This is a genomic window from Sporosarcina sp. P1 (assembly GCF_002743155.1).
Lineage (GTDB): Bacteria > Bacillota > Bacilli > Bacillales_A > Planococcaceae > Sporosarcina > Sporosarcina ureae_B.
This window is the reverse complement of the sequence record NZ_PDYS01000011.1, coordinates 1-57,671: the sequence shown is the minus strand read 5'-3', so window position 1 is coordinate 57,671 and position 57,671 is coordinate 1. Positions and strand designations below refer to the sequence as shown.

The 57,671-nt window shown below is 40.3% G+C and carries 52 protein-coding genes (1 of these 52 running past the window's edge); 32 read left to right on the top strand and 20 right to left on the bottom strand.

The window, feature by feature from the left end:
* From CSV73_RS11580 to CSV73_RS11565, 4 genes are all read left to right on the top strand, one after another.
* On the top strand, positions 1 to 770 hold the 3' portion of the coding sequence (locus CSV73_RS11580; protein WP_099627663.1) for a Na+/H+ antiporter NhaC family protein. Its footprint begins 742 nt before the window's first position; 770 of the gene's 1,512 nt are visible here — the last part of the coding sequence; its start codon lies beyond the left edge, outside the window; the stop codon is at positions 768 to 770.
* A 132-nt stretch (positions 771 to 902) separates the two neighbouring features.
* Complete coding sequence (locus CSV73_RS11575) at positions 903 to 1,697, top strand: VLRF1 family aeRF1-type release factor (protein WP_099627662.1); 795 nt, start codon at positions 903 to 905, stop codon at positions 1,695 to 1,697.
* Between the two features lie 281 nt (positions 1,698 to 1,978).
* Positions 1,979 to 4,342, top strand: a complete 2,364-nt coding sequence (locus CSV73_RS11570; protein WP_099627661.1) for a penicillin acylase family protein — start codon at positions 1,979 to 1,981, stop codon at positions 4,340 to 4,342.
* 199 nt (positions 4,343 to 4,541) lie between these two features.
* Positions 4,542 to 5,843, top strand: a complete 1,302-nt coding sequence (locus CSV73_RS11565; RefSeq protein WP_099627660.1) for a purine/pyrimidine permease — start codon at positions 4,542 to 4,544, stop codon at positions 5,841 to 5,843.
* 33 nt (positions 5,844 to 5,876) lie between these two features.
* On the opposite strand, the gene CSV73_RS16510 is transcribed toward CSV73_RS11565, so the two are convergent.
* On the bottom strand, positions 5,877 to 6,050 hold the full coding sequence (locus tag CSV73_RS16510; protein ID WP_157111230.1) for a hypothetical protein: 174 nt from the start codon (positions 6,048 to 6,050) through the stop codon (positions 5,877 to 5,879).
* A 146-nt stretch (positions 6,051 to 6,196) separates the two neighbouring features.
* Between CSV73_RS16510 and CSV73_RS11560 the strand changes: the two genes are divergently transcribed.
* A complete protein-coding gene (locus CSV73_RS11560) occupies positions 6,197 to 6,751 on the top strand; it encodes a DJ-1/PfpI family protein (protein WP_085131718.1) in 555 nt (184 codons plus the stop codon).
* 79 nt (positions 6,752 to 6,830) lie between these two features.
* Here the strand turns inward: CSV73_RS11560 and CSV73_RS11555 are convergent, their stop codons facing one another.
* On the bottom strand, positions 6,831 to 7,454 hold the full coding sequence (locus tag CSV73_RS11555) for a Yip1 family protein (protein WP_158232349.1): 624 nt from the start codon (positions 7,452 to 7,454) through the stop codon (positions 6,831 to 6,833).
* Positions 7,455 to 7,597: 143 nt separating this feature from the next.
* Here CSV73_RS11555 and namA point away from each other — a divergent pair, with 143 nt between their 5' ends.
* The 4 genes from namA (at position 7,598) to CSV73_RS11535 (ending at position 10,524) form a co-directional block, all read left to right on the top strand.
* The gene (gene namA, locus CSV73_RS11550) at positions 7,598 to 8,617 is read left to right on the top strand and encodes an NADPH dehydrogenase NamA (RefSeq protein WP_099627658.1); all 1,020 of its coding nucleotides are present in this window, start codon (positions 7,598 to 7,600) and stop codon (positions 8,615 to 8,617) included.
* A 110-nt stretch (positions 8,618 to 8,727) separates the two neighbouring features.
* Positions 8,728 to 9,096, top strand: coding sequence for a carboxymuconolactone decarboxylase family protein (locus CSV73_RS11545; protein WP_085131715.1), 369 nt, complete (start codon positions 8,728 to 8,730; stop codon positions 9,094 to 9,096).
* A 243-nt stretch (positions 9,097 to 9,339) separates the two neighbouring features.
* Entirely contained in the window at positions 9,340 to 10,071 is a 732-nt protein-coding gene (locus CSV73_RS11540) for a YqcI/YcgG family protein (RefSeq protein ID WP_099627657.1), read from the top strand.
* Between the two features lie 111 nt (positions 10,072 to 10,182).
* Entirely contained in the window at positions 10,183 to 10,524 is a 342-nt protein-coding gene (locus CSV73_RS11535) for a CHY zinc finger protein (RefSeq protein WP_099627656.1), read from the top strand.
* A gap of 161 nt (positions 10,525 to 10,685) precedes the next feature.
* Here the strand turns inward: CSV73_RS11535 and CSV73_RS11530 are convergent, their stop codons facing one another.
* The gene (locus CSV73_RS11530) at positions 10,686 to 11,093 is read right to left on the bottom strand and encodes a YugN family protein (RefSeq protein ID WP_099627655.1); all 408 of its coding nucleotides are present in this window, start codon (positions 11,091 to 11,093) and stop codon (positions 10,686 to 10,688) included.
* A 161-nt stretch (positions 11,094 to 11,254) separates the two neighbouring features.
* Between CSV73_RS11530 and CSV73_RS11525 the strand changes: the two genes are divergently transcribed.
* Positions 11,255 to 12,235, top strand: a complete 981-nt coding sequence (locus tag CSV73_RS11525) for a YsnF/AvaK domain-containing protein (protein WP_099627654.1) — start codon at positions 11,255 to 11,257, stop codon at positions 12,233 to 12,235.
* 79 nt (positions 12,236 to 12,314) lie between these two features.
* Complete coding sequence (locus tag CSV73_RS11520) at positions 12,315 to 12,542, top strand: hypothetical protein (protein ID WP_085131710.1); 228 nt, start codon at positions 12,315 to 12,317, stop codon at positions 12,540 to 12,542.
* A 40-nt stretch (positions 12,543 to 12,582) separates the two neighbouring features.
* On the opposite strand, the gene CSV73_RS11515 is transcribed toward CSV73_RS11520, so the two are convergent.
* The 3 genes from CSV73_RS11515 to glnA form a co-directional block, all read right to left on the bottom strand.
* A complete protein-coding gene (locus tag CSV73_RS11515) occupies positions 12,583 to 13,068 on the bottom strand; it encodes a TspO/MBR family protein (protein WP_099627653.1) in 486 nt (161 codons plus the stop codon).
* 51 nt (positions 13,069 to 13,119) lie between these two features.
* Positions 13,120 to 14,697, bottom strand: coding sequence for an amidohydrolase (locus tag CSV73_RS11510; protein ID WP_085131708.1), 1,578 nt, complete (start codon positions 14,695 to 14,697; stop codon positions 13,120 to 13,122).
* Positions 14,698 to 14,823: 126 nt separating this feature from the next.
* Entirely contained in the window at positions 14,824 to 16,158 is a 1,335-nt protein-coding gene (glnA, locus tag CSV73_RS11505; RefSeq protein ID WP_085131707.1) for a type I glutamate--ammonia ligase, read from the bottom strand.
* Between the two features lie 383 nt (positions 16,159 to 16,541).
* Between glnA and CSV73_RS11500 the strand changes: the two genes are divergently transcribed.
* Positions 16,542 to 16,871 (top strand): YunC family protein, encoded by a 330-nt coding sequence (locus CSV73_RS11500; protein ID WP_099627681.1) that lies wholly within the window; start codon positions 16,542 to 16,544, stop codon positions 16,869 to 16,871.
* A 112-nt stretch (positions 16,872 to 16,983) separates the two neighbouring features.
* On the opposite strand, the gene CSV73_RS11495 is transcribed toward CSV73_RS11500, so the two are convergent.
* The 3 genes from CSV73_RS11495 to CSV73_RS11485 all read right to left on the bottom strand — a co-directional run bounded on the left by CSV73_RS11495 (position 16,984) and on the right by CSV73_RS11485 (position 17,807).
* On the bottom strand, positions 16,984 to 17,220 hold the full coding sequence (locus tag CSV73_RS11495; protein ID WP_085131705.1) for a hypothetical protein: 237 nt from the start codon (positions 17,218 to 17,220) through the stop codon (positions 16,984 to 16,986).
* Between the two features lie 29 nt (positions 17,221 to 17,249).
* Positions 17,250 to 17,438: a hypothetical protein gene (locus CSV73_RS11490; RefSeq protein ID WP_085131704.1), complete on the bottom strand. Its 189-nt coding sequence runs from the start codon at positions 17,436 to 17,438 to the stop codon at positions 17,250 to 17,252.
* Positions 17,439 to 17,591: 153 nt separating this feature from the next.
* A complete protein-coding gene (locus CSV73_RS11485) occupies positions 17,592 to 17,807 on the bottom strand; it encodes a hypothetical protein (protein WP_085131703.1) in 216 nt (71 codons plus the stop codon).
* Between the two features lie 273 nt (positions 17,808 to 18,080).
* Between CSV73_RS11485 and CSV73_RS11480 the strand changes: the two genes are divergently transcribed.
* Both CSV73_RS11480 and CSV73_RS11475 read left to right on the top strand, forming a co-directional pair.
* Positions 18,081 to 21,929 carry an AAA domain-containing protein gene (locus tag CSV73_RS11480; RefSeq protein WP_099627652.1) on the top strand — a complete coding sequence of 1,283 codons (3,849 nt, stop codon included), beginning with the start codon at positions 18,081 to 18,083 and terminating at the stop codon, positions 21,927 to 21,929.
* Between the two features lie 4 nt (positions 21,930 to 21,933).
* Positions 21,934 to 22,671: a hypothetical protein gene (locus CSV73_RS11475; protein ID WP_099627651.1), complete on the top strand. Its 738-nt coding sequence runs from the start codon at positions 21,934 to 21,936 to the stop codon at positions 22,669 to 22,671.
* 34 nt (positions 22,672 to 22,705) lie between these two features.
* Here the strand turns inward: CSV73_RS11475 and CSV73_RS16610 are convergent, their stop codons facing one another.
* Positions 22,706 to 22,864 carry a YfhD family protein gene (locus CSV73_RS16610; protein ID WP_198166082.1) on the bottom strand — a complete coding sequence of 53 codons (159 nt, stop codon included), beginning with the start codon at positions 22,862 to 22,864 and terminating at the stop codon, positions 22,706 to 22,708.
* Between the two features lie 233 nt (positions 22,865 to 23,097).
* Here CSV73_RS16610 and CSV73_RS11470 point away from each other — a divergent pair, with 233 nt between their 5' ends.
* The 10 genes from CSV73_RS11470 to cax all read left to right on the top strand — a co-directional run bounded on the left by CSV73_RS11470 (position 23,098) and on the right by cax (position 35,110).
* A complete protein-coding gene (locus CSV73_RS11470) occupies positions 23,098 to 23,382 on the top strand; it encodes a con-10 family general stress protein (RefSeq protein ID WP_085131700.1) in 285 nt (94 codons plus the stop codon).
* A 176-nt stretch (positions 23,383 to 23,558) separates the two neighbouring features.
* Entirely contained in the window at positions 23,559 to 24,905 is a 1,347-nt protein-coding gene (locus CSV73_RS11465) for a sodium-dependent transporter (RefSeq protein WP_085133570.1), read from the top strand.
* A gap of 235 nt (positions 24,906 to 25,140) precedes the next feature.
* The gene (locus CSV73_RS11460) at positions 25,141 to 25,938 is read left to right on the top strand and encodes an alpha/beta hydrolase family protein (RefSeq protein WP_085131699.1); all 798 of its coding nucleotides are present in this window, start codon (positions 25,141 to 25,143) and stop codon (positions 25,936 to 25,938) included.
* A gap of 187 nt (positions 25,939 to 26,125) precedes the next feature.
* A complete protein-coding gene (locus tag CSV73_RS11455) occupies positions 26,126 to 28,006 on the top strand; it encodes an alkaline phosphatase family protein (RefSeq protein WP_158232348.1) in 1,881 nt (626 codons plus the stop codon).
* Positions 28,007 to 28,221: 215 nt separating this feature from the next.
* Positions 28,222 to 29,247 carry an ABC transporter ATP-binding protein gene (locus CSV73_RS11450; RefSeq protein WP_085131697.1) on the top strand — a complete coding sequence of 342 codons (1,026 nt, stop codon included), beginning with the start codon at positions 28,222 to 28,224 and terminating at the stop codon, positions 29,245 to 29,247.
* On the top strand, positions 29,222 to 30,241 hold the full coding sequence (locus CSV73_RS11445) for an ABC transporter ATP-binding protein (protein ID WP_099627649.1): 1,020 nt from the start codon (positions 29,222 to 29,224) through the stop codon (positions 30,239 to 30,241). The genes CSV73_RS11450 and CSV73_RS11445 overlap by 26 nt, the downstream gene beginning before the upstream one ends.
* A complete protein-coding gene (locus CSV73_RS11440; RefSeq protein WP_099627648.1) occupies positions 30,238 to 31,866 on the top strand; it encodes an ABC transporter substrate-binding protein in 1,629 nt (542 codons plus the stop codon). Before CSV73_RS11445 ends, CSV73_RS11440 begins: the two co-directional genes overlap by 4 nt.
* A 92-nt stretch (positions 31,867 to 31,958) precedes the next feature.
* Positions 31,959 to 32,963, top strand: a complete 1,005-nt coding sequence (locus CSV73_RS11435; protein WP_085131694.1) for an ABC transporter permease — start codon at positions 31,959 to 31,961, stop codon at positions 32,961 to 32,963.
* A 17-nt stretch (positions 32,964 to 32,980) separates the two neighbouring features.
* A complete protein-coding gene (gene nikC / locus CSV73_RS11430; protein ID WP_099627647.1) occupies positions 32,981 to 33,877 on the top strand; it encodes a nickel transporter permease in 897 nt (298 codons plus the stop codon).
* 186 nt (positions 33,878 to 34,063) lie between these two features.
* Positions 34,064 to 35,110 (top strand): calcium/proton exchanger, encoded by a 1,047-nt coding sequence (cax, locus tag CSV73_RS11425; RefSeq protein WP_255397471.1) that lies wholly within the window; start codon positions 34,064 to 34,066, stop codon positions 35,108 to 35,110.
* Positions 35,111 to 35,725: 615 nt separating this feature from the next.
* On the opposite strand, the gene nspC is transcribed toward cax, so the two are convergent.
* Genes nspC through speD form a run of 6 tightly spaced genes read right to left on the bottom strand, consistent with a single transcriptional unit; the run spans position 35,726 to position 42,079 of the window.
* A complete protein-coding gene (nspC, locus tag CSV73_RS11420; protein ID WP_099627646.1) occupies positions 35,726 to 36,862 on the bottom strand; it encodes a carboxynorspermidine decarboxylase in 1,137 nt (378 codons plus the stop codon).
* A 10-nt stretch (positions 36,863 to 36,872) separates the two neighbouring features.
* Positions 36,873 to 38,072 (bottom strand): saccharopine dehydrogenase family protein, encoded by a 1,200-nt coding sequence (locus CSV73_RS11415; RefSeq protein WP_085131690.1) that lies wholly within the window; start codon positions 38,070 to 38,072, stop codon positions 36,873 to 36,875.
* Between the two features lie 16 nt (positions 38,073 to 38,088).
* Entirely contained in the window at positions 38,089 to 38,949 is an 861-nt protein-coding gene (speB, locus tag CSV73_RS11410) for an agmatinase (RefSeq protein WP_099627645.1), read from the bottom strand.
* The gene (gene speE / locus CSV73_RS11405; protein ID WP_085131688.1) at positions 38,939 to 39,790 is read right to left on the bottom strand and encodes a polyamine aminopropyltransferase; all 852 of its coding nucleotides are present in this window, start codon (positions 39,788 to 39,790) and stop codon (positions 38,939 to 38,941) included. Before speE ends, speB begins: the two co-directional genes overlap by 11 nt.
* Positions 39,787 to 41,244, bottom strand: a complete 1,458-nt coding sequence (locus tag CSV73_RS11400; protein WP_483315710.1) for an aminotransferase class I/II-fold pyridoxal phosphate-dependent enzyme — start codon at positions 41,242 to 41,244, stop codon at positions 39,787 to 39,789. The genes speE and CSV73_RS11400 overlap by 4 nt, the downstream gene beginning before the upstream one ends.
* A 10-nt stretch (positions 41,245 to 41,254) precedes the next feature.
* Positions 41,255 to 42,079: an adenosylmethionine decarboxylase gene (speD, locus tag CSV73_RS11395; RefSeq protein WP_099627643.1), complete on the bottom strand. Its 825-nt coding sequence runs from the start codon at positions 42,077 to 42,079 to the stop codon at positions 41,255 to 41,257.
* Positions 42,080 to 42,461: 382 nt separating this feature from the next.
* Here speD and CSV73_RS11390 point away from each other — a divergent pair, with 382 nt between their 5' ends.
* Entirely contained in the window at positions 42,462 to 42,869 is a 408-nt protein-coding gene (locus tag CSV73_RS11390) for a PaaI family thioesterase (RefSeq protein ID WP_085131685.1), read from the top strand.
* Between the two features lie 83 nt (positions 42,870 to 42,952).
* On the opposite strand, the gene CSV73_RS11385 is transcribed toward CSV73_RS11390, so the two are convergent.
* Complete coding sequence (locus CSV73_RS11385) at positions 42,953 to 43,108, bottom strand: DUF1540 domain-containing protein (RefSeq protein ID WP_085131684.1); 156 nt, start codon at positions 43,106 to 43,108, stop codon at positions 42,953 to 42,955.
* A 95-nt stretch (positions 43,109 to 43,203) separates the two neighbouring features.
* Between CSV73_RS11385 and CSV73_RS11380 the strand changes: the two genes are divergently transcribed.
* A complete protein-coding gene (locus CSV73_RS11380) occupies positions 43,204 to 44,520 on the top strand; it encodes a cytochrome P450 (protein WP_099627642.1) in 1,317 nt (438 codons plus the stop codon).
* A gap of 49 nt (positions 44,521 to 44,569) precedes the next feature.
* Here CSV73_RS11380 and CSV73_RS11375 read toward each other — a convergent pair whose 3' ends face one another.
* The 3 genes from CSV73_RS11375 to CSV73_RS11365 all read right to left on the bottom strand — a co-directional run bounded on the left by CSV73_RS11375 (position 44,570) and on the right by CSV73_RS11365 (position 48,199).
* Positions 44,570 to 46,303 (bottom strand): AAA family ATPase, encoded by a 1,734-nt coding sequence (locus CSV73_RS11375; protein ID WP_099627641.1) that lies wholly within the window; start codon positions 46,301 to 46,303, stop codon positions 44,570 to 44,572.
* A gap of 284 nt (positions 46,304 to 46,587) precedes the next feature.
* Entirely contained in the window at positions 46,588 to 47,127 is a 540-nt protein-coding gene (locus CSV73_RS11370) for a GDYXXLXY domain-containing protein (RefSeq protein WP_085131681.1), read from the bottom strand.
* On the bottom strand, positions 47,117 to 48,199 hold the full coding sequence (locus CSV73_RS11365; protein WP_099627640.1) for a DUF2157 domain-containing protein: 1,083 nt from the start codon (positions 48,197 to 48,199) through the stop codon (positions 47,117 to 47,119). Before CSV73_RS11365 ends, CSV73_RS11370 begins: the two co-directional genes overlap by 11 nt.
* A gap of 244 nt (positions 48,200 to 48,443) precedes the next feature.
* Here CSV73_RS11365 and efeO point away from each other — a divergent pair, with 244 nt between their 5' ends.
* The 6 genes from efeO (at position 48,444) to CSV73_RS16735 (ending at position 57,204) form a co-directional block, all read left to right on the top strand.
* Positions 48,444 to 49,292 (top strand): iron uptake system protein EfeO, encoded by an 849-nt coding sequence (efeO, locus tag CSV73_RS11360; protein WP_099627639.1) that lies wholly within the window; start codon positions 48,444 to 48,446, stop codon positions 49,290 to 49,292.
* A 4-nt stretch (positions 49,293 to 49,296) separates the two neighbouring features.
* A complete protein-coding gene (gene efeB, locus CSV73_RS11355; protein WP_099627638.1) occupies positions 49,297 to 50,574 on the top strand; it encodes an iron uptake transporter deferrochelatase/peroxidase subunit in 1,278 nt (425 codons plus the stop codon).
* Complete coding sequence (locus CSV73_RS11350; protein ID WP_233202888.1) at positions 50,549 to 52,297, top strand: FTR1 family iron permease; 1,749 nt, start codon at positions 50,549 to 50,551, stop codon at positions 52,295 to 52,297. The genes efeB and CSV73_RS11350 overlap by 26 nt, the downstream gene beginning before the upstream one ends.
* Before the next feature lie 307 nt (positions 52,298 to 52,604).
* Positions 52,605 to 54,419 (top strand): assimilatory sulfite reductase (NADPH) flavoprotein subunit, encoded by a 1,815-nt coding sequence (locus CSV73_RS11345; RefSeq protein ID WP_199093089.1) that lies wholly within the window; start codon positions 52,605 to 52,607, stop codon positions 54,417 to 54,419.
* Positions 54,420 to 54,442: 23 nt separating this feature from the next.
* Positions 54,443 to 56,167 (top strand): assimilatory sulfite reductase (NADPH) hemoprotein subunit, encoded by a 1,725-nt coding sequence (cysI, locus tag CSV73_RS11340; protein ID WP_099627637.1) that lies wholly within the window; start codon positions 54,443 to 54,445, stop codon positions 56,165 to 56,167.
* Between the two features lie 329 nt (positions 56,168 to 56,496).
* Positions 56,497 to 57,204, top strand: a complete 708-nt coding sequence (locus tag CSV73_RS16735; protein ID WP_233202887.1) for a ferritin-like domain-containing protein — start codon at positions 56,497 to 56,499, stop codon at positions 57,202 to 57,204.
* Positions 57,205 to 57,671 lie beyond the last annotated feature (467 nt).

Genomic DNA, 57,671 nt, shown 5'->3' with positions numbered 1-57,671 from the left:
CCAATGAATATACGACTGGGAGCCGCGCAATCTTAGTGTGGCTACCACTACTAGTTCTATTTATTACTTTATTCGGTTTGCTTGTTTCTTACGGATTTCCGTTCGAACCGGTACCAGGTGGAGATTTCCGTGTGTCACTTAGTACGGCCTATTTATTTGCCGCCATCACAATTGTATTGCTGATGCTGATTTTTAAAGTCAAAAAGTTTGGCGAAACTGTTGATATTTATACAACGGGCATGCAAAAAATGGTCTATGTCGCGACAACGCTTGTGCTAGCATGGGCACTTGGCCAAGTCATTGGTGAAATGGGTACGGCAAATTATATCGTAGAAATGATGAAAGGAAATATTCCAGCCTTTATCATACCTGCAATATTATTTGTTGTAGGTGCCATCATGGCAATTGCATCTGGTACTTCATGGGGTACATTTGCCATCATGCTTCCGATTGCTATTCCAATGGCAGTTGCATTAGATGCACATCTGCTCGTTTGTATTGGAGCAGTGTTATCAGGAGGGATTTTTGGAGATCACTGTTCTCCGATTTCCGACACAACCATCTTATCCTCAACCGGTGCTGGCGCAGACCACATCGATCACGTTAAAACACAATTCCCTTATGCTTTATTGAATGCTGTTGCTGCATTCATTGGATTTGTAGTAGCAGGGATAACAGGTAGTGTATATACAATTTTCTTATCGGTTGCGATTATTATTGTTGTAGCATGGATATTATCCAGGAGACAGGAAAAAAGTTTAACTAGTTAAATAGTAAAGGCAGTGTATTACTCGTGTGAGGATGCACTGCTTTTCTACTTGAAAAAATTCACAGCTCTAATTACCTTGTAATATTCATTTCAGCGGGCATACTACAGTTGAGGGAATAAGGAGGATGATTGGATGAGTATTAGCGAAGAATTGAAAAAGTTGAAAGCATTTCACTGTGATGATCGATGTGTGCTATCAGTATACTTAAACACGAATCCTGCAGATCCTGAACAACAACAAGCTGCATGGAGAATTCATTTGAAATCTGGTTTGAAAAGGCTTGATGAATATCTTGTCGCATCCGGAGATGAAAAAGAATTGACTGCATTTCGTTCATTGAAAGACCGTGTGATGAAGGAAATTGAAGATAAGCAAAATGATTTGGCGAAAGGTGCTATCATTTTTGCAGCAGCAGATCCTGAAATTTGGTCTGTTCATTATGTTCAAGTGGCAGTCAAGACGAGTTTCCATTGGGAAAACCAAGCGATGACGAATGAATTGGAGTATATGTTACAAGCATATCCAGAAGCGGGAATTATACTCCCGAGTTACAGTAATGTCCGGATTTTGGATACAGCAATGGGGAGAGTCCATGACGAAACAGTGTATGAATTTGATTCGGGTCTCGATGTCTGGAAAGAACAAAAAGACATCAAGTCTTCCATACAGCGGGGAGTAGGAGGACATACAGACGGATTTGATCAGCGATTGAAAGAAAATCTGGATCGTTTTTATAAAGACATGGGCTCTGTTGTCGGTAATATGAAAAAGAAGCGTGGATGGAAAGAAGTGCATGTGGCGGGGGAAGCGGAATTGGCCAAAAGCTTCGCGTCCATCTTACGCGAAAAGCCCGAGAGCTGTATTCATAAAAACTTTGGAAAATCAAACAATAATCACGTCATCCAAAAGATTTTCGAATCCCGTTGAGTAGACTAAAAAGAGGATGTCCCAGAAGTCAATGACTTTTAGGGACATTCTTTTTTGTGGTTTTATGATTTTAGGCATAATAGAAGCTGTTAGTGAGAAGGAGAGGGAAAGTTCCAGTTTAGATCTGCATTTTCGGGGGAGTACGTCTATGTAGTTCAAAATGTAACCCCAAAATCTTTCCAATTTATCAATATCATTTTATATCCTTACATTACAGAATAATAACTAAAGTAATTTTAGAATATTAATAGTATACTAAGTTCTAAAGAGGGGGGAATAATATGGGGAGAGGTAGAAAAATTACGCTGTGGGCGCTTAGTATACTATCTATTATAGCAGTGCTTGTCGCTATATTTGCAAACGCTTACATCCTGAAGTCAAAACCGCTTGAAGCAGGAGAGCACCAAGTCTCATTCATTGAGCAAGAAGTAGTCATTACACGGGATCAAAATGGAGTCCCACATATCAACGCTGCTTCGGATGAAGATCTGTACCGAGCGCAAGGTTATGTGCAAGCGCAAGACCGTTTATTCCAAATGGACTTAGCACGCAGACAGGCGAGTGGTCGTCTGGCAGAAGTCATCGGGGATAAGGCTGTCGATACGGATAAGTTATTTCGTACGTTTAGTTTGCGAAATGCTGCGGAAGCTTCATATGAAGGATATGGAGAACATGCAAAAGCGGTGCTTGGCTGGTATGCAGAAGGGGTCAACGCATTCATTGAGGAAGCTACATCTGAAAAGAAACTGTCCTATGAATTTGCACTTCTTGGATATGAGCCTGAAGAGTGGACACCGGTCGATTCATTAACGATCGGGAAGTATATGGCGTATGACTTAGGTGGAAGATGGCAACCGCAAGCATTCCGCCACTGGGCGATTAATGCATTTCCAAAAGAGAAAGTGAAGGATTTATTCCTGACGTATCCCGAAAATGCAGAATCTATCATGACAGCTAATAAAGAACATAACGTAGAGGTGGCGGGACGTTTTCTACCGGAACTTTCACCACCTGAATTCAATGGTAGTAACAACTGGGTAGTATCAGGAGAAAAGACGGCTTCCGGTAAACCATTACTAGCTGATGATCCGCATTTAGGACTCAGTACACCGTCAATTTGGTATCAGATGCATTTACAATCTCCAGAGCAAAATGTTGAAGGAGTAATCTTTGCAGGCATACCAGGAATCATTTTAGGAAATAATGAAGATATTGCCTGGGGTGTGACGAACGTTGGACCGGATGTGCAAGATCTTTATATTGAAGTTCCGCATCCAAGTGAAAAAGCCCTTTTCCTTTATGATGGCAAGTGGGAACAGGCAGAAGTGCGAAATGAGACAATTAAAGTAAAAGGGGCCGAAGATGTTCCATATGAAGTAATTGTCACAAAACACGGTCCGATTATTTCAGATGTGATGTATAAAAAAGAAAATCCCGATGCATTATTCTCTATGCAGTGGACGGCACTCGAACCCACACTTGAACTCGAAGCGATTATGGAGATGAATAAATCATCAGATTGGGAAAGCTTCGAGAAGGCATTAGAGAAGTTTCACGCCCCGGCACAGAATTTCGTCTTTGCTTCGACGGACGGCACAATCGCGTATAAAGCGAATGGTCGCATTCCCATTCGTAAACAAGGTGACGCACAATTGGCAGTGCCAGGAGATTCTTCCGACTACGGTTGGGAAGGCTATATTCCATATGATGAGCTACCACGTGTCGTGAATCCTAAAGAAGGTTTTATCGCAACAGCTAATAATGAAGTGGTGGATGAAAAGTATCCATATCACATCACGAAGTTCTGGGCGCAACCATACCGCTTCGAACGGATTGCGGAAGTGTTGCGGGAAGGAGATAATTTCACGGTGGATGACATGATGAAACTGCAAATGGATCAAAAAAACCTCTACGCAGCTGAATTCCTTGATTCCATGATTAAATCAGTAGAGAACAAAGACCAATCCGGTGACTTTAAAGAAGTATTGAATACGTTGAAGCAATGGGATCAAGTCGATTCAAAAGATAGCAGTGCTCCACTAGTTTTTCATAAGTGGATGAAACAACTGCAAATTGATATGTTCCGCGATGAAATGCCGGCAGATGTCTATGAACTAATGCCAGGCAAAAACCAAATTACAGACGAACTTCTACGTAAAGGCTATAGCGGAGAAGAAAGTGTCTGGTTAGATGAGAAACAAGGCATCGATCAATGGGTGTATGATTCATTCAGTAATGCAATGAAAAAAATCGCCAATGACTATGGGGACAAACAACAAAAATGGTCATGGGGCGACTATCATCAACTGACATTCCCTCACCCACTTGCAAGCGCATCCCCCCTATTCGCAAAACTATTAAATCCTGAAAAACAACCGATTGGCGGATCCAATATCACAGTACAAGCCGCTGCCTTCAAAGACGACGGCTCCGTCAACCACGGTGCATCATGGCGTTTCGTTGCCGACCTAGATGATTTGTCCAAAACCTATCATGTCGTCGGACCTGGTCAAAGCGGACATCTGAAATCCAAATGGTTCCACGATCAAGCAGAAGACTGGGCAAAAGGCCGATACCACGAAACACTCATGACACAAGAAATCCCTGACGGCCGTGTACTTACGTTGCAACCGTCGGGTAAATAACGGAAAGTGGATTATTAGCTAATTATGTAGTGTAAGGCTGAAGACAAACTCCTGAATTAGGGGGGTCTTTAGTCTTTTTTTCATTTTAATTTTGCATCAAAACTAAAATGGAAGAAGCGACAATATATGATGAAAAAATTACTCACATGGTATACTATATGAATTCTAATTCGCACGGCACTATTGGAGGAATCGTCTAATGAAACATCTAGCAGGCGGCATACAATGGACCGTCTTTCTCATCGCATCATCTATTGCAGCCCCCATAGCCATCGCGCACGCCTTCGGTATGGACCCAGTAGCGACATCGCTATTTATGCAAAGAACGATATTCGTCCTTGGCGTTGCCAGTCTGATCCAGGCATTCTTTGGACATAAAATGCCAATCAACGAAGGGCCCGCAGGCTTATGGTGGGGAATTTATGTGGTCTATGCCGGAATGGTTGGCATTTTTTATACAACGTCAACAGACGCCTTGCAAGCATTGCAAAGTGGGATGTTGTACAGTGGTGTCCTATTCATTATTCTCGCAGCCACGGGAATCATCACAAAAATGAAAGTGCTCTTCACGCCAGCGATCACGTTCACTTATTTAATGTTGCTGATCCTACAATTAAGCGGAACCTTCATGAAAGGAATGATGGGAGTAGAAGAAGTAGGAGACCATCTCGATCCAGTCATTTTCCTTGGAAGTGTCATGGTTTTATTCATCACGTTTATTGCGATGGCTAATAAACGCCCGTTCATATCTAAATATGCGATATTGATCTCCATTACACTTGGCTGGGGGATTTTCTTAATGTTAGGAAAAACACCAACCATCGCAAACGTGTCCGAACAGATAATCCAACTACCGAAAATGTTTGTCTATGGAAAACCTGTGTGGGATAGTGGTGTTCTCGTTACAGCGATCTTCATCACATTATTGTTAGTAGCGAATATGCTCGCGTCTATCCGTGTCATGGAACATTTATTGAAGGAGTCTTTCCAAATCAAAGCGCCAGATCGATTACGCCAAGGAGCATTTGCTTCAGGATTCATCCATCTGATCGCAGGGGCTTTTTCTGCCATTGGATCCGTACCGATTTCAGGATCTGCCGGGTTTGTCGGCACGACACGTATGGCGTCTATAAAACCATTTATTATTGGGAGTACACTATTAGTATTCATTACACTGTTTCCAAGTATCATGGCAATATTTGCAGCTTTACCAGCGTCCGTTGCATACGCTGTAACTTTCGCCATCTTTACGAAAATGGTATCAATGGCATTCAATGAACTCGATGCTGATCCGGAAAAAGAACGCGCGCGACAAGCCGTAGCATTTGGTTTGATGGTAGGTGTAGGTACTATGTTCGTACCAGCAGAAAGTCTTTCTCAACTCCCTGCTGTTGTAGCTTCAACATTATCTAACGGATTAATTACAGGAACGATCCTCGCAATCATTATTGAGCAATATATGATACGCAGAAGACAAAGGAATATGTCTAGTAAGATGTAAAAAAGCCCACAATTACACTGGGCTTTTTACGAATTATTTTCTTTTATCCTCCGTTGTGCGATAGACTTCTTTCAACGCATCCCGATACTCTTTACCGCTTGCATTTTCTCGAGCGCGTGAAGCTTCTTCGGCAGTTGCCTCAAACTCCATTCCCATCTCCTCATTGATCGTTCCTTTATGAAACAAATGACGTATATCTTTATCCATAGAAATCCCTCCTCGTCATAATATGGTTTAATTCGAGATAACCATACATAAAGAAGAGAATTTCATGGAAAGAAAGAGGGTTCATTATCAAATTGTCGAATGAAGTAAAGGAGTAAGACAATTCAGAGTAGGGAGTGGATTTGTATATGAGTAAAAAAGTATTGATTCTCGGCGGCGATGCCGTAGAAGCATTGGAAATTTTCTATCCGTACTACCGTTGTTTGGAAGAAGGATTCGACACAACTATTGCTTCGCCATCAGTAAAGAAATTATATACTGTTACCCATGATTTCATCGATGGAATGGAAACGTATGTTGAAAAGCCAGCGTATGGTTTGGATTCACATATTGCCTTCAAAGATGTCAATCCCGCAGACTATGATGCCCTCATTATTCCAGGTGGACGTGCACCGGAGTATATCCGGCTAGACGAATCATTACCAGCCATTGTCCGCCATTTCTTTGAAGAGAATAAACCTGTGGCGGTAGTTTGCCATGCTGCACAGGTGTTATCTGTCATTCCGGATCTAATGAAAGGCAGAGAGTATACAGCATATATCGCATGTAAGCCGGATGTTACAGCAACTGGTGCCACATATATCGAAAAAGATCTTCATACAGAAGGAAATCTAGTATCAGGACATGCTTGGCCAGATCTTCCAGGCTTAATGAAAGAATTTATGAAAATGGTCAATAAATAAAACGCAAAGCTCATTAGGCTTTGCGTCAGACTGAAGACGTTTCCAGAAGTGGAATCGCCTTCAGTTTTTTATTTTGAATTTAGGAAGCAAGTAGAACAAATACTAAAAAGATGATAAAAGGAATCATTAATACTAAAAATAAACCGGTAACAATCATAATCGTACCAAATCCGCGCCATGAAGAAAAGTGATGGACAACCCCAATACCTTTAGATAAAATCACAGTACCGAAAATACCTAACGCTAGTGTGAGTAAGTTGGTAAACAATAATACAATAGATAATGTTCCAAATACATCGTGATCTACACTATTCATCGTATCCACAAATAAGTTCTTACCGAAGATAATAACAAGTAGCAAATTAATCGGCATCATCCAAATCATCGGAATGGAAGCGATCGGCGACATTTGCACCATGTCTTTGAAATTCCCTTTACCTCCAAGCCATTTCCCTACCCAAGTGTATAGAGCAGAACTGATAAACACGCTGATAATAGTTCCGATGAACGACGACACGATACTAAGCATGATAATTACAGGTAATGAAAGGTCAGGTAAGATATCCGTCTCAGCAAAGGATGTCATACCGACGCTGACTGAAACAAGGAACAAGATGAAAAAACTATAACTCCATGTTTTGTATTCGAGAACATAACGAATGGTTTGCTTAGGTTGTGTCCATATTGAAACGAGTGGGTTCAAAAGAAAACCTCCTTTATTTATAGTCTACTATACGTTCAAGAGCTACCATATGTTTCATAAAGTTGGTTTAAAATCCTTGGACATTAAAAATCAGTATAAATTTGCTATACTTTCCCTAGCAACTATTAGAGGAGGAATTATTCATGGCAAAATTATTTAGTCCTTATACTATACGCGGCGTCGAGTTCAAAAATCGTATCGCCATGGCACCGATGTGTATGTATTCTTCACATAATCAGAATGGAAATGTAGAAGATTGGCATAAAATTCACTATGCAACACGTGCGGTAGGACAAGTTGGCCTGATCATCGTTGAAGCAACAGCCGTTCAGCCACGAGGAAGAATCTCAAGTGAGGATTTAGGGATATGGTCAGATGAGCATATCGAAGGTCTAACTGAAATCGTTCGTTTGATGAAACAGCATGGTGCCCGTACTGGTATCCAATTAGCGCATGCAGGAAGAAAAGCAACAGTGGACGGACCCATTCATGCTCCAAGCCCCATTGCATTTAATGAAGAGTATAAAACACCAGCAGAAATGACTATTGCTGACATTGAAGAAACAATCGAAGCATTCAAACAAGGGGCAATCCGTTCCAAACAAGCTGGTTTTGACGTGATTGAAATCCATGGTGCACATGGTTATTTACTCAATGAGTTCTTGACTCCACTATGTAATCACCGTGAGGATGAATATGGAGGATCAGCAGAAAATCGTTATCGTATACTAGGGCAAGTAATTGATGCAATCCGTTCTGTTTGGGAAGGTCCATTATTTGTCAGAATCTCAGCAGAAGATTATCAAGAGGGCGGCATGGATCCTTCACAATATGCAGAAATGGCCGGGTGGATGAAAGAACAGGGCGTCGATCTGGTCGATGTGAGTTCTGGTGGTGTAGTTCCAGCTACTATCCATCCATTTCCAGGCTATCAAGTACCGTTTGCAGACGTCATTCGTCAGCATGCAAATATTGCAACGGGTGCGGTAGGATTGATTACGTCAGCCCTACAAGCGGAAGAAATTCTCCAGAACGATCGTGCGGACATTGTTTTGCTTGCCCGTGAATTATTGCGTGATCCTTATTGGGCATATACAGCAGCAAAAGAACTGAATGTAGAAATCGAAGCACCCGTTCAATATAAACGTGGGTGGACATATTAATCCATTCGTCCTGTAATTCATGTTTTATCATCAAAAAATAATCATTTTCGCTATCGCTGAATAGCAAACAAAGAATCGGACATACTGTTGCTATGACGGGAGGCGATTTTATGGAAGACTATACATTTACGGATGCAGTGCTGCAAGATTACAAAACTGGTATGGGCGCAATGAGTGAACAATTGCCTAAGTTAATGAAATCATTCCACAAATTCACAGAGGTCAGTTTTGAAGAAGGAGAAATTAGCCAGAAATATAAGCAGCTTATAGCACTTGCAGTAAGTGTCTATGCACATAGTGAGTATTGCATTATTTACCATACAAAAGCTTCTATGGATGCAGGTTCAACAGTTTCAGAAGTATTGGAAGCTGTAGGTGTCGCTGCAGCGCTTGGTGGAGGTAGTGCCTTAAGTCAGGCAGTTACATTGGTTATGCAGACGATAGATGAAATACAGGAAAATCCAAAACCTCTACAATGAAAAAACACCTTGTCGAATGAAATCGATAAGGTGTTTTTTAGGTGGAATGTAGATACCTATTCAACTGTATTGAATCAAATAGTACGGAAATGAAAGTGAATTTACTACTCATAATGCTTTATTGTCTTCTATATACTATATAGGTTCCTACTGACGAAGCCTATATTTGAAATACATATGTGTTAAATTGTAAACAACAGGGTAAAGGAAATACAACATAGTAAGTTAGAGGGGGATGAAACGTTGATTCAAACGTCAAACGCTTTATTAACAAAGGAAGACTTTGCAGAACGTAATGATTTACCAGAATGGTTACTTAGAGAATATCAGACCTTTCATACTATCGTGACCGATAAAACATTTCCATGCTATTTTGGAATGGCTGGCGAAAATAAGGGCGAACTACGATACGCCTATGTGTCTCAAGATGACTGGTCGAACTTGCCACAGGCATTGGAAGCCTTTTTGACACTATTCGAAAATCCAAAGCATAAGCGCCATGGTCTGTTTGTATTTGTTGAACCCTTTGAAAAAGAGGGAACAATAGAAGAGTATCGACAGCAGTTTTGGGATATTTTGCAGTATTTACATACAGAAGATAAAGAACAATGGCCTGCTGAAGCACCACGGGATCCTGATCATTATCTGTGGGATTTCCATTTCCAAGGTGAGCCGATTTTTGCTTTCGGGAATGCACCGGCCTATAAGCAACGGAAGACACGAGATCTAGGAAACGCAATGGTTATCGGGTTTCAGCCACGCAAGATTTTCAAAGGCCTAACAGGTACAGAAAAAGGTGGAATTAACTCGCGAGAGAAAGTTCGTGAACGTGTAGAGTTATGGGATGACCTACCAAAGCATCCGGACATTAGCCACTTTGGAGACCCAACACATAACGAATGGAAACAGTTTTTTATCGGCGATGACAGCGTGCCACTTACAGGAAAGTGTCCATTTACTCATAAGGATATGTAGACATAAGACGTCTCAGTAGTCGTAAACTTACGGTTGTTGAGATGTCTTTTTATCATGCATACTAGATATTCGTTCGGAAAGAGCTCTTACTACTATACGAGGAGTGGTTAAATGAAAAAACACCATCATGAAGTTCGGGGGGTGTTAGTAGATGATGAAACGCGCTGCATTCATTACGCAGCAGAAACAGACCGAATTGCCATCAAGTTCTATTGTTGCGATACCTATTTCCCATGTCACGTATGCCATGAAGAAACAGGTTGCGATCATCACGCAGTTTGGCCGGCTAGTCAATTTGACAAGAAAGCAATACTTTGTGGTACGTGCGGTCATGAACTAACGATTAACGAATACTTTCATAGCTCCTATCAATGTCCTTCTTGTAAGAAGAACTTCAATCCAGGTTGTGGCCAGCATAAGGAATTGTACTTTGAAAATGAAGCAAGTAGCTGAATAGTTTTAGCGACGACCAACAGGGAACGCTAAATTAAACAAGTAAAGTGAAGGGTTTGCATGAAAATAGCGTCTATAAGTACAGAAGAATTACTGTTATTTGCCGAAGTGGCGGATGAGAAAAGGATCTTCAGCCAAAGCCGGCGAGAAGATCCTCTTTTTCATTCCAAATACTGTAGTATTTCTTCAATTGCTAGTTCACCGGCAATTTCCCAACGACTCTTATCACGGATTTCTGCATCGCGATCTAATGGTTCCTGGAATTGATTGAGTGAACCACTTATTAAAGAACTTGAGTCAGGATCTAGCCCCGTATTGACCACATGTTTGATCACGTATGGCTTTTTGAATTTAATGGATGTGTTGAAATCATCAAGTTCGCCGTCATGGACTACAAAGGGTACACGTAAGTAAATGGTTTCTCCAGCTTCCCTATGAAGGATGGAATCGAAACTACCTTTATGATAATCCCAGCCACCACCAAAATGATACCCGTGCTGATCCACTTTATCCCGTAAAGTCCCAAAACAAGCTAATTTGCCTTCAATTGGCGTATCTAATTCCAGCATGACATCACTCCTTTTTATCAGCATTCCTTACTAGCAAAAATTTATACATCCCATAAATAATTTAATGAAAAGGTTTCTATTTTAAAAAACTGGGGTAAATGTATCAACACGACGATATAAGAGTTCTAAATAATTTACTACAACACTAGGAGGAGATTTATATGGGTAAGAATAGATATATTGGAATGTACTTTAATGAAACAGAATTGGTGAACCGTCTAGATGAGCTAAAAAAAGAAGGATGGCCTGAAGACGATATTTATGTAGTTGTAAAAAATGAAGATCAACTAACTATGCTTAGAAGTCGTACAGATGCAGAAATTAAATCAGCAGACGATTCATGGTGGGATCGCTTTATGGGCTTTGTATCCGGAGAAGACCATGTACGTCGTATGGTAGATAGCCTGGAGTTTGGAACAGAAGACACAGTAAAATACTATGAGCAAATCGAACAGGGTGGAATGTTGCTATATGTTGATTCCGGTGAAGCAAATCGCCATTATATGAACAACACCGAGTTCTATGGTAGAGATGGAAAAAGTACAGACGTGAATCTTGGAGCAAACGGTTTGAGTGTAACAGACCAAGAATTGAATGGCGGAGATCCGGCATTCAGATTGAATCAAACGCTTCCTGATCAAACACTCAACCATCACAATCGAGACATAGATTCTGGACTTCATACAAGCGAACATGCTTTCTCTGGTACAGATACAGATGAAGAACGTTTACGCTTACACGAAGAACGTCTTCAAGTGGATAAGCATGAAACACAGCGTGGAGAAATCCGTGTTGAAAAAGAAGTAGTGGAAGAACCTAGATCAGTAGATGTCAGCGTTTCACACGATGAAGTGACGATCGAACGTAGACCTGTTGTAGATGGGGGAGCTGGTCTTGAAGGACGCTACGGCAATGAAGCTGCAGCATTCAGGGAAGATGACGAGACAATTCGTATTCCGATTACTGAAGAACAAGTGGAAGTAACAAAGAAACCAGTTGTAACGGAAGAAATCATACTCAAAAAACGTGAGGTTGTAGAGAATGAAACAATTCACGAAACAGTGAAGCGTGAAGAAGTACACTTTGAAAAAGAAGGGGACGTAGAAGTTAAGGGTGATCAGTTGGATAAAGACCGTTTCTAAAAAGATATATAGCAAACATCTTGTCATTCCCTTTCTGTGTACTGTAGGATAGATGTAACAGCCAGAAAGGGGAGATGACATGTTTAAGCATCCAGGTATTGCCGCCGTGCTAAGTTTTTTCTGGACTGGCGTCGGTCAAATATATAATGGACAAATCCTTAAAGGGGTTTTACTTATTATCTTGCAAGGAATCAACGGTCTACTCATGTTTGTAGGTATCGGATTGATTACATATCCCATTGTATGGATTTGGGGAATGTATGATGCCTATAAGACTGCAAAGCGTATGAATTATAATCAACAATGAAAAATGTCCCAGCCGGAAGTGGCAGGGACATTTTTCTGTTTCACTTATTTAATTTCCACGTAGAATAATTCAATACTAGTGCGAACATGACCCATCCGATATACGGGACCATTAATGCGCCTGCGGTACGATCAGTTTTATTGAATTCATAAGCTGTCATAGCAATTGTCCCTAACATAATCGTCATCTCGATCAGTGCAGTACCTCGTAAATTCCACTTGAAGAATAGGAAGGACCAAAGAAAATTAAGACCTAATTGAATATCATACAAAGGAGGAGCAGCTTTTGTGCCCTGCTTCATTTCTACGCGGTAATTCGCTACACCCATCATCGTGTATAAAGTCGTCCAAGCAATCGGGAATACAGCGCTTGGAGGAGAAAATGAAGGTTTCTCCAATTTAGCATACTGTTCTTGTGTATTGCGGTTGGCAAGATATCCGATAATCGATCCACCGACGACGGGAATCAAAACGTTACGCGTTAGCTTCTTCCAATCCAGTTCACTTTGTACTTTTAGCAATTCCAAAGAAAAACCTCCTTTTTAGAAAGTTTTCCCCTTTCGCTACTTACTAAACAGTTATCGTGTATTCGATGTATACATAACTTCACCAGCGACTATAGTCTTCTCTACTTGTACTTCAGCTATTCGATCCACTTCTACGGTGAAGAGATCTTCTTTTAAGACAGTGAAGTCTGCGTCAAATCCAACGGAAATCTTTCCACGTGAATTAGCTTTACCTATAGTAGCCGCTGCACCCGAAGTAAATAATTGTACTGCCTCATAGCGATTAAGTTTTTCATCTGGCAAATACCCTTCATGCTGTTCAAAACTCAATCTTCTTGTGATCGCAGCGTGTATTCCTAACAAAGGATTTGGGTCTTCAATAGGAGCATCTGATCCCCCGCCACAAATAAAACCTTTAGTTAGAAGTTTCTTCCATGCATACGCCCAGTCAAGCCGATCTTCACCAAGTCGGTCTCTAACCCAAGGGAAATCAGAAGGAACGAAAGCAGGCTGTATATCTATAACAATGGGAAGCCTTTGCATCCGCTCCACTAAATCATCACGTAATAAAATGACATGTATAAACCGATCTTTCTTGCCAACTGGAGCAGGATACTTTTCTATGACATCTAGTGCTCTTTCAACTGCTAAATCGCCAATCACATGTATGGCGACAGCTTCCCCATAGTATCTTGCTGTTTTGACATGGTTCTCGAGCTCTTCATCAGTCAATACAGCTGTTCCTACATTATCGGGTTCATCGGAGTAAGGCTCACTTAAGAGCGCGGTACTGCCACCTAAAGCGCCATCAATAAAGAACTTCATTTCGCCAGGTTCTACCCACGGTTCATTATAGAAGGCATTGTTTTCCATCAAATCAGGAAATACGCTAAAATGACGCAGTAAGTGAGCACGGAATTTACGCTTACCACCGAGAACGTGATTGAAAGCTTTCAACGGCGTCTGATAGTGTCCGTAGTAACCTAAGTCATCGGTCACAACGCCAGTCAAACCAACAGATAGTAAATGATCAACAGAAGTTTCCAATGCTTTCGTTACATAGGCCACTGTTGGATTCGGTAAAAGTTGAAGTACTCGCTGCATAGCGCCTTCTTTCAATAATCCCGTTGGCTCTCCAGTATGATCACGCTCAATGACACCATCATCGGGATCGGGTGTATCTTTTGTGATACCTGCGAGTTCCAGCGCCTTTGAATTGACGATAGCGGCATGCCAACAAGTACGTTTTAATAGCATAGGTGAATCCGTCACAGCATCCAATTCATAGCGTGTGAAGATTTTCTTGTCAGGAAAATTATTCTCATCCCAACCTTCTCCAATAAACCACTCATCCTTTGGCAAATCTTTATACGCATTCAGGAGTAACTCCATCATGTCTTTTGAGGAAGTGGTGTTTGATAAATCAAGGCGTAATAACTTTTCACCTTGGCCAATTATGTGCATATGGTTATCGATAAACCCCGGGTATACAAAAGCACCCTGCAAGTCAATTTGTTCATCGGCCCAATCTTTTAATTCGTTATATGACCCAGTCGCTACTATTTTTCCATCCTTTGTCAGTAAAGCGTCTAGTGTATGTCCTTCATGTTGCATTGTATAAAAGAGTGCATTAAACCAAATCGTGATCATAATAAAACCTCCTAATCTTCCTATAGTAAATCGAGTAAGATCATTCGACATAATTTTCTCTATCAAAAAAACGGCTGTATTTACAGCCGTTTACTTTATTGTACATCCTACTATTGTAAAGTCACATTAATACATCTTCATATATCGTTCAAGCTCCCATGGATGTACTGTAATTCGGTAGCTTTCCCATTCTTGCTGTTTTGCTTCATTAAAGTTTGCATAAATATGTGAACCAAGTGCGTCTTGTATAATCAAGTCTTCAGATAAGGCGATGAGCGCATGGTCAAGATCTGTTGGTAATAACCCAATGTTATTTTCCGCAAGCTCATCTGCCTTCATTTCATAAATATTACGATTAACAGGGGCTGGCGGATTCAACTTGCGCTTAATACCATCAAGACCTGCTTTTAATATAACGGCCATTGCCAAATAGGGATTAGCAGAGGAATCGACAGAGCGCACTTCAACACGTGTACTCAATCCACGTGATGCGGGTATGCGGATCAATGGACTACGATTCTGTGAGGACCAAGCGACGTAGCAAGGCGCTTCATAGCCGGGTACCAAACGTTTATAAGAATTGACAGTAGGGTTCGTGATGGCAGTGAAACCACGAACATGGTCCAACACTCCTGCCATGAAATGATAAGCAGTCTCACTTAATTGACGTTCGCCATTTTCGTCAAAAAAGACATTCTCACCATCTTTAAATAGAGAAACATTGCAGTGCATGCCCGAACCGCTCACACCGTATAATGGCTTAGGCATAAATGTGGCATGTAAACCGTGTTTACGCGCTATCGTTTTAACGACTAGTTTAAAGGTTTGAATATGATCGCAAGCTGTTAATACATCGGCATATTTAAAGTCGATTTCATGTTGTCCTGGCGCTGCTTCATGATGGGAAGCTTCCACTTCAAATCCTAATTCTTCAAGTTCCAAGACAATATCCCGACGACAATTTTCACCTAGGTCGATGGGTGCCAAATCAAAATAATCACCATGGTCATTCAATTCCATTGTCGGTTGTTTATTTGCATCTAGTTTAAAAAGAAAGAATTCCGGTTCAGGTCCTAAGTTGAAATCAGTGAATCCAAGCTCTTTCATTTCTTTAATGAGCCGTTTTAGATTTCCACGGGGATCTCCAGAAAAAGGTTCACCATTCGCCAAATAGACATCGCAGATTAAGCGCGCTACTTTTCCTGTACCTGATGGCCATGGAAATACCATCCATGTATCTAAGTCAGGTACTAAAAACATATCTGATTCTTCAATCCTTACAAAACCTTCGATAGAAGATCCGTCAAACATCATTTTATTGTCTAGCGCCTTTTCGAGCTGGCTGATCGGAATCTCTACATTCTTAATTACGCCAAAAATATCCGTAAACTGAAGACGAATGAAATTGACATGGTTTTCTTCAACGAATTGATAAATATCTTCTCTTGTTACGGTTTCCATCAGACCACACTCCTTATGATTGTTTGGTACGAATCTACTTCGCAACATTTTTCTATAATAAAGGTCAGGAGAATAGATTACAAGAATTTTTTGTTATTTTTTAAAAGAAAGTCATGACTTAAGTTGCTTATTTCTTTTAAAAAAGAAAAACACACTATATAAAAAGTTATAAAATCTATCTATTTTACTAATAAAAAATCAGTTAATAAAAACTAGTAATTATAAATAGGGAATTGGAACAGTCATAATTAGGTTATCTATAACGATTATTTAGTATGCAAAAGACTGCTTAGATGGCGGGAAATATTTTGTATATTTGATACAGTATGTCGTGCAGAGTGTGAGATGTTTTAAAATTTCGCACGTTTTAAATGATCTATCATATGCTGATAAAGAAAGGGGTGAGTGTCTTGATTGAGCAACAAAGTATATCTATAGATGGACAGTCATTTCAAGCGGTCACGGTAAAATTGCCGAAAACAACGTTACTTACAGTTTCGAATGACAAAGGATATATTATGTGTGGTGCACTTGATGTAGGACTATTAAATAGTGTGCTAGCGGATCGCAAAATTGTTGCGGGTCGTGCTGTTGGCGTAAAAACGATTGAGCAATTGCTCGCAGCCCCGCTGGAATCCGTCACGCTTGAGGCTGAACAATATGGGATTTCAGCAGGTATGATTGGATCAGAAGCACTTTTGAAAATGGTATGAAAATTATTTTGAAGTAAAGAAAGAATTACTTCATCAAGGGTTTCTTATGAAATCAAAAGACCATAGCTCGCTCTTCATTCAAGAGTAGGCTGTGGTCTTTAATGCAATATAATTATTTTCCATCGAATTTCTCTTCGCTGGATGAACGATTTTTTGTCTCGCGATGATTTCTTTCTTCTTCCTCTTCCATCCGAACATCTTCTAATGGTATGGCATCTACGGTCTGCATATCTTCATGCATATCATAAATACTTTCTTTATCGGTTTTTAAATTTTCAGGGTTATCCATATAACCGCCCTCTGCCTTGTCACGATCTTTTTCTGTAAATACTTTTTTCTCTTCACTCATACAGATCTGCTCCCTTGCAATTGAATGATTTAATCTGAAAAATTACCTAATAAACCTTTAGTTGGTTCAGGTTTCTTCGCGTTGCCTTTACGATCTCCGCGCATAGGTGTGTCATTGAACTCGTCGAATTGCCGAGACAATTTGTCCCGCGCATCTTTGTTACGCATTAAATAGGCTGCACCTAAACCAATAGCTGTCAAAGCCATTCTTTTCTTCATATAGTGCTCCTCCTCGTTAGTGTTTCTTATATGTTGTCTTCCCAGTTTTCATTCATACTAAACAACTCAATTGGTTAAGAGATGTAACAAAAAACAGCCAGCGATTGAAAATATCCAATCACTGACTGTTCTTCTCAAACTATGCGGAAAATTTTATGTTGCGATTACTCCATACTGACGACATTGTACCCTCGTCGTATGCTTCTTGCATGTTACACTGCTTAACTTCTTTGAAGCAGGTATTTCACGTGCACTTACACAAAAAACTTCTTTCGCCTTACTTGGTAAACCTGTCCTTCTGTCGGAATCTAAAAAGCTGATTCCCAAACCGAGTGTACCACTTGCCAGTGAAGAAAAATTTTCCGCCAAGGCTGTGCATCTCCTCCAGATCTAGCAGCTTACTTCTCTGACTAGCTCCTTTGGTTTGCCTTGTAGTAATAGTATACCCATGTAAAACATTCCTAAACATCTTTTTTAAAAATATTTTAAAAAGTTTTCTAAGATTTTTCTTACTCGCGGTATATGCACTTATGATCTATAATAGAGGACTGAGGTGAGAGCTTTGAACAAGGGAATAACAGGGAGAAGCATGATGAATGATCTTGCTGACGTACAACCCTCTAGTGAAAAGAATGTACTAATATGAGTGTGTTACACAATATAGAAAAGATACTTTGTAGTCTAGACATAACAAAAAATGCACGAAAAGGTTTGGAACAATGGTTTATAAGTGAAGAGGCTTTCGTTTCTTCGGAGTCTGTTTTTGATATACATATTGAAAAGAAACCAGAGAACCGCATGGGGAACCAATCCTATGCGCTGTTTTTTGATCCCCACACAAATAAAAGGTTTGCCAAAGAAGTTCAGCAACGTGTGGCAGTTATGGAATGCGTATTGAAACCGGATGGTCTGCTAGCAACGGGCTTTCATGTTAGAAGCGCAAGAGAGCCTGTTCAAACAAATCGGAGGCTACATACAGCCATAAAGTTTAAGTTACACCGTGCAGGAGTAGCGCTGCCAATCGAATTCTATACGCAGTTACGCCAATTGCCTATTGCAGAAGAGCGTTCAGAATATGTGAAAAAACGAATTGAAAGTTGGGAAGGCTATCTACAAATTGCAGAGAAAAATGCAGATGTAGCAGATATCTCCTGTACGTTTAGCCAAGCTAGTTTTACTAGTGATTTTACAAAAGTACGTCTTCAATGTAACGATTTGCAAATGAAAAACTGGAAACAACTCCGCGGATTTAGTGTGAAAATGAATGAACTTTCTACTGAGATCGGTCAAGTCATCGATGCTCAGAAAGGACAAAAGATACTCGTCGTGGAACTAAATCAAAGATTTCAAAAGAAAGCAAGATCCGAACAATGGTTGCCAACACATAATAAAAGTATGTTGCTGACGAACTTTGCTGAATTAAGTCAGATTCGTCGTTTACGTAAAGGGTTCAAAGACTTACAAGATGGTCTCGCTGCAAACGCGAATTTGGAAAAGATATTATTTGAAGAACGACCTGTTGTGCAAATTACGAATAAACAGCCGCAACTGGAGTTCCATAATAATTTGAATGAATTCCAGCGAGAAGCAGTATCGGGTGCGATGAAAGCGCATGACTTGTTTGTAGTCCAAGGCCCGCCAGGTACTGGGAAAACAACCGTAATTTCTGAGATTTGCTATCAGAACGTCAAAGCCGGCTTGCGGACACTTGTTGCATCTCAATCAAATCTAGCAGTGGATAACGCACTTGGTCGGTTACTAACAGATCCAGCAACGCGTATTTTACGCTATGGAAGATCAGAAAGTATCGAAGAAGAAGGCAAGCGTTTCATGGAAGAAAATGTGGCATTGCATTGGAGAAATGAAACACTAGAAACCGTACAAGCGACACGTGCAGTATATCGAACGAAAGATACCGAATTGCAAAAACATGCGGATCAATTATCTGAGGAAATCCGAAAGAACACGGAAATGAAAATTACATTAACTGAGCAATTACAATCACAAAAAATTGTACAAGAAGAGTTAAAAAAACTAAAATCTGAATACTTTTCACGAAAATCCCTGCTTGATCAGTCTGTACGCCGGCTGTCTCAAAAGCAACAGGGATTGGAGCAAACTGAAATAGCCCTTGCACAACGTATAAAAGAAATTATTGAGTTACGCAAACAACTAAATTCGGAGCCGAATAAAGAAGAATTGACAGCTCGAGTTGAGGAGTTGTTAAAAGAGCAACGCCTATTAAAAGAGACACAAATATATCTCAACTGGTTGGCAGAGTTGCAGAGCAATACCGAAACACAACAAATGATCATAGAAGAACACAAAACGCTTCCCGACAGTGAACAAAAACTACAAGCAACACATCGTGATGTAATGTCTCAGACGAAAATGAAAGATATTCAAATGACGCTTGCTGCACACCAGATTGAATTACCTATTCATATTACGTTGAGGAATAATGACTTACAGCGAATCATCAAGTCGATTGAAAGTGGAGAGTATTCCTATGAATTTCAAGAATGGAAAGAGCTTCACGAACGCTTCCAGACAGCTATTAAAAAAACACAGACTCTTTTACAGGCGCATCGTTACCCGGTAGAAACTATTATGAAGCGTTCAACTGATAATTTCACAACCATTCAAGAAATGCATGAAATGATTGATCGTTTGGGGAAGTTTTTAATTCATCCTGCAACAAGAAAGATGCTCGAAAACAAAGAAATTTCATCTGGTAAAACGGAAGTTCTACAAAAGATTGCACAAGGTATGTCTTTATTTTATGGTAAAGAAGAGATTGTTCGAGCAAAAGGAATTGAACTACAGCAACAGAAAATTCACTCTGTAAAGGAAGTATTTGCAGAAGTAAAACATGAAATTCTAAGATTCCTACAGCAGGAACTTCAAGAAATACAAAACCACATACAACGAAAAGAAAAGCAGAAACAACAACTGCAATCTAGGCAAAACGAATTAGAGAAGCAGATTGAAGAATGGCTACAAACCAACGAGCTACCTGAAAAACAATGGGAGAAAAATTTGCTTACACAGGAAATTGATCAGCTAGAAACTAAGTTAAATGAGTGTCGACAACAAATAAAAAACGTAACGCAATTATCAGCGTCTATGACTACTTCAGAACTAAAGTGTTCTCAAGAAAAACAACTGCTTGAACAAGAAAAAGTAGAAGTATTAGCAGTAGAGCAAAAAACTCTGCAATTACAAGAAGAACAAAATCAACGACAGCAGGAAATAGAAGAGCTTACAGTTCAATTGAAGCCTGATATAAAAGAGCAATTAGAGAAAATAGAAATAGCGCTTGGTCAAGCCGAGACACAACAAGCAGAAGTAATAAAGGAACAGCAACAACTTCCCGTTCTACAAGAACTGCAATCACAGTGGGAAGAATTACTGCGTGGTGCCAACGAATATGACCTTGATGAAATCCGAAAGCTTTATATCGATCATGCGAATGTAATTGGCACGACTTGTGTGGCATCAGCTTCCAAAAAGTTCATGGATGAATACCCTGTCTTCGATGTAGTCATTATCGATGAAGTATCAAAAGCCACACCACCAGAACTCTTATTGCCCATGTTGAAAGGTAAAAAAGTTATTCTAGTGGGTGACCATCATCAGTTACCGCCACTAGTAGGACAAGAAACGATGGACGAACTGGTAGATCAGCAAAAAGATCCTGAAGTGCAACGGGAAATGAAGAAAATGCTGAATGAATCATTATTTGAACGATTATTCCGTACATTGCCTAAGCAAAACAAAACGATGCTCAGTATCCAGTACCGTATGCATGAAAAAATCATGGAAACCATTGCCCCATTTTATAAAGATGGGGACTATCAATTACAATGCGGGCTTCCTAATTCAGACGAATTGCGTGATCATCTGCTCGAAAGCAGTAAAATCACTAGAAAAGACCATTTGCTATGGCTAGATATGCCCAATACGCCTTCATTTTTTGAAGATCAAGTCAAGGGTGGGACGAGTCGTTTCAATGAAGCAGAACTAACCGTCATTCAAGACACATTACTCGATATTGAACAAGCGACAGAAAAAGCTAAAAAAGATGGTCTAATGAAGCCAGAGGAAAAGAAAAGCGTTGGCGTCATCAGCTTTTACGGCGAACAAGTAAAGCGAATTGACCGACTGATTCAGCAGGAAATCCGACCCAAACAATTGCATTGTCGAACTGGTTCCGTAGATAAGTTCCAAGGCATGGAAATGGATATTATTATTCTGAGTTTCGTTAGAAATCATGGTGAGAAAAATGGTGACATTGGATTCGCTAAAGACTATCGGCGTTTGAATGTAGCGTTATCGCGTGCTAGGGAACTACTTATTATCGTTGGAAGTTCCGAGATGTTCACCGTCAAGACAAAGAATGCTTCTACGAGAGATATGTATAAACAATTGCGGGAAGTCGTGGAACATCAAGGTGGATTGCGCAAAATAGATCAGATGCAAGGAGGTTGAGTAGATGGATTCGCTTCAAAAAAAGTTACAACAAGAACTGCTACGACAGCCAGATATCCAAATACAACAATCAGACAGCTGGGGGTTGCCGGTTGTGCTCATTACTATACCCTACACAACGATTAAGCGCACGACGATGGACATATTAATGAAAATGATTTTACTTACAGTTCAAAAATTAGATGTAACTGAATCAAAAAAAATTGCAGATTTTCTCGCTGTGGAACCACTGTTTATCGAGAATTTGTTTAATAAGATGGAATCTGCACAAATGATCGAGTTACGTAAAGATCGTTTTCAGTTGACGAGTGTTGGAGTAAGCCAATTACAATCGGGTATTTACGAACATCCACCTGAAAAAGCAGAAAAAACGTTTTATTATAGTCCGTGCCACGATTCAATTTTATGTGAACAACCTGAAAAAGTGTTCACAGCAAAAGTTAAAGAGTTTAGATTAGCTAAGAAATTCACAAGAAGTCCGCAACGACTAGATGATGAACAATTGCGTGCAACACTGCTTGCTACAGGAGCAGAAGCCGCAGAAGGCCCACTACAGAAGATTGTGGATAAAATAGAAATTCCCCAATCACTTGCTAACCAATTTATTCCCTGTGTGGAGTTTTCTCTATACAATCGCACGGAGAACAGCTATTTCACTAGAGTATGGAATACATTAACAGAAGAATGGGATGAGCGTCTGGAGAAACTCATAGATGAACAAGCTCCTCTTCGAAAAAAATAAATAAAGACCAGGAAGTTTTTCCTGGTCTTTTTGCTTATGACTTACGTTTTTTTTGTGCGGAAGCTTTACGTAATTCAGCGAATTCTTTCGAGATTTCTTCATTCATGTCGCGTGCGGCAATCGTTTGGTTCTTTGGAGTTTGTGGTAACGAACCAGCCGAATTACTCCCTTTTTTATGTTCATCTCTTCCCATTTGTTATTCTCCCTTCTGTAAGTACCTTCATAAGTAAGTTGGTTCAAAAACGAGAAGTTATACATGAATATGTAGACAGCTTTTAGCAATACGTATAGATGTGTACTGAATTCCATTCTGTAAGCCTTTCTATCGAAAAAAGGCTATTTACGTAGTCTTGTGTTTAGCTCGTAGTGAATTGGGAATATATTCATTAAGCATTGTAAATTGAATAATAGGGAGGAAGAATATATATGGCTAATCAACATCATACTGATCAAGAGAAGAAAATGACTTTGAAAGAAGCGGGACGTAAAGGCGGTCAAGCAACATCTAAAAAGCACGACAAAGAGTTCTATGAACAGATTGGTCGTAAAGGCGGGGAAGCCACAGCTCAAAAGCATAGTAGTGAATTTTATAGAGAAATTGGTCGTAAAGGTGGAAAAGCTACTGCTGAGAAGCACGATAAACAATTTTATGAGAACATTGGACGTAAGGGAGGAGAAGCTAGAGCGCAACAGAATAAGAGTGTGAACTAAATGGCTAACGGGAATATATTCTTTAAGAAGAAAAGATGTAACCGAATGGAGTATTTCGATTCAGGTACATCTTTTTTGTTGTGCATAACTATAAACAATACAAATATGCTATTGTTTCTAATGGTGTAGTACAGTATAACTATAATTAGCAGAAGTAAAGGGAAATGGGTGAGGAAATGGAACAACGTAAAGAACAATGGTCTTCGAAGCTTGGATTTATCATGTCCTCGGCAGGTGCAGCAATCGGCCTTGGAGCAATCTGGAAGTTCCCGTATGTTACAGGAATGAGTGGCGGTGGCGCATTTTTCCTATTATTTGTCGTCTTTACAATTTTGATTGGATTACCCATGTTGGTTTCCGAATTCATTATTGGACGTGGTTCAGGTAGAGAAGCAATCAGTGCTTACAAGAAGTTGGCGCCAGCTAGTGCATGGCCATGGATTGGTAAGCTTGGTGTAGCAGGGTGTTTCCTTTTACTATCCTTCTATAGTGTAGTGGGTGGTTGGGTATTCGTGTATAGCGGATTATCTATAGGTGGCAAGATCATTAGTGAAGGTGCTTCCTATTCGGAACAATTTGGTTCGATTGTCGGTTCGCCAGTAACAACATTAATCGGTCTGTTCCTATTTACCATCATTAACATATTAGTCGTATCTTCCGGTGTACAAAACGGTATTGAAAAAGCGAATAAATATATGATGCCTTTATTATTTGTGTTTTTTATTATTTTAGTTATTCGTTCATTGACGTTGCCTGGTGCAATGGAAGGTGTATCATTCTTCCTGAAGCCTGATTTCTCTAGTATTACAAGAGAATCAGTATTATATGCACTTGGACAGTCTTTCTTTTCATTAGCCGTCGGATTTTCATGTATGGTAACGTATAGTTCATATCTGAAAAAAGACGTTAGTTTGACTTCATCTGCAAGTTCCGTAGTAGGGATGAATTTATTTGTATCGTTACTAGCAGGTTTAGCTATTTTTCCAGCAGTATTCGCGTTCGGGCAAGAACCGGCAGCGGGACCGGAATTACTCTTCATGGTGTTGCCAGCAGTCTTTTCGCAACTTCCGCTAGGGCAAGTATTCTTAGCGTTATTCTTAATTTTGTTCTTGTTTGCGACATTGACATCTTCGTTTAGTTTGTACGAAATTATTGTGGCAGCGATGACAGCGAGTGGTAAGCGTACACGTAAGTCTGTGACTTGGTTAATTGGTGCGGTTGTATTCATAGCTGCAATTCCTTCTGCTTTGTCTTCTAGTACGTTGTCAGGGTTGCTACTATTCGATAAGAGTGTTTTTGATGCGACAGATTACTTGGTCAGTAATATTTTGCTGCCAGCTGGAAGTTTGCTGATTGCATTATTTATTGTTCATAAGATGGATCAAGTGTTAGTGCGTGATGAATTTACACAGTATAATACGAAATCTATAGGTTTTTATCCACTCTGGCACTTTTTAATGAAGTGGGTAGTCCCATTGACTATTATTGTAGTGTTCTTAAATACGCTTGGGATTGTGAAGTAAAGTCGTTGTGCAAAGGGGAGTGGCATCGTTGGCCTGTATCCCCTCTGCAACGGAAATTCCAAATCACTCTGTACTTGTTCATTTGAATATACTAATCAGGCTCCCTAATATAGGAGTCTTTTTTCTATGTAAGAATAAGAGTTACTATTGGATTTATTTGACTTAAATCTATTTGAATTGTATAATACCTATTAAACATGTTGGAATAATATACTTACATGAGAGTAGGGAAGAAATGCAAAAAATGATCACGATTCGTTCTGGGGAAAATAATTTGTCGGGTGCGTTGCATCTGCCTGAATATAGAAAAGAAGCTATACCTTTGCTTATATTTATCCATGGGTTCGTAGGTAGTAAAGTAGGGGAACATCGTTTGTTTGTTAAAGCCGCTCGTTATTTCACAGAGCATGGATATGGGGTATTCCGCTTTGACTTTAGCGGTTGTGGTGAAAGTGACGGAGATTATGCAGATGTGACATTGACTAATCAATTAAAGGAAGTACAGGATGTCATCGATTATTTAAGTTCGTTTCGCGGTATAGATAAAAGCCGGATTTCATTAGTAGGACACAGTATGGGAGGGGCAGTTGCGTCGCTAACAGCAGCGAGTGATTCACGTATTAAACAACTGATTCTCTGGTCACCGGTAGGTACACCATACGAAGATATAATGGGAATTCTTGGACCAAAAGCAGTTCATGAAATTATAAGGCAAGGCAGTCATGATTATCACGGATTTATGATCAGCCAAACTTTTCTTAAGGATTTGAAAAGACATCAACCTATCGAAGCGATTCGTTCATTTACCGGACCTGTTCATATTGTTCATGCAAAAGAAGATGAACAAATATCAAAAGAACATGCGAGACAATACGTAAATTCACTCAATAAGCGCTTGAACGGAGAGCGAGTAATTGAACAATATATTGAACAGGCTGATCACACATTTTCAAGTTATTCTTTTGAAAATGAATTGTTTGATAAAAGCTTGACGTGGCTTGAAAGAAATTCAGTAAAACAGCTTGCATTGTAACCATAAATTGATAAATACCTTCTGCATAAGAGAATTGCAGGAGGTATTTTTAATAAAAAACATGACTTTTAGAACATATTGTAGTTAGCAAGTTTACCGTGATTTAAGGTAGGGAATAGTAATACAAAGCGAGGGATGCAATATGTTTAAGCCACTGACTATTATAATAATTTTGGTTGTTTGTAGCATGACTAGTACTACTACCTCTTCGTCTGTTCAAGCAACACAACCAACGGGCACAATTAGTGTTGTGTCATTTGATGGATTGGGTTATCAAGACGCACAGAGATACATAGATAAAGGAATCATGTTGAATTTAGAGAGCTTTCAAAAAGAGGCTGCCTATGCGACGGATTTCATTACAGTTACACCATCATTGACTGCGCCATCACATGCCACACTGGCAAGCGGTGCAGCACCTTCCAAGACGGGGATTGTGAGTAATCAGTTCCACTCGACAGGTGAAAAAGTAAAAGATGATCAAAGCGGATTTGCACAAACGTTAGGCGTTACACCTATATGGAAAGAAGCGAGAAATCAAGGAAAAGTAACAGCGACAGTCTCTTTCCCCGATTCGAATCCTGAGAATGCCTCTGCTGCTACGTACGCTGTTTATTCAGGTGGGACCTTAGCAGATTCGAAACTTCATAATTTGAAATTTTCACCTATAGAAGATCAACGTGTTAAACAATTAACTGCAACTACCACAACAGAAGTGGAAGAAGCGGTGATTACATTAGATATAAAGAATTCACCATCCCAACAATTATATGTGTTGCGAATAGATGAGGAAGAACCGGAACTCTATATTTCAATGGATCCCAAACAAATAGGAGAAAAAGTATCAGCAAACGACTGGAACGGTATCGTGCTAGACCTACCAGACTTTGATAGTGCAGGATTCTATATAAAACTAAAAGAGGATCCTGCAGGTAAAGATAGGCTACAATTATTTCAAGGTACTGTAATGGGAGGTCTGTACAAGGGACCTGACCAATTCACGGACGAGATAGAATCTAAATTTGGATTTTATCCCGCGGCTGATGAGATAGATGCCTTCAAAAAAGGAGATATTACAAGAGAAGAATATGAACAAGTAGGCGAACGTTTCGCAAATTGGGTGACGGATGTCAGCTTATATATTAAAGACCACTATCAACCAGACTTATTATTTTATTATTATCCGGTTGTAGATACTGAACTGCATAACTTTTTATTGAGAGAACCTGCCCAACCAGGATATGATTTATCGAATGTGTTGGAGAAAGAGAAGTATGTTAGCTGGGCATTTGGACAAGCGGACCGAGCGATTGGGCGAATCAAAAACAATCTTAACCCTGATGATCACTTATTGATTGTTTCAGATCATGGGTTGGAACCAATTCACACGAGGCTTTCACCGAATAAAGAGCTTGAAAAAGCCGGACTGCTTGTAAAAGATGAAAAAGGAAATGTGGATACATCTAAGACGAAAGCATATGCGGAAGCAAGTGGAACCATTGCGCATGTGTATGTAAATTTAAAAGGCAGAGAGAAAAATGGAATTGTAAAAGAAGAGGAATACGAACAAGTAAAGAATGAAATTGTATCAGTTTTTACCGATAAGACCGTTTTTTCTGCCCTTTCACAAAATCCTGAAAGAGTAGCTCATCCTATTTTGAGTTGGCTCACTGGTAAAGCGGATCTAGCCTATACTTATCCGGTACCTTCAGTCTTATCTAAGCAGAAGAATATCGAGATCTCACCGTATGAAGCGGTTTGGACAGAAGAACAAGAGGAATATGCAACTTTTAGTAATGATAATAGCGGTGATGTATTCTTATCTGCTGCTCCAGGATACTTAATGGGAAAAGATGCGAAAATTGCTGTCGAACCGACCCAAGAATTGGGGAGTCATGGTGGTAATCCTGAGCGTTTGCCATTACATCCTATTCTATTTGCATCAGGTCCCAAAATTTCAAGCGGCGAAATTAGCGAAAGAATAACGATGACCGATATTGCACCAAGTCTATATAAACTACTAGATTTAAAAGCTCCAGAATTTATAGATGGTCAAGCCATTTGGTAAGGGAAATAATTATGCAGTTAAAAGAGTAGCATAACATTAGAAAAATCCGAAATTTTAAGAAGTGCGTAGGTATCAACTTTCCTAATGCACTTCTTTTTTTATTGCCATATTCTCTCACTATATTATTTTATGAAAAAAGCATCTTGCGTTTAATCAGAATAAAAGTATAATAATGATTAATGAGTTATTTCAGAAAAAAGGAAAAAGGTGAGTAAATGAACAAAAGAAAGAAATTACTTGAAGTTAAAGATTTGCAAACGACCTTTTTCACGGATTCAGGAGAAATACCAGCAGTAGATCATGTGGACTTCTATGTGAGAGAAGGAGAAGTCTTAGGGATTGTTGGAGAATCAGGTTGCGGAAAGAGTGTCACCTCTTTATCTATCATGCAGTTAGTTCCAAGTCCGCCAGGGAAAATCACTGGAGGTGAAATCCTCTTTGAAGGGCAAGATCTCTTAAGAAAAACGGAGAAGGAAATGAGAGAGATTCGTGGGAATGACGTCGCAATGATCTTTCAAGAGCCTATGACTTCATTGAATCCACTTTTCACAATAGGCAATCAGATGTCTGAAGCCATTTCACTTCATCAGAAAAAATGGTCGAAAAAGCAAATTAAGGACCGAGCAATCGAAATGTTGAAACTAGTCGGACTACCCCGCTCTGAAGAAATTATGAAGGAATATCCTCATCAGTTATCCGGTGGTATGCGACAGCGTGTCATGATTGCAATGGCGCTTGTATGCGATCCGAAAGTACTCATTGCCGATGAACCTACAACAGCACTTGATGTAACTATTCAAGCACAAATCCTAAAATTGATGCGAGAGTTGAACGAGCGCATGAATACAGCGATTTTACTCATCACGCATGACTTAGGAGTGGTGGCTGAAACTTGTGAACGTGTCGTAGTCATGTATGCAGGACAAGTTATTGAAGAAGCCCCAACCGAAGTAATTTTTAAAAATCCTTGTCACCCTTATACACGCGGACTGATTCAGTCTGTACCAGATATGCGAGATAAAAAAGATCGTCTCTATTCGATTCCAGGTAACGTGCCAAAACCCGGATCCATTGATAGAGGATGTAGATTCGCAGCGAGATGTGAAAGCGCTTTCTCGAGGTGTTGGGTAGAAACACCGGAATTATACCGAAACTCCGAAAATCATCAAACTAGATGCTTTTTATATGACGAACAAGAAGGAGTGACGGGTGCTAATGAACAAACCACTGCTAAGAGTTGAAGGATTGAAAAAATACTTCCCAATTCGCAAAGGATTGATTGGTAAAACAGTAGGTCATGTCAAAGCAATCGATAATGTTTCGTTTCATGTAAATGAGGGAGAGACGCTCGGCATAGTAGGAGAAAGCGGTTGCGGTAAATCGACGACAGGACGGACGATTATGCAGTTGCTGGAACCGACAGAAGGAGTCGTCGAATTCCAGGGGAAAGATTTGACGAAGCTCTCTGCTAATGATATTCGAGCGGTTCGTCGAGACATCCAAATGGTCTTCCAAGATCCTTATGCTTCATTGAATCCTCGTCATACAATCGGCAAGATATTAGAAGAACCATTGATTGTCCATGGTGGTGGCAATGCAAAAGAACGACGTGAAAAAGTCGTAGAGTTCCTAAAAATTGTCGGTTTGAGTGAATATCACGCAAAACGTTATCCTCACCAATTTAGTGGAGGGCAGCGTCAGCGAATTGGAATTGCCCGCGCTTTAATGACGAATCCCAAATTGATTATTGCAGATGAACCTGTGTCTGCACTTGACGTATCCATTCAGGCGCAAGTATTAAACTTAATGCAGGATTTACAAAAGGAATTCAACTTGACGTATATCTTCATTGCACATGATCTTGGTGTTGTACGCCATATCAGTGATCGTGTGGCAGTAATGTACTTGGGGAAGATTGTGGAGATTACAGAAAGTGAAGAGCTATATGCAAACCCCCTCCATCCGTATACACAGGCTTTATTGTCTGCGGTACCTGTACCAGATCCAAATTACAAGAAGGAACAAATCATTATTGAAGGGGATATGCCAAGCCCAGCGAATCCGCCAAGCGGTTGTGCATTCCACACTCGCTGCCCTTTTAAAATGGATGTGTGTACGAAAGTAACCCCTGTATTAGCAGAGGAGAAAGCTGGTCATTCTGTTGCTTGCCATCTTTATTCAACGGAAAGCAACGATGATATAGAAAGAAAAAAACAATTGGAGGGATCTGTATGAGAAAAGGGAAACTGTGGTCGTTCGCGTTGATCATGCTTCTTATCTTATCGACTGCTTTGGCGGCTTGTTCAGGCAGCGATGATAATGAAGGCAGTGGCGACAAGGACAAAGACGCTGCAGATAAAGGCGGCAGTGAGAACAAAACATTAGTATTTGGTCGAGGTGGAGATTCAACATCTCTTGACCCATCCCGTGTAACAGAAGGGGAAACATTTAAAGTAACAGTGAATTTATTCGAAACGTTATTAAACTTTGGGGAGCAGGATACGACGGTTCAACCAGGTCTTGCTAAAGAGTATGACACAAGTGAAGATGGATTGACGTATACATTCCAATTACAAGAAGGCGTGAAATTCCATGATGGCACTGATTTTAATGCAGAAGCAGTCGTAAAGAACTTTGAGCGTTGGGCGAATGGGGATTCAGATACATTCCCATACTACAACTCTATGTTTGGTGGATTTAAAGACGATGAAGAGCACGTAATTGAATCTGTTAAAGCAGATGGAGAATCCACAGTGATTATTACATTGAAGCGTCCACAAGCACCATTCTTGAAAAATCTTGCGATGAGTATGTTCGCTATTTCAAGTCCTGAAGCTTTTGAAAAGGGTGATGATGAGTATGAGCGTAACCCAGTAGGGACAGGTCCATTCAAGTTTGTAGAGTGGAAGCCAAATGAAACCATTACAATTGAAAAGAACGAAGAATACTGGCAAGAAGGGTTACCAAAATTGGATCGCATCATTTTCCAAGCCATTCCTGATAACTCTGCTCGTCTGAACGCTTTACTATCTGGTGAAATTGATTTAGCAGATGGGATCAATCCAGCTGATGGAGTAAAGATTGAAGACAATGATGCATTGCAGTTGTTCGAGCGTCCTTCCATGAACGTAGGATACCTCGGATTAACAGTAACTCGTGAGCCATTTGATAAAAAAGAAGTTCGTCAGGCGATGAACTATGCAATCGATAAACAATCTATTGTCGATTCATTCTTTGAAGGACGTGCCGAAGTGGCGAAAAATCCAATGCCTTCATCTATTTCAGGTTATAACGAAGATGTAGAAGCATATGCATATGATCCTGAAAAAGCTAAAGAACTATTGAAAGAAGCAGGTCTTGAAGACGGATTTGAAATGGAACTTTGGGCAATGCCAGTTCCACGTCCATATATGCCGGACGGAACGAAAGTAGCGGAAGCTATTCAAAGCAATTTGGCTGATGTGGGTATTAAAGCGAAAATCGTTTCTTATGAGTGGGCGACTTACCTAGATAAGGCGAGCAAAGGGGAAGCAGATGCTTTCATGCTTGGTTGGACTGGGGATAATGGAGACGCAGACAACTTCCTATATGTACTATTAGATGAAGACAATATCGGAAGTAATAACTACACGTACTTTAAGAACGACGAAACACATAAGCTATTCCTAGAAGCACAAACAGAAGTAGACGAAGACAAGCGTATCGAGTTGTATAAGCAAGCACAGGAAATTCTTCACGAAGAAGCTCCATGGGTACCACTTGCGCACTCCATCCCATTGTTAGGTGGAGCGAAGGAACTGACAGGGTTTGTTCCGCATCCAACTGGTTCTGATTTGTTGTCGAACGTAGAATTCAAATAAGTAATACGTAAATTACATGACGGAAGAAGAGGGAGAAGCCAGTATTCTCCCTTTCTTTGATTAATACATGATAAGCCGGAGGGGTGAAAGAGTTGTTCAACTATACGATTAAGAGGCTTTTACAGCTAATTCCTGTCCTGCTTGGTATGACCTTTTTAGTTTTTATGTTGATTCGTGCAATTCCTGGTAATCCAGCACAAGTAATTTTAGGACAACAAGCAACAAAAGAAGCAGTAGAAGCCTTGACGATCAAGCTAGGTCTTGATCAACCATGGTATACACAATACTTCAGTTATCTTGGCGGGATTTTAAAAGGTGATTTAGGAGAATCCATGCGTACACGCCTTCCTGTAGCAGACGAAATTTGGCCTTATTTAGCAGCTACATTGGAGTTGGCATTATTTGCGATGATTATCGCAGTCGTTGTAGGGGTGAATGCCGGTATTATTTCTGCTTGGTTCCAAAATTCATGGTTTGACTATTCAGCGATGGTACTAGCACTAGTTGGTGTTTCCATGCCGATCTTCTGGTTAGGGTTAATGGGGCAGTGGGCATTTGCAATCGAATTGCAATGGTTGCCGACAACTGGACGTGAAAATGTCCGTGATCCTGTATCCGCTATAACCAATTTATACATAATTGACACGCTTATCCAGGGCAGATTTGATCAATTATGGGTAGTTATTAAACACTTGATCTTACCTGGACTAGCGCTTGCAACCATTCCGATGGCGATTATCGCCCGAATGACGCGTTCAAGCATGCTAGAAGTGATGCGTTCAGACTATATTCGTACAGCACGAGCAAAGGGTCAGAAAATGTTTTGGGTAGTATATAAGCATGCATTAAAAAATGCAATCATTCCTGTTTTGACAGTTATCGGTCTGCAAATTGGTCTACTCTTGGGTGGAGCTATTCTGACGGAAACCATCTTCGCTTGGCCTGGAATTGGACGTTATATCTATGACGCAATCAACTTTAGAGATTATCCTGTTATTCAATCGGGCATTCTCATCGTGGCATTTATCTTTGTCATGATTAATCTGATCGTCGATTTACTATATGGACTGATCGATCCGAGGATTAAGTATGATTGAGGAAGGAGGAATAGTTCATGTCAGAATTTATGCCTAAGGTAGACGGGGTAGCAGAAGCAAAGTTAGAAAAAACAACAGGACCTTGGCGGGAAGCTTGGGTAGGTTTTCGCAAAAGTAAAGTAGCTGTCGTAGGCGCATTTATTGTCATATTCTTTATTTTGCTTGCACTCTTTGGTCCTCTTGTCACAAAAGAAGGCATCAACGAACAATTAATGACAGATCGACTGCAACCTCCTTCTTCGGAGTATTGGTTTGGAACGGATGATTTCGGACGTGATATATTCTCACGCATTATTCATGGTGCGCGTATTTCATTGTCTGTTGGATTCTTCTCGGTCGTTGGTTCAATTGTAGTGGGGAGTTTCCTTGGGATCATAGCGGGTTATTACGGTCGCTGGATCGATACTATTATCTCTAGAATATTCGATATTATGCTTGCTTTCCCTTCTATTTTATTGGCTATTGCGATTGTATCTGTATTGGGACCCAGCTTACGTAACGCATTGATTGCTATTGCAATTATTAACGTACCAAACTTCGGGCGTTTAATACGATCCAAAGTATTGAGTATTAAAGAGGATGAATATATTACAGCGGCAAAAGCAATTGGTATGAAAGACTTCAGAATTCTGTTTTCGCATATTTTGCCTAACTCGATGGCGCCTGTCATCGTACAAGGTACATTGGCCATTGCCACAGCTATTCTTGAAGCAGCGGCACTCGGATTTCTAGGGTTAGGGGCAGAAGCTCCATACCCTGAGTGGGGAAAGATGTTAGCCGACTCCAAAGATTACTTGCAAAATGCTCCCTGGACAATGATTTTCCCTGGGCTTGCGATTATGCTGACTGTACTAGGCTTTAACTTAATGGGTGATGGCTTACGAGATGCCTTGGATCCGAAAATGAAGAGTTAAGCTGTTTTTTATGATGGATATAATCTGAAAAATGTAATAGGTAGGGGAGAGTCTTATTTACAGACTCTCCCCTATCTTTTTTTAGTACTAATAGGTGATAATTTTCGTTTTGATGATAAACCAGTTTATTTGAACTGGAATTAGGGAAAGATTATAACAAATTGATTATGGAAAGAGGTGGAGACACTGAATAAAGTATTTACTGTCATGGCATTTACAGGAGTACCTTTAGTATTTATAGCATCATTCTTGAATTGGTCAGATTTATGGATGTTTGCATTGTGTTGTTACAGTATTATTGCCCTTGCTGGATTCATTGGAAGAGCAACAGAAAGTTTAGCGATTGTCAGTGGACCACGAATCGGTGGTTTATTAAATGCAACATTCGGTAATGCAGTTGAACTTATTATTTCTATCTTTACTTTGAAAGCTGGATTAATTGCAATCGTACTGGCATCGTTGACAGGTTCAGTATTAGGAAACTTATTATTAGTTCTTGGTCTATCGTTTTTCGCAGGTGGTATTAAGCATAAAAGACAGAATTTTAATATTTTTGATGCCCGGTTTAATTCTGCATTATTGATTTTTGCCATTGTCGTGGCATTTGTGATTCCGGAAGTCTTCTCGATGACGATGGATACTAAAACTGGATTGAATTTGAGTATCGGTATTTCTATCATACTCATCCTGATTTATTTGGCAGGTCTGGTATTTAAGTTATTTACACATCGTGGCGTATTCGGTACCGAAACTCATGAGACAGAAGAAGTGCCAGAGTGGACAAAGAAGAAATCTATAGTGGTACTATTAGTTGCAACAGTAGCTGTTGCATTTGTTTCAGAAAAGCTTGTGCATACATTTGGGACGCTAGGTGAGAAGTTTGGCTGGTCAGAGTTGTTTATCGGTGTCATCATCGTCGCAATCGTTGGTAACGCGGCAGAGCATTCTTCTGCAATTACATTGGCGATGAAAAATAAAATGGATGTATCGGTAGAGATTGCAATCGGTTCTACATTGCAGGTCGCAATGTTTGTCACACCGGTGCTGGTACTGATATCGTTAATGATGCCTACTGCAATGCCACTTGTATTCACGTGGCCAGAGTTGATCGCGATGATTACCGCCACATTACTAGTCGTCAATATATGTCATGACGGAGAGTCAAATTGGTTCGAGGGACTCGTGCTATTTTCAGCCTATCTAATTATGGGGATTGGATTCTTCTTACTGTGAGTAGTAAGTATTAGGTTTAAGAGCAGGATAGAGGTAAGTAACGTTGATCTGCGTTCCAGGCGGACGCGTTCGGGAGGGCCCGCGGTGAACCAACTAGTCGCGGTGCTCCTTTAGTTGTTTCACCTGATCGGGCTGATCCTCCCCGAGTCGCCGCCTTCCACTTCGATCAACTGGTGTTATCTTCTGATGATCGCGAGTGGAATGAAAAACTTATGTACTATTCTAACTTGAACTGGAATATAAAAAGTATCAGTGTGTTGATTGGTAATTCTAATGAAACCTTAAACTATTATAGACTTTTACACATTACTTATTTGTATCAAAGTGTAAAAACCCGATTTGCATTTTTCAGCGAATCGGGTTTTTACGTCTTAAACGAAATAGTCGAATGGAGTAAAGAAAATGATGTAATTTTGATTAGTAGTTATGAACTTGAACTCCACTTTCTAAAATCAGAAAAAGACACCAGATGATTGTAGTGGAAGGTGGCGACTCTTGATGGATAAGCGTGCGCCTTGAGACCCCGCAGTAGCGAAGCGGCCCAAGCCACGTCCTTGGGAAAGCGTCCGCCTGGAACGTAGATCAACTTGCTCTCACTTTTCCCACTCACTACTCTTAAGACAACCGCTGCCTAAAATCCTCATAACCAAATTGCTTCACTACGTTGATTTCATCATTGGCAGTATGAAGGACAATCGATGGCAAATTAACGCCATTAAACGTATTGTTCTTCACCATCGAATAATGTGCCATGTCGCAAAATACCAGTCGATCGCCAGGTTGTAATGGCTGATCGAATGAATAATCCCCAATTACGTCCCCAGCAAGACAAGTTGGCCCTCCTAATCTATAAGTATGGGCTTTTTCATTTGGCATACCTGCCCCGATAATCTCCGGACGATAAGGCATCTCCAGAACATCTGGCATATGGCAGGAAGCCGAAGTATCGAGAATAGCAATGTCCATACCATTATGCATCGTATCAAGTACTGTCGAGACGAGGAAGCCGGTGTTTAGCGCAACGGCTTCGCCCGGCTCTAGGTAAACGTCAAGATTATATTTATCTTGCATGAAACGAATGCAACGGATTAATGTCTCCAGATCGTAATCAGCACGAGTGATATGGTGACCGCCACCGAAGTTGATCCATTTCATCTTCTGTAAATGGGGGCCGAATTCTTCGTCGATGATTTGGATCGTCCGCCACAACGTATCAGAGTTTTGCTCGCACATCGTATGGAAGTGCAGGCCACTAATACCTTCGAGTTCATCAGCTTCGAAATTATCTAACGTAACACCGAATCGTGAATAGGTGAAGCAAGGATTGTACATATCGACTTCAATCTCAGAGTATTCAGGATTGATGCGGATTCCGCATTCAATCGACTTTTCCTGCTTTTGAACTTGGCTCTTGAACTGCTTCCACTGCGCAAATGAATTGAATACCAAATGATCAGAGTAACGAAGGATTTCCTCAAACTCGTTTTCTTGAAAAGCGGGGGCATACGTATGTACTTCTTTCCCCATTTCTTCAAAGCCAAGACGCGCTTCAAATACACCACTTGAAGTAACGCCATGCAAATACTGTCCGATTAACGGATAGACTGCAAACATCGAAAATCCTTTTTGTGCAAGTAAGATCTTGCATCCTGTTTGATCGGTAACGAATTTCATTTTTTCTAAGTTAGCAATCAGTAATTTTTCATCAACGACATAACTAGGCGATGGGACTGCTTGTACATCAAAGTTCATACTATTCTCCTCAGTCTATTAAAGTTGGATTGAAATCTTCATGCCAAGGTAAACCATACTCATTCAACGCATCCATGAATGGATCCGGATCGAACTCTTCAATATTGAAGACACCTGGCTTTTTCCATTTGCCTGTTAACATCATCATTGCACCGATCATAGCTGGAACACCTGTTGTATAGGAAATAGCTTGTGATCCCACTTCACGATAACACGCTTGATGATCACAAATATTGTAAACATAATACGTTTTTGGCTCACCGTTTTTCGTGCCTTGATAGATACAACCAATATTCGTTTTTCCTTTCGTACGTGGTCCTAGCGAAGCGGGGTCCGGTAGTACAGCTTTCAGGAATTGCAGTGGAACGATTTGCTGACCTTCAAAATCAATCGGTTCAATGGACGTCATTCCCACATTTTCAAGTACACGCAAATGCATCAAATACTTTTCGGAAAACGTCATCCAGAAACGAATTTTATTTACACCGGTAATATTTTTCGCCAATGATTCAAGTTCCTCGTGGTATAGCAAGTAGACGTCTTTTGGTCCGATTTCAGGTAGATCATAAACGCGTTTCACTTCAAGAGGTTCTGTTTCCACGAACTCTCCATTTTCATAATAGCGTCCGTTAGCTGTGATTTCACGGATATTGATTTCTGGGTTAAAGTTCGTTGCAAAAGGATACCCGTGGTCGCCTGCATTGGCATCGACAATATCAATCGTATGGATTTCATCGAAGTAATGCTTCAATGCATATGCGGAGAACACACCTGTTACACCAGGATCGAAACCACTGCCGAGCAATGCAGTTATACCTGCTTCTTCAAACTTCTCTTTATACGCCCACTGCCATTTATATTCGAATTTCGCTGTATCAAGTGGCTCGTAGTTCGCAGTATCCAAATAATCCACTTTTGTTTCAAGACATGCATCCATAATCGTCAAATCCTGATAAGGCAATGCGACATTAATGACGATATCCGGTTTAAATTCATTGATTAACGCGACGAGTTCAGGCACGTTATCTGCATCCACTTGAGCTGTTTGGATTTTTGTTTGTCCACCGTCAAGCTTTTCTTTCAAAGCATCACATTTTGATTTCGTACGACTTGCGATACAGATTTCTTCAAATACATCGGGTACCTCACAACACTTATGCACGACGACACTTGCTACGCCACCAGCTCCAATAATTAATGCTTTTCCCATTAAAGACACCACCAATTTAGTTATTTTTATTTATAGCAATCGTTAATTCACGTAACACTTTACAAGCCACGGCTGTTGATGTGCCGCTTTGATCGTAGATAGGAGACAGTTCGTTGATATCACAGGCAACAATATTCAAACCGCTGACCGTCAAAATGGCTTGTAGCAACTCAACAAAGCTTACGCCACCCGCTTCCGGTGTACCGGTTCCAGGGAAGACGGAAGGATCCAGTACGTCTAGATCAATCGTCAAATAGACGGGTTTATCTTGTAGTTTTTCAACCGTATCTTCAAGTCCATCAAAATTAAACTTATTCATAAAAACATGCTGCTTAGCCGCCCATTCGAATTCTGGACGATCACCAGAACGAATACCGTATTGGAATATTTTGTTATCCCCGAGCAGGTCCCAGATTCTGCGAATTACTGTAGCGTGAGACAGGCGTTGATCTAAATAATGTTCACGCAAGTCTGTATGTGCATCGAATTGGATTACATGTAAATCCGGATACAATTTTGCTACAGCACGTACAGCTCCCAGAGTGACTAAATGTTCGCCACCAATCATGCAGGGGAGTTTCCCATCCTTCAAAATAAGTGAAGTGAATTCTTCAATTTGCTCTAAAGCATGCTCGGTATTACCAAAACTAAGTTCTAGATCGCCACCGTCGAATAATGTGTAATCCGTCAAATCGGCTTCTTGATAAGGACTGTATGTCTCAAGACCGAATGATTCGCTTCGCATCGCTTTACTGGCAAATCGCGTACCAGGACGAAATGATGTGGTGGAATCAAATGGGGCACCGAAAATTACGAATGATGCCTCCTCGTAGTCTGCTTCGAACCCTAGAAATGTTTCTATATTTTTATTTAGCATGGGTCAGCAACTCCTTAACATAATTCGGCAAGGCGAATGAGCCGACATGAAGTTTTGTATTATAATATTTTGTTTGCAAACCAAGTGTATTCCATGCATCAGCATCCAGATCTTCTATCGGGTCATATTTCTTGGAAGCAAATCCGAACAGCCAGTGCCCCGATGGATAGGTTGGAATATGTGCTTGATAGACTTTGGAAACGGGGAAGAACCCCATAATACTTTTATGTGCTCGCTGCATACCGCGTGCATCTTCGGTGTAAAATGGACTTTCATGCTGATTCACAAGAATGCCTTGTTCATTCAAAGCTTTATAGCAATTGCCATAAAACTCTTTCGTGAAGAGACCTTCACCTGGGCCGAATGGATCGGTGGAATCGACAATGATCAAATCATAGGCATTTTCTTGCTGACGGACGAATTTCAGACCGTCTTCAAAATAAAGTGTAACGCGCGGATCAGTCAGTTGAGCTGCGGTTTGTGGTAAAAACTTCTGGCATATTTTCACAACTTGCTCATCAATCTCCACCATATCGATTTGTTTGATCGATGGATAGCGCGTCAATTCGCGTACGGTACCACCATCACCTGCACCGATAACTAACACGTTTTGAATGGATGGGTTGGTAGCCATCGGCACGTGAACAATCATATCGTGATAAATGAATTCGTCTTTCTCTGTCACCATGACATAACCATCTAATGTCAAAATTTTACCAAACTCTGTCGTTTGGAAGACATCAATTTTCTGGAATTCACTCGTCGCAGTATATAGATGTTCTTCGACGCGAAAAGAAAAGCGTGTGTGAGGTGAATGATCTTCAGTAAACCATAGATTCATCGGACGTCCTCCTTTACTACATTAATCCAATCAACTTTTGCATCCTCGGTACCGGTTAAGAAACAACCTTTATCCTTACAATAATTGATGTATTCAATTATTTCGGTTGTGATTCGTTCCCCGGGTGCCACAATTGGAATGCCAGGTGGATAGCACATGACGAATTCGCTTGCCACATGTCCCGAAGACTCAGATAACAATAATGTATCTTTATCTGCGTAAAATGCTTGTTGAGGCGATTGAACAATTTGAGGATTGATATATTCATGATCGAATAAAGTGCCAGGATCCTTTTTAAAACGCCGGTTTATTTCTGCTAATGCTGCGACTAATCGTTCAAGATCCAGTGTACGGTCTCCGACTGAAATATAAGCGAGGATATTGGCTACGTCGCCGAACTCGATTTGGATATCGTATTCATCGCGTAAAATATCATACACTTCAATGCCAGCCAATCCCATTTGGCGCGTATGAATCGACAATTTGGACTCATCGAAATCATAAACAGTATCGCCGTTGATTAGCTCTTTAGAATATGCATAGTAGCCGCCGATCTGATTGACTTCATCACGTGTATACTGCGCCATCGTGATCACCTTATCGAAGATTTCCTGCCCGTGTAGTGCCAGGTTCTTACGTGAAATATCTAGTGACGACATCAATAGATAAGAACCGCTCGTAGTTTGCGTCAAGTTAACAATCTGTCGCGTATAGCCTTCACTTACTTCATTGTTGATTAATAAAAATGAGCTTTGCGTTAAAGATCCACCTGATTTATGCATGCTAATAGAAGCCATATCCGCACCGACGGACATTGCGGAAGCAGGCAATTTATCATTAAAATAAAAATGCGTACCGTGTGCTTCATCCACTAACACCAACATACCGTGTGCATGTGCTAGATCAGTAATGGCTTTCATATTGGAGCAGATCCCATAATAAGTCGGATTATTAATGAGAATTGCCTTTGCATCGGGATGATCCATGATTGCTTTCTTTACTTCCTCCACCGCCATGCCGAGTGGAATGCCGAGTTCTTTCTGTACTCCTGGATTCACATAGATGGGAATAGCACCACTTAAGATCAAGGCATTGATTGCACTGCGATGAACATTTCGCGGCATGATAATTTTCTCACCCGATTTACAAGCAGTCATGACCATTGCTTGTACGGCAGAGGTCGTCCCGTTCACGAGCAGGAAAGCGTGCTTCGCGCCAAACGCGTCCGCAGCCAACTCTTCAGCTTCCCGTATGACAGAAACGGGGTGACATAAATTATCAAGAGGTTTCATGGAATTCACGTCGTGTTGTAAGCAAGTATCCCCGAGAAAATCTACAAGCTCCTTATTGCCACGACCGTGTTTATGTCCGGGCACATCAAAAGGAACGACACGTGCTTCTTGATATTGCTGCAATGCTTCCATAATAGGAACGCGATGTTGTGATAATTTCAATGGTCTCTCCTCACTCGTTTTCATAGACGTTGGAACCGCTGTAGATTTCAATCATCTCTTTGCGAAGATTATGAGAGATTTGAAGGCGTTCTTTTGGCGGTAATTCTGAAACATCTTTGTTGAATAAATAATCTTGTAAATCAATCTCTTTAATGAGTAATTTTGTATGGAAGATATTCGCTTGGTAAACATTTATATCGATCGCATCATACCTTTGCAATGTTTTCTCGTCAATGAAGTCTTGAATGGATGTAATTGCATGATCCATAAAGAGTTTTTTGCCGTCGACTGACCGTGTAAATCCACGCACACGATAATCCGCGGTAATAATATCCGAATCAAAGCTTCCGATCAGGTAGTCGAGCGCGTTCAATGGAGAAATCTCTCCACATGTCGACACATCTATATCAACTCGAAATGTCGCAATGGAGTTATCGGGATGATATTCGGGATACGTATGGACGGTCACGTGGCTTTTGTCTAAATGACTGACGACAGAATCTTTATCCGGCAAGATGGGAATCGCACCTTGATTACAAGAAGGATCAATTTGTGATGCAGGGAACTTTTCCTCTGAAATCATCAACGTTACACTAGCGCCTTGTGGGTCGTAATCTTGTTTACTGACATTCAATACATGCGCACCAATCATCTCTGTGACATCGTAAAGGATTTTTGTTAACCGTTCCGAATTGTATTGCTCATCTATATAGGCGATATACTCACTTTGCTCTCTTCTACTTTTTGCATAGCTCACATCGTAAATGTTGAAGCTAAGAGTTTTGGTGAGGTTGTTAAAGCCGTAGAGCTTCAGCTTATTTTCCAACCGTAACATCCGTCCTTTCCAAATAAAGTGTTTATAAGCATATTCACATAAAAAAGCCCCTTTCCAATCCACATGAAATAATACAAACATGACAGATTGGAGAGGGACCTTTACTCTGTTTCGCTTGTTGATATAAGAATAGGGATGTATTCTATTCCATTACATAACAGGTGATTGGATTGGCATAATGCTCAAGTACTCTTCCTAAATTAAAAAACTTATGAAATTGATTTCATTATAAAGGAAAAAGAATAAAAAATATATACTTTTTATTGAAAAATATTAGAAAACAGCGTTTTTATAGCAAATGATAAAATGCTTTGAATTGTCGGCAGAACGTCTTTACGATATGGTATATAAAACAATTACTACATTTTCTGGAGGTAATGAAATGAACGATACAACAGTGGAATATTTAGAACAAGTTCGACAAGATTTCGAAACAAGCCCTTTTTGGAAATTTGCTGGTCTGCAGACACAAAAATTAGAAGCGGGTCATGTGGAATTATATTTACCTTATCGTCAAGATTATGATAATGTACGCGGAACTATTCACGGTGGTATGTATATGTCCGTTCTCGATACGACGATGGGAATGCTTTGTCGTTCAATGGGTGCAAATGATGTTATGACGATTCAAATGACAACGCAATTCTTAAAGCCGGTCGTTCAGGAAGCGGTTTATTCAAAAGCTGCCATTATTAATAGAACACGCTCTACAGCTTTGGTTGAAGGAACACTATTCAATGAGAAGGACGAGTTAGTTGCTCATTGTACTGCTACGTTTAAGTTAAAGTGATTGTCGTGAACTGAGTAGTGATGTTTACCGGTAGTACAATAAAACAGCAGCCAAGCATAAAAGCGTGGCTGCTGCGTAGCGGATCATCCTTTTGGAAGGAACGTACCACAATCTGTTTCGGCTGAGTCTTTTGCTTTTTTACCTTTTCGAGAGATCACTTTGATTTCATCTGCACCACATTGATTACCCGATTCCCAAAAATGACAGTTCGTTACTTCACATAATACGTCTTTTGCCAATTGACCCACCTCCTTTTTACTAGCATATCCAGAAATACTGCATACATACAGGAGATGGAGAAGTAATACATTATGATAATTGTGGAGGAGAGTTCATGGTCACTGTACAAGATATTGCGACACCACGATTACAGAACTATTTGGAATTCGTGCGTGATCCGATTGCTTTCTTTATGCGAGTAGAGCCGCTTGGTGATGTGATTTCATTGAAGACGGGCATTTCCCCAACATTTGTGGTCAACAGTCCTGAAGCTATTCGGGAAATTTTGATTCGTCAAGATCAGTCATTTATTAAAGGACGAACAACGACCGTGTTGCAAAGAACAGTGGGAGAAGGTCTACTGACGACGGAAGGTGAGCGGCATGCGAAGCAGAAGAAATATATTCAACCAGCGTTTTATAAAGAGGTACTGGAACGCTATGCCTATTCCATCATTGACGAAACGGAGAAGTTAGTCGATCGACTTGAACATGAAGAGGAAGTAGATATACACACGGTTATGATGCGGTTGACATTATCAATCATTACACGAACAATGTTTTCGACAGATGTCTCGGCAGAAGAGAAAGAGCTTGCGGACGCCGTCACGACAACGATTGAGCAAAGTATCAAAATTTTATTTAGTCCTGTGATGATTCCAGCTTCTGTTCCGACTAAAGCCAATTTGAAGCATAAGGAAGCAATCCAGACACTTGAAGCAATGATTAGCGATGTGTTAATTGCTGCAAAAGAGCACCCTGGGTGGTTTAAAGATTCCTTGCTGGGCTTGATGATGGCGGTGACAGACGAGGATGGAAACAAATTGTCAGATAAAGAAGTGCGTGATCAGATGATGACGATGTTGCTTGCGGGACATGAAACAACAGCGAACTTATTGGGCTGGTTATTTGCTGAAATTGCGGGGCACTCAAAAGTAGAGAAACGTTTGTTGGTCGAATTGAATACTGCGGACATGACAGGGAGTCCATTTAATTGGATGCGGGAATTACCATATACACAGCAAGTTATTGAAGAAGGCTTGCGTCTTTATCCGCCTGCTTGGTTGATTTACCGCGAACTTAACGAACCTGTTGAGATGTTTGGAAGAACTTTCAAAAAGGGAAGCACGTTTATGATCTGTCCGTATGCGGTTCATCGAAATGAAGAGGTGTTCCCGAATCCTGGTGCATTTGACCCGGATCGGTTTGCAGCAGGTAATAAGTATGCGCCATTTAGTTATTTTCCATTTGGTGGCGGTTCCCGCAGTTGCATCGGTTCGCGATTTGCGATGCTCGAAGCGACTTTGATCATATCGGTACTTTATAAGAAGTTTATATTCCGTAATGTGCGACCACATGCGCCCGTTCCGGAACCGTTGATTTCATTGCGAATCAAAGATGGATGGCCTATGAAGTTAGAGAAGTCCCTTTAACCAACGCAAAACAAAAACAGCGATCATCCAGATGATCGCTGTTTTGCTATTAGATAAATACTACCGCATCTTTAGGAGTCGATAACTCGACGATGCGCTGTACTTCATCACCTTCAAGTGTTTCTTCTTTATATAGTGCATTGACTAACTCTTCAAATTGATATGCATGCTCTTTAATGAGCATTTCTGTTTTTTTTGCAGCTTGGTTAAATAGCATTTGCATTTTTTCTTCTTTTTCCGCTTTATTGAAGAGTAAAGAAAATCCTTCTTGGAACAAACCCGTATTCACCATACGCTCAAGAATATCCTTGGCCTGTTCCACATCGCCTCCAACGCCGATACTATGCTCACCCAAATATAGACGCTCTGCAATGCCACCTGCTAGGATCATACTGACTTGGTCGAGCAATTCGCTAGCTGTAGATAAATGCAATTCCTTTTGAATTGGGGCTACATAACCGAGTGCTTGACCTCTTGGAATAATGGTTGCTTTTCTAACCGAACCTGGCTTTGTAAGAGCAGCGACGATGGCGTGTCCGGATTCATGAATGGCTACACGACGCTTCGTTTCTTGGTCGCTTAATGTGCGTGCTGTATTTCCAAGGATTGTCCGGTCAATTGCAAAATCCAAATCATGCTTCTCGATTAATTTCCGACCTTCGCGAATGGCACGGCGGCTGGCTGTTTCGAACAAGCTGCTTATTTCTGCACCAGAAAAACCTGACGTGCTGTCTGCAAGTGTATCGAGAGACGCTGCTACATTAGGAGCCAACGTTTTGCCGTTTGTGTGGATATCGATAATTTCGCGACGTCCTTTTGTATCTGGCAATTGAACGTGAAACGTAAAGTCGATACGTCCTGGACGTAAGAAGGCATCATCCAGCATATCTTTTCGATTCGTAGCTGCAATGAATAACACACCGTCATTATCATTACCACCGTCAAGTTGAACAAGTAGTTCGGTTAACGTCTTTTCCGATTCTTCTCCACCATGTTCTTTTCTCTTTCCAGCCAATGCATCTACTTCGTCTATGAAGATAACAGCAGGGCGTTGTTTGCGGGCATTTTCAAAAAGTGTACGTACCCGTGAAGCTCCAACACCTACAAATAATTCTGTAAAGGCTGCTCCGCTAGAAGAATAAAAAGTAGCTCCTATTTCTTTTGCGATAGCTTGAGCTAGTAATGTTTTACCTGTTCCCGGAGGTCCATATAGTAAAATACCTTGAGGCAATGCAATGCCCATTTCATTTGCAACTTCAGGGTTTTTGAATACTTCTAACGTTTGGAGGATTTCTTCTTTCATTTCTTGAGGGATTCCACCAATATTGTCCATTGTAATATCAGGAAGAGGAGTCGCTTTTGACGCTTGATGCTTCATAGCCGACGCACCAATATTGAGCTTGCCTTTTTTATGCAGAATGAAAAGTGTCAAAAGAGCTGCCAGGACAAGCCCACCAAAAATCCAGCTACCCATCGAACTTGCTGCTTTATATTGATAAGTTACATTATATTTCTGTACCAAGTCATCCACTAATGTACTCTGTGGACGCACCATCGTGCTGTATGTTGTGTTATCTACAATGATTGATAATTTACCTTTGGCTGTTTCGTTTAATAAGACACTAGCATCTGATTGTTCAGCAATCAGTTTTTCCATCTGGGCAAAAGAAACTTCTTTTCCCCCAGTGGATTGTAAATAGTTCCAAGTGGCACCTGCAGCAATGGCCATGACAAAAAGGACTACGACAAAAATTTTTGATGCTAATTTTGAAATAGGCTTCAAGTTCAGCTCCAGCTCCTTTAGTGAATTACTTAAATTATACGTAAAAGTAGGAGTTTTGAATAGTATATAAACAGAATAAATAGTTACAAATTCAAGTCTTTGTGAGAAAATGCCTAAAAACAAGCGATATCATGTATTTCTTGAGAATGAACTATATGAACTGCCCTACATCCAACAGTCGATTTCTCACTATCTTCAAAAATAATACAAACTAAAAAGCCGTTGCTAGAAATCGTGTATTCCACGACCTCCAGCAACGGCTTCCGCTACTTTGATAAAGTGACCTATTTAGGCCGTACATCTTCTAACACAGCAAAGCCATCACGAACTTTTATATCTGCGAGCAATTGACCTTTGCGTGATAAATCCTCTAACTGCATTCCCGTATTCTCAGCTACATAGAAACGATCGGGAAGGAAGTTTGCGAAATACATTTGATTTTCATCGATACTGTGTTCGCCGTAATAATACATATCTCCTTTTAAAAATAGACCGTCACTTGGTTTCTTATGTGTAACGGTCTTCAACCCGTATAAATTTCCTTCATCTTGTTCTAAAACGGCATATACCGTCAATTTACCAGTATCATGTTTGGAGAATTCTTTAATAAGCGCCGGATCAAGTCTTTCTTTGGAGAATTCTTCAATCGCAAATTGGAGACTAACATAATCACCATAAAGAATGTCGCGCGGATCGACAGGTACTGTTTCCAATGTGATGGTTTTACCTGTATTCATTGTATATAAAGGCTTCCAAGTCATCGCTAGGAGAAGGATAATTGGGACTATTAAAGCAACAAGAAATAGATTCCGTTTATTCTTCATGACGTTTCACCGTCTCTCGTCTTGATTTTTCAAACCAGAATCCAAAGCCAATCAACAGCAAACCGCCTACGATGAAAAATAATGACTTTGGCATGAAGTCATATGTGATATCCGTGTAATAACGGTAGATTAACGCACACGTGATCAAAATAGCAGGTAAACTGTCTTTCTTTAGAAGATAAATCAATAAGATAATGAATACAGCGGTGAAGATATAAGGTACAGCATCACCAAATCGTAAATCATTCCATATGAACGGGAAAGTCAGCATAATACCCGTAATTCCAAATAGTACGGAACCCGTCCAAGAGGACTCTGTACGATAATGTTGAAAAGGTGCGAGTGCAAGAAGTACGCCTAATACAAAGACAATCAATACGGAAATCCATTCCTCAATATGGAAGAATTCTAGCATATTGACGATAAAAGCCGCACTAAGCAATACATTCATAACAAACAATGAGCTTTTTCTTCCGAATCGTGTTTCATTCATCCAAAATAGTAGAGGAATCAATAGTAGCAACCAGAAAGGACCAAAGCTTCCAACTTCATAGGCAGAGAAAGCACTAAAACTGTAGATAATAAAAAATGCACTTGCAAACACAGCGAGCAATTGATCTTTTAAATAATAGGCAAGTGGCAAGATTCCGATACCCCATAATAGGAAATCTGTATATACGGTATGTTGTAAATGAAAGCTCTGACCAATTAGAAATATCCCGGCTCCAAAAATGGCAGCTCCTATATAATACATACTGCGGGACGTTCTTTCGTAATTGCTTTCAAGCTTGTATCCTGCGATGTATGCCAAGATCATGCCAACGACAATTAATCCAAACTTAAAGAAAGGCGTTAGTCCAGCCCAGTTACCTGCGATAAAACTCAGTATGCCTATCCCCACTAATATAGCCCCAAAAGCCAGCAAGATTCTCACGAAATTAGTGCCACCCTTAGATTCATATAGCGAGAGCATTTCGTTGACATCTGCTTCTTTCATTTTGCCTTGCTGTTGTAGAAAAGAAAACTCTTGTTGCAAGAAAGTGAATTGTTGCTTACTAACTGTTCTTTTCATACTAATTCCCTCCTTTCGTAATAGTTACTAAGTAGACTGATTAATACATTATATGTTACAGAATATCAAGGATGAAAATATCCTAACAGGAATTATCTAGTTAAATATAGTATCTCGTATATTTTCTAAAAATACAATAAATACTAGAAAGATACATATTTCTCCTTTAATTTCCTATTGACATTCATTTGAGAACGATTATCATTGATAACAGAAAACTAAACTTTGGGAAGTAGGAATAAATATGAAACAAAAAATAGTAACAGCTTTCGTTTTAACAACAGGAATTTTACTATCAGGTTGTGGAGCAGCTGAAGAATCTACGGGAAAAGCACCAGCAGCAACTGAAGAAGTCGACTTAACTGTTGAAACAGATGCGTATAAAGAGTTTGCGCTTGAACAAATGGATGAATTCGTTATGGGCACAGAAAAATTCGTCACAGCTGTTAAAGCGGGAGATATAGAAGAAGCAAAGAAAATCTATCCTCTTGCTAGAATGTATTTTGAACGCTCTGAACCGATTGCAGAAAGCTTTGGAGACTTAGATCCACGAATCGATGCACGCCTTGCAGATGTTCAAGAAGAGGGGCAAGGAGAAGAAGAATGGTCTGGCTATCATAAAATCGAGTACGGTCTATGGGTGGAGAATACAACCGAAGGGTACGCAGATGTTGCGGATCAATTACTTAAGGATGCAAAGGAACTGCGTGCACGAGTAGAAACAGTTGAAGTATCACCTGACTTGATGATCACGGGAGCAGTCGATTTACTGAATGAAGTTTCTACTTCTAAAATAACTGGTGAAGAAGAAATTTATTCTCACACCGATCTATATGATTTTAAAGCTAATATTGAAGGTGCAGAAAAAATTTATGAAATTCTAAAGGATAAGATGGCAGAGAAAGATCAGCAACTAGTCGATGAACTTGAAACGAAATTCCGAACAATTAATAGTCTACTTGCTGAATATGAAGATGGAAATGGCGGCTATATATCGTATGAAGAATTAACAAAAGAAGATACAAAATCGCTTTCAGAAGCGGTAAATCAATTAGGTGAACCATTAAGTATGATGGGCATCGTAACGGAGTGATACCATGACGGACCAAACGGAAGAGAAATTCTATGAAAAGAAAATTTCACGTCGTCAAATGCTGAAGTATACAGGAGCAGGTGCAGCGGGTGTAGCGATCGGAGCATCAGGTCTTGGCAGTGTTCTCAAAGTATTCGGAATGGTAGAGGAAGAAGATAATCCACTCTCAAAAAACAAGATTAATTTCTATGGAAAGCACCAATCCGGAATTGCGACTGAATGCCAAGGTTATGTATATTTTGCTTCGTTAAATGTCTTGGTACATTCACAACAAGAATTAATGGATCTATTTAAAACGTGGACTCCCATTGCTGTTCGCATGATGAATGGTGAACAGATTGATGGTCAGACTTCTAATATGCTCATTCCGGCAAAAGATACAGGAGAAGCAGTCGGATTGGATGCTTCCAATTTAACGTTGACGTTTGGTGTAGGTCCGTCACTATTTGAAAAAGAATCTATAGGCTTAGCATCAAAAAAGCCTTCTGAACTGAAAGATTTGCCGCACTTCCCGAAAGATCAACTAGATCCAACTTATACGGGTGGAGATATTTGTATTCAAGCCTGTGCAGATGATCCGCAAGTTGCGTTCCATGCAGTTCGAAACTTAGTGCGTATAGCTTCAGGGAAAGTGTCATTAAAATGGACACAAGCAGGTTTTAATTCCTATCCAATGAAAGGGAAGAAAAAAGAAACACCAAGAAATTTATTTGCATTTAAAGATGGTTCAGTTAATCCTAATGGATCTAAAGAAGCTGAAATGAATGAAGTCGCTTGGATAGATGCTGGTCAATCAAAAAGTTGGATGACCAATGGTACGTACATGGCTGTCCGTCGAGTTCAGATGCATTTAGAAACATGGGACAGAACAGCTTTGCGGGAACAAGAAGCTACATTTGGCCGTCATCGTGATACGGGAGCGCCAATAGGTAAAGAAAAAGAAACGGACGAAGTAGACTTGGATGAAAAAGATGCAAATGGTGAGTATGTTATCTCCCAAACTTCCCATGTGCGGTTGGCTAAGAAATCCAAAAAGAAAATTTTACGTCGATCATTCTCCTATAGTTCGGGCGTTATGGATTCAACAGGTACATTTGATGCAGGTTTATTGTTCATCTCGTTCCAAAAAGATCCCGAACAATTTATCGCAATCCAAAATAGTTTTGGTCGTGAAGATAAATTAAATGAATATATTACTCATCGCGGCAGTGCGCTATTCGCCTGCTTCCCTGGGATTCAAAAGGGAGGCTTTATCGGTGACTCACTCTTCTCAATTATATAAATGGATTGCAGTTATGTTAATCGTTCTATTCATGCCAATCCGTCAAGCGTTCGCTGAAACGGAAACAAATTATAGTGACCTCTATATTTCCATTAGTGATTCGATTATGCAAACTAAGAAATCGAACGATGCAGAAGCACTGACATCTTTACGAGAATTCGAAACGATTTGGCAACAACAGAATCTGGAGAGTTCGCGGTACACGAAAGAAATCGATAAAACGTTAAAAAAAGCAATACAGGCTGACTCGGAAACACGCGGAGTGTTATTGAGTTCATTATCTAAAGCAGTACATGAATTGGAAATGTCAGAAAATCCAGTTGACGAACAAGCGGAACGTGAGAAGTTTGGAAAAGCGATGGAATCGTCGCTCGCGGACTTGCGATTATCAATTGAGTCGGGTTCACTTGAAGAAATCGAACAAGCCAATCAACAGTTCATTTCTACTTGGACACGCAATGAACGTCCAGTGCGAGAGCAAAGTATTTCAGCGTATGGTGCAATTGAAACGGCTATGGCATTCATGAGAATCACGTTGGCGGAGGAAGAACCTGACCTTAATATGTTGCGGACACAATTTGATGAATTAACTGTCACGGTAGATCAGTTTGTCGAGGGGACGTTGAAAGAGACAGCGACTGAAGACTATTCTTTGACCACATTGATTGCACTGTTAGATGAAAGCTCAGACTTCTTACAAAATGGAGAGCTTGATAACGCGAAGAAATCATTGAGTGAGTTCATTAAAATTTGGCCGAATGTAGAAGGGGAAGTGCGTACGAAAAATGCCTCTCTTTATACAGAGCTTGAAAATGAACTACCTTTGATGATTGGACAATTGTCAAATAGTGGTTATGATCTTAAAAATGCCGATCGTCAGTTACAAAATTTCAAACAACAGATTGCCTTACTGCAAACAAATGATAGTTTCAGTTTTTGGGACTCTGCACTGATTTTATTACGTGAAGGTCTCGAAGCATTGCTGATTATTATGGCACTATTATCATTCTTAACTAGTGCTAATCAACAAGCTATGCGTAAATGGGTGTTTGTTGGAGCAAGTGCTGGCATGATGCTTAGTATGGTAGTAGCGATCATGATGTCCACGGTATTGCAATCTCTCACGATTGGTAATGACCGTGAAATAATGGAAGGTTATGTTGGACTAGTAGCTGCTGCACTAATGATTGGTGTCGGCATTTGGATGCATCAAAAATCTAATATCGCCTCGTGGAATCGATATATATCTAAGCAAATGGGTCAAGCAATTTCAAAAGGTAGTGTATTCGCCATGGCATCGGTCAGTTTCCTTTCTGTATTTAGAGAAGGTGCGGAAACGATTGTCTTCTATGCAGGAATTGCGCCGAAAATGTCTACTCTGGAATTTGTGATGGGGATATTGCTAGCTATTATCATATTGGCGATCGTTGCGGTCGTCTTCATGAAGCTCAGCCATCGTATTCCGATCCATCGCTTCTTTGCAGTAGCGACGATTTTGATCTACGTACTGGCTTTCAAGATTATTGGTGTCAGTCTGCATACGTTGCAGTTGACGAACGTGATCAACACAACGGTACAACCCAGATTGCCGATAATTGACTTAATTGGTTTTTATCCGACCTATGAAACGATTATGGCACAACTCGGTTTACTAATCCTCATCTTAGTAGCTGCCTGGATACGAAGAACAGGTAAGCACACTAACGTAAAACTATCGAATTAACTAAACGAGAATGTCCTAGAAGTTACTTCACTTCAACAGGGCATTCTTTTTTACGTATATCTAAGTTCAAAGTTTATGTTTGATAGATGTAGTAGTTTAACTAGTGAGTACGTAGGGAACACGTCTCTTGCGAAGCACAAATCACTACTCGGAAACTGTCAATTCATTCTATATTAAATACCTACTTGACTAATAGGAATAATCATAATACAATGAAACCATCTTAAAAAAGTTGTCAGTTTAGTCAGATTTTCTACAACATTAAGCCATAATAAAAATACAATAAGAGGTTGCGAGGGTGATGAATATGGCGTTACAAGTATCGAACAGTCCTTTTAGTGAAGAACAAGTAGAATTGCTCAATCGTTTATTACCGAACATTACAGAAACACAGCAAAGTTGGTTGAGTGGTTATTTAACGGCTGTCAGTTCAGCTTCAGTACCATCGGCTGGCGTCGCTGTGTTAGAACGTCCCGCCATCGAAGTTCCGACAGCGATAAAAGAAATAACTGTTCTTTACGGATCACAAACAGGTAACGGACAGGGAATAGCAGAACGAGCAGCTGCCAAGTTAAAAGAACAATCTTTTAATGTAACAATCCAGTCCATGAATGATTTTAAACCAAATAATCTGAAGAAAATTGAAAACCTATTGCTGGTCGTCAGTACACATGGAGAAGGAGATCCACCTGACACAGCTTTACCATTCTTTGAGTTCTTGCATGGTAAACGTGCGCCAAAACTAGATCATCTTCATTATTCTGTATTGGCACTGGGCGATAGCTCGTACGAATTTTTCTGTAAGACAGGTGCTGATTTTGATCAGAAACTAGCCGAACTCGGTGCTATTCAGTTAGCACCGCGTGTAGAGTGTGATTTGGATTATGATGAGCCTGCAGCACAGTGGTTAGCGGCAGTGGAAGTCTCATTGGAAATTCATACGGGCGGCCAATCAGCGGCAGCTAGTGTAGAAGTTGAAGCTTCATCCTCCACTCAGTACTCACGCACAAATCCATTTAAAGCAGAAGTACTTGAAAATATTAACCTAAACGGTCGAGGTTCAAATAAAGAGACGCGTCATATAGAAATTTCATTGGAAGGTTCTGGATTGACATATAAACCAGGAGATAGTGTAGGGATTTTTCCAACAAATAATTCCGACTTAGTCGATAAGATTATTAGGCTAGGTAATTGGAATGCAGAAGAAACGGTTGAAATCAACTCGCAAGGAGAACGCCGTGCTTTACGTATTGCTTTACTGAATCACTTAGAGATTACCGTAGTAACTAAACCGCTACTTGAAAAACTATCTACTTACTCCAAGTCGGAAGAGTTGAAACGAATTGTAAATAAAGAAAATGCGGATGAACTACGTGCGTATGTTGATGGACGGGATGTATACGATGCATTAACGGACTTCGGACCAGTAGAAGCTTCAGAACAACAACTGGTGGGGATTCTTCGTAAATTGCCCGCGAGATTATATTCAATTGCTAGTAGCCTAGAAGCGAATCCTGAAGAAGTCCATCTGACAATTGGTGTTGTTCGTTACGAAGCGCATGGCCGCGATAGACAAGGCGTTTGCTCTATCCAATGTGCAGAAAACCTTGAACCGGGAGATACATTACCCATCTATATTCATAAAAATGATAATTTCCGTTTGCCTGCTAATTTGGAAACACCCATCATTATGATAGGGCCAGGGACGGGTATCGCGCCATTCCGTTCATTCATTGAAGAACGTAGTGAAACAGGAGCGGAAGGAAAGTCTTGGTTGTTCTTTGGAGATCAGCATTATGTGACCGATTTTTATTATCAGACTGAGTGGCAAAATTACGTGAAGGATGGCATGTTAACACGTCTCGATGTAGCTTTTTCACGTGATACGGATGAAAAAGTATATGTGCAGCATCGTATGAAACAAGCGAGTCGAGAACTGTATCAATGGATTGAAGAAGGTGCAGTGATTTATGTATGCGGTGATGAACAGAACATGGCAAAAGACGTCCACGCGACTTTGCTGGAAATCCTTCAGCAAGAAGGCGATAAATCACTTGAAGAAGCCGAACAATTCATAACACAGTTAGTTCAAGAAAAACGCTATCAGAGAGACGTCTATTAAGTAATTTGAAGGGGAGTGGAAGCGTGTCTTCAACAACAAAACCGATCCATATACAAGATGGAGCACCGAGTGATGTAGAAGAAATTAAAATTGAAAGTGATTACTTGCGAGGAAATCTCATTGAAACGATGAATGATTCTATCAGTTCAGGAATTCCAGATGATGATAACCGTCTGATGAAATTCCACGGCAGTTATCTGCAGGATGACCGGGATCTGCGGGTCGAGCGACAGCGTCAAAAGCTAGAGCCAGCCTATCAGTTCATGATCCGCGTGCGGACACCAGCTGGCTTCGCTACGCCAAAACAATGGCTTGTTATGGATAAATTGGCACATAAATATGGTAATGGCACATTAAAATTAACGACACGCCAAGCGTTCCAAATGCACGGTATTTTAAAATGGAATATGAAAAAGAATATCCAGGAAATGAATGATGCATTACTGGATTCCATCGCAGCTTGTGGTGATGTCAACCGAAACGTCATGTGCAGCCCAAATCCGAATCAGTCATCGGTTCACACGGAAGTCTATGAGTGGTCGAAGCGATTAAGCTTAGACTTATTGCCACAAACAACGGCTTATCATGAAATTTGGTTGGATGAGGAAAAGGTTGTGGATACGGCAGGGGAAGAGGTGGAACCTATATATGGTGCTACGTACTTACCGAGAAAGTTCAAGATTGGTATTGCAGTTCCTCCAATGAATGATATCGATGTATTCTCCCAAGATATTGGATTGATTGCTATAGTAGAAGACGAAAAACTAGTCGGTTTTAACGTGGCAGTTGGTGGCGGTATGGGAATGGCCCATGGCGACGAGCAGACCTATCCTCAGTTAGGTCGTCTAATTGGCTTCATACCTGCAGATCAAGTGGTAGAAGTAGCGAAGCATTTGATGATGATCCAACGTGATAACGGAAATCGCTCTGTACGAAAGTATGCGCGATTCAAGTACACGATTGATTCTCGTGGACTTGATTGGTTAATTGAAGAACTTCATAGTCGTCTTGGCTGGGAATTAGAAGAATCACGCCCTTATCACTTCGATCATAATGGCGATCGCTATGGTTGGATACCAGCTGAAAATGAACACTGGAATTATACATTCTTCATTGAAAACGGTCGCGTGCGTGATACGGAAAACTATAAACTGATGACCGCACTTCGTGAAATTGCAGAAATCCACACAGGTGATTTCCGTTTGAGTCCGAATCAAAACTTAGTATTAGGTGATGTAGCGGCTTCAAATAAAGAGAATATAGAAGAAATCATTGCGAAGTATGGATTAGAGTCATCAGCTGAGCAGTCAGCATTACGTAGAAACTCCATGGCATGTGTGTCGCTGCCGACATGTGGGTTGGCGATGGCAGAAGCAGAGCGATATCTACCTTCATTGATCACGAAAATCGAAGGCTTGTTAGATGAAGCAGGGCTTGGAGATGAAGAAATCGTGACGCGTATGACGGGTTGTCCAAATGGCTGTGCACGTCCAGCGATTGCAGAGCTCGGATTCATTGGTAAAGGACCAGGCAAGTATAATATGTACTTAGGTGGCGGTTTTTCGGGGCAACGCCTGAGTAAGATCTACCGTGAGAATATTGGTGAAGAAGAGATATTAGGTGAATTAGGACCTATATTAAAGCGTTATGCGAAAGAACGCAATGATGGGGAACACTTTGGTGACTTTGTAATTCGTGCTGGCATTGTGGAAGAAACTACCGACGGAACGAATTTCCATACGGTGTGATTAAATAAGTAGGGCAGCTAGGGTGAAAACTAGCTGTTTTTTTATGTAATGAAATATTGTGTAGAAGTGAATTGTACATATATGGTTGATTAAGGAGAGAGTTTAGAATTCTTGTTCTCGATAAACGATTTTATGTAATATTGCATTTAGTAAGATGGTTATCGATATTATTATTATGGTGCTGTGCTGGCATTGTTATGGGTGCTGTAATATTAGGTAATTTGGGTATTAACGGTATTGAGGTACCTTTAAAATAGATGGGCTACTAGTAACCAATTCATAATTTACCCCATACGATAAGAATGAAAATATATATAAGGGGGACAATTGTGTACTATTTAGGGAACAGTATATATCAAGGATACGATCCAGAAGCATTACAAAAGTCATTAGCATTGATGTTTGAGGCGGTTCAAGGAGAAAAGGAAGACCGGCTTTTTTATGAGTACTTAATATCTGTTGCTCCCACACAGGATGATAAAGAAATAATTTCATCCATTCGAGATGATGAGATTAGACATAATTTAATGTTTAAGAAAATGTATAAAGATTTTACTGGTCAAGAAGTAATGGACGTAACTGCAGAGGATTTTAAGAAACCAGCTTCCTATATAGAAGGAATTCAGCAAGCCCTTTTTGGCGAGTTAAAAGCAGTAGAAAAGTATAGAGAAATACGAAAAGGTCTACCGGATCGTCAAAATCGAGACATAGTATTTGATATATTAACTGATGAACTTAAGCATGCCGCAAAGTACAATTTTCTTTACACTGAAAATCGTACGAATAGTCATGTGCAAAATGAATCAAATATAGAAAAAACTCCTGACGATTGGATTAGGTACACAGAGTTTTTAGTCGAAGAAGCACAAGAAGATGTGAAAAGGGGTATCAATTTAACACATGTTTTTCAAGAGTTTATCTTGATGGGGGTACTTGTGGGCAAAGGGTATTCTCCTAAGCAAGCGTATGAAACTGTGGAATCTTGGGAGCGAACAGGAGAATCTCAATTGTTACAGGAGAGTAAGAAAATTCCATGAAATTTCTTCTTGGAAAACGAACGACCATGTATGCTTAGTTGAAGAACCGGCTACCTTTACATGGTAGCTATTTCATATTTAGTAATACTTCTGTGAACACTTTTAAGTTATTAATTTTATAGATCTATTTGCGGGGTTCAGCTATCGGGCGGGTTTGCGTAACATGATTTATTTGTAATTACTAAGTTAATCTTCGCTACAGCAGGTGATTTTGGGAGGATCAGTGGTTCACCGCCCGCCCATAGCACACGCGTCCGGCTGCAACACAGATTAACGAGTTTAAACCACTATCCCATCTAAGGGTGCGTTTGGACATAAGAAATCCAAAGGAGGCTGAGACATAACTATCTCACCGCGTTTCCCTGCACTCCGAAAGGCACGCTTTCCGAGGGGCGTGGCTTGAGCCGCTTCCTTCGCTTTGCTACGTCCAGGGTCTCAAGACGCACGCTGATCCCTCAGGAGTCGGC

Bases quoted from the DNA above. Each gene is read 5' to 3' on its own strand.
- speD (WP_099627643.1), bottom strand. From the start codon at position 42,079: ATGTTACGGTTGGAAAATAAGCTGAAGCTCTACGGCTTTAACAACCTC.
- CSV73_RS11475 (WP_099627651.1), top strand. From the start codon at position 21,934: ATGGATTCGCTTCAAAAAAAGTTACAACAAGAACTGCTACGACAGCCA.
- CSV73_RS11570 (WP_099627661.1), top strand. From the start codon at position 1,979: ATGGGGAGAGGTAGAAAAATTACGCTGTGGGCGCTTAGTATACTATCT.
- CSV73_RS11490 (WP_085131704.1), bottom strand. From the start codon at position 17,438: ATGAAGAAAAGAATGGCTTTGACAGCTATTGGTTTAGGTGCAGCCTAT.
- CSV73_RS11480 (WP_099627652.1), top strand. From the start codon at position 18,081: ATGAGTGTGTTACACAATATAGAAAAGATACTTTGTAGTCTAGACATA.
- CSV73_RS11525 (WP_099627654.1), top strand. From the start codon at position 11,255: ATGGGTAAGAATAGATATATTGGAATGTACTTTAATGAAACAGAATTG.
- CSV73_RS11445 (WP_099627649.1), top strand. From the start codon at position 29,222: ATGAACAAACCACTGCTAAGAGTTGAAGGATTGAAAAAATACTTCCCA.
- glnA (WP_085131707.1), bottom strand. From the start codon at position 16,158: ATGGAAACCGTAACAAGAGAAGATATTTATCAATTCGTTGAAGAAAAC.
- nspC (WP_099627646.1), bottom strand. From the start codon at position 36,862: ATGAACTTTGATGTACAAGCAGTCCCATCGCCTAGTTATGTCGTTGAT.
- CSV73_RS11450 (WP_085131697.1), top strand. From the start codon at position 28,222: ATGAACAAAAGAAAGAAATTACTTGAAGTTAAAGATTTGCAAACGACC.
- CSV73_RS11535 (WP_099627656.1), top strand. From the start codon at position 10,183: ATGAAAAAACACCATCATGAAGTTCGGGGGGTGTTAGTAGATGATGAA.
- CSV73_RS11465 (WP_085133570.1), top strand. From the start codon at position 23,559: ATGGAACAACGTAAAGAACAATGGTCTTCGAAGCTTGGATTTATCATG.
- CSV73_RS11520 (WP_085131710.1), top strand. From the start codon at position 12,315: ATGTTTAAGCATCCAGGTATTGCCGCCGTGCTAAGTTTTTTCTGGACT.
- CSV73_RS11560 (WP_085131718.1), top strand. From the start codon at position 6,197: ATGAGTAAAAAAGTATTGATTCTCGGCGGCGATGCCGTAGAAGCATTG.
- CSV73_RS11545 (WP_085131715.1), top strand. From the start codon at position 8,728: ATGGAAGACTATACATTTACGGATGCAGTGCTGCAAGATTACAAAACT.
- CSV73_RS11455 (WP_158232348.1), top strand. From the start codon at position 26,126: ATGACTAGTACTACTACCTCTTCGTCTGTTCAAGCAACACAACCAACG.
- CSV73_RS11390 (WP_085131685.1), top strand. From the start codon at position 42,462: ATGAACGATACAACAGTGGAATATTTAGAACAAGTTCGACAAGATTTC.
- CSV73_RS11510 (WP_085131708.1), bottom strand. From the start codon at position 14,697: ATGATCACGATTTGGTTTAATGCACTCTTTTATACAATGCAACATGAA.
- CSV73_RS11530 (WP_099627655.1), bottom strand. From the start codon at position 11,093: ATGCTGGAATTAGATACGCCAATTGAAGGCAAATTAGCTTGTTTTGGG.
- namA (WP_099627658.1), top strand. From the start codon at position 7,598: ATGGCAAAATTATTTAGTCCTTATACTATACGCGGCGTCGAGTTCAAA.
- CSV73_RS11345 (WP_199093089.1), top strand. From the start codon at position 52,605: ATGGCGTTACAAGTATCGAACAGTCCTTTTAGTGAAGAACAAGTAGAA.
- speE (WP_085131688.1), bottom strand. From the start codon at position 39,790: ATGAATCTATGGTTTACTGAAGATCATTCACCTCACACACGCTTTTCT.
- CSV73_RS11460 (WP_085131699.1), top strand. From the start codon at position 25,141: ATGCAAAAAATGATCACGATTCGTTCTGGGGAAAATAATTTGTCGGGT.
- CSV73_RS11470 (WP_085131700.1), top strand. From the start codon at position 23,098: ATGGCTAATCAACATCATACTGATCAAGAGAAGAAAATGACTTTGAAA.
- CSV73_RS16610 (WP_198166082.1), bottom strand. From the start codon at position 22,864: ATGGGAAGAGATGAACATAAAAAAGGGAGTAATTCGGCTGGTTCGTTA.
- efeO (WP_099627639.1), top strand. From the start codon at position 48,444: ATGAAACAAAAAATAGTAACAGCTTTCGTTTTAACAACAGGAATTTTA.
- CSV73_RS16510 (WP_157111230.1), bottom strand. From the start codon at position 6,050: ATGGATAAAGATATACGTCATTTGTTTCATAAAGGAACGATCAATGAG.
- CSV73_RS11415 (WP_085131690.1), bottom strand. From the start codon at position 38,072: ATGGGAAAAGCATTAATTATTGGAGCTGGTGGCGTAGCAAGTGTCGTC.
- efeB (WP_099627638.1), top strand. From the start codon at position 49,297: ATGACGGACCAAACGGAAGAGAAATTCTATGAAAAGAAAATTTCACGT.
- CSV73_RS11565 (WP_099627660.1), top strand. From the start codon at position 4,542: ATGAAACATCTAGCAGGCGGCATACAATGGACCGTCTTTCTCATCGCA.
- speB (WP_099627645.1), bottom strand. From the start codon at position 38,949: ATGCTAAATAAAAATATAGAAACATTTCTAGGGTTCGAAGCAGACTAC.
- CSV73_RS11380 (WP_099627642.1), top strand. From the start codon at position 43,204: ATGGTCACTGTACAAGATATTGCGACACCACGATTACAGAACTATTTG.
- CSV73_RS11495 (WP_085131705.1), bottom strand. From the start codon at position 17,220: ATGAGTGAAGAGAAAAAAGTATTTACAGAAAAAGATCGTGACAAGGCA.
- CSV73_RS11440 (WP_099627648.1), top strand. From the start codon at position 30,238: ATGAGAAAAGGGAAACTGTGGTCGTTCGCGTTGATCATGCTTCTTATC.
- CSV73_RS11370 (WP_085131681.1), bottom strand. From the start codon at position 47,127: ATGAAGAATAAACGGAATCTATTTCTTGTTGCTTTAATAGTCCCAATT.
- CSV73_RS11500 (WP_099627681.1), top strand. From the start codon at position 16,542: ATGCTGATAAAGAAAGGGGTGAGTGTCTTGATTGAGCAACAAAGTATA.
- CSV73_RS11575 (WP_099627662.1), top strand. From the start codon at position 903: ATGAGTATTAGCGAAGAATTGAAAAAGTTGAAAGCATTTCACTGTGAT.
- nikC (WP_099627647.1), top strand. From the start codon at position 32,981: ATGTCAGAATTTATGCCTAAGGTAGACGGGGTAGCAGAAGCAAAGTTA.
- CSV73_RS11365 (WP_099627640.1), bottom strand. From the start codon at position 48,199: ATGAAAAGAACAGTTAGTAAGCAACAATTCACTTTCTTGCAACAAGAG.